55 protein-coding genes and 1 pseudogene (2 of these 56 only partly in view) are annotated in these 55,619 nt (G+C 63.6%); 30 read left to right on the top strand and 26 right to left on the bottom strand.

Going from position 1 to position 55,619, the window contains the following annotated elements:
* Positions 1–3: the start of a 16S rRNA (guanine(527)-N(7))-methyltransferase RsmG gene (gene rsmG, locus LB564_RS09050; protein ID WP_224536860.1), read on the bottom strand. It extends 630 nt beyond the left edge of the window; only the first 3 of its 633 coding nucleotides appear in the window; the start codon lies at positions 1–3; its stop codon lies off the left edge, out of view.
* Positions 1–1,871 carry the 5' portion of a tRNA uridine-5-carboxymethylaminomethyl(34) synthesis enzyme MnmG gene (gene mnmG, locus LB564_RS09045; RefSeq protein ID WP_224536857.1) on the bottom strand. 1 nt of this gene lie to the left of the window's left edge, so the window shows 1,871 of its 1,872 coding nt (coding positions 1–1,871); it begins with the start codon at positions 1,869–1,871; only part of the stop codon is in view: it crosses the left edge, with 2 bases visible at positions 1–2. Before mnmG ends, rsmG begins: the two co-directional genes overlap by 4 nt.
* Before the next feature lie 461 nt (positions 1,872–2,332).
* Entirely contained in the window at positions 2,333–3,664 is a 1,332-nt protein-coding gene (gene mnmE / locus LB564_RS09040) for a tRNA uridine-5-carboxymethylaminomethyl(34) synthesis GTPase MnmE (RefSeq protein WP_224536855.1), read from the bottom strand.
* A gap of 89 nt (positions 3,665–3,753) precedes the next feature.
* Here mnmE and LB564_RS09035 point away from each other — a divergent pair, with 89 nt between their 5' ends.
* Entirely contained in the window at positions 3,754–5,772 is a 2,019-nt protein-coding gene (locus tag LB564_RS09035) for a thioredoxin domain-containing protein (protein ID WP_224536852.1), read from the top strand.
* An 82-nt stretch (positions 5,773–5,854) separates the two neighbouring features.
* Here LB564_RS09035 and rho read toward each other — a convergent pair whose 3' ends face one another.
* The 3 genes from rho to hemE all read right to left on the bottom strand — a co-directional run bounded on the left by rho (position 5,855) and on the right by hemE (position 8,852).
* On the bottom strand, positions 5,855–7,120 hold the full coding sequence (rho, locus tag LB564_RS09030; RefSeq protein WP_140703638.1) for a transcription termination factor Rho: 1,266 nt from the start codon (positions 7,118–7,120) through the stop codon (positions 5,855–5,857).
* A 164-nt stretch (positions 7,121–7,284) separates the two neighbouring features.
* The gene (hemJ, locus tag LB564_RS09025) at positions 7,285–7,821 is read right to left on the bottom strand and encodes a protoporphyrinogen oxidase HemJ (RefSeq protein ID WP_224536849.1); all 537 of its coding nucleotides are present in this window, start codon (positions 7,819–7,821) and stop codon (positions 7,285–7,287) included.
* Positions 7,821–8,852: a uroporphyrinogen decarboxylase gene (gene hemE, locus LB564_RS09020; protein WP_140703634.1), complete on the bottom strand. Its 1,032-nt coding sequence runs from the start codon at positions 8,850–8,852 to the stop codon at positions 7,821–7,823. The genes hemJ and hemE overlap by 1 nt, the downstream gene beginning before the upstream one ends.
* Positions 8,853–9,257: 405 nt before the next feature.
* On the opposite strand from hemE, the gene LB564_RS09015 reads away from it, so the two are divergent.
* The 5 genes from LB564_RS09015 to dnaQ all read left to right on the top strand — a co-directional run bounded on the left by LB564_RS09015 (position 9,258) and on the right by dnaQ (position 13,238).
* Positions 9,258–10,079 carry a pyruvate, water dikinase regulatory protein gene (locus LB564_RS09015; protein WP_140703633.1) on the top strand — a complete coding sequence of 274 codons (822 nt, stop codon included), beginning with the start codon at positions 9,258–9,260 and terminating at the stop codon, positions 10,077–10,079.
* 288 nt (positions 10,080–10,367) lie between these two features.
* On the top strand, positions 10,368–10,967 hold the full coding sequence (locus tag LB564_RS09010) for a Maf-like protein (RefSeq protein ID WP_224536847.1): 600 nt from the start codon (positions 10,368–10,370) through the stop codon (positions 10,965–10,967).
* Positions 10,960–11,844, top strand: coding sequence for a shikimate dehydrogenase (locus LB564_RS09005; protein WP_224536844.1), 885 nt, complete (start codon positions 10,960–10,962; stop codon positions 11,842–11,844). Before LB564_RS09010 ends, LB564_RS09005 begins: the two co-directional genes overlap by 8 nt.
* On the top strand, positions 11,841–12,422 hold the full coding sequence (gene coaE, locus LB564_RS09000) for a dephospho-CoA kinase (RefSeq protein WP_224536841.1): 582 nt from the start codon (positions 11,841–11,843) through the stop codon (positions 12,420–12,422). Before LB564_RS09005 ends, coaE begins: the two co-directional genes overlap by 4 nt.
* 90 nt (positions 12,423–12,512) lie before the next feature.
* Positions 12,513–13,238: a DNA polymerase III subunit epsilon gene (gene dnaQ / locus LB564_RS08995; RefSeq protein WP_224536839.1), complete on the top strand. Its 726-nt coding sequence runs from the start codon at positions 12,513–12,515 to the stop codon at positions 13,236–13,238.
* Between the two features lie 9 nt (positions 13,239–13,247).
* On the opposite strand, the gene LB564_RS08990 is transcribed toward dnaQ, so the two are convergent.
* From LB564_RS08990 to LB564_RS08950, 9 genes are all read right to left on the bottom strand, one after another.
* Entirely contained in the window at positions 13,248–14,198 is a 951-nt protein-coding gene (locus LB564_RS08990) for an alpha/beta hydrolase (protein ID WP_224536837.1), read from the bottom strand.
* An 18-nt stretch (positions 14,199–14,216) separates the two neighbouring features.
* Positions 14,217–14,897, bottom strand: a complete 681-nt coding sequence (locus tag LB564_RS08985) for an isochorismatase family protein (RefSeq protein ID WP_224536833.1) — start codon at positions 14,895–14,897, stop codon at positions 14,217–14,219.
* Positions 14,898–15,163: 266 nt separating this feature from the next.
* Complete coding sequence (locus LB564_RS08980; RefSeq protein ID WP_224536829.1) at positions 15,164–16,468, bottom strand: M24 family metallopeptidase; 1,305 nt, start codon at positions 16,466–16,468, stop codon at positions 15,164–15,166.
* A 321-nt stretch (positions 16,469–16,789) separates the two neighbouring features.
* On the bottom strand, positions 16,790–17,758 hold the full coding sequence (locus LB564_RS08975; RefSeq protein WP_140703617.1) for a GlxA family transcriptional regulator: 969 nt from the start codon (positions 17,756–17,758) through the stop codon (positions 16,790–16,792).
* A 248-nt stretch (positions 17,759–18,006) separates the two neighbouring features.
* On the bottom strand, positions 18,007–19,188 hold the full coding sequence (locus LB564_RS08970) for a trans-sulfuration enzyme family protein (RefSeq protein WP_224536826.1): 1,182 nt from the start codon (positions 19,186–19,188) through the stop codon (positions 18,007–18,009).
* Positions 19,185–20,639: a pyridoxal-phosphate dependent enzyme gene (locus LB564_RS08965; RefSeq protein WP_411910145.1), complete on the bottom strand. Its 1,455-nt coding sequence runs from the start codon at positions 20,637–20,639 to the stop codon at positions 19,185–19,187. Before LB564_RS08965 ends, LB564_RS08970 begins: the two co-directional genes overlap by 4 nt.
* A 748-nt stretch (positions 20,640–21,387) precedes the next feature.
* Entirely contained in the window at positions 21,388–22,740 is a 1,353-nt protein-coding gene (locus LB564_RS08960; RefSeq protein WP_224536824.1) for an FAD/NAD(P)-binding protein, read from the bottom strand.
* Positions 22,741–22,771: 31 nt separating this feature from the next.
* Entirely contained in the window at positions 22,772–23,245 is a 474-nt protein-coding gene (locus tag LB564_RS08955; protein ID WP_140703612.1) for an RrF2 family transcriptional regulator, read from the bottom strand.
* 546 nt (positions 23,246–23,791) lie between these two features.
* Complete coding sequence (locus LB564_RS08950; RefSeq protein ID WP_224536822.1) at positions 23,792–24,982, bottom strand: helix-turn-helix transcriptional regulator; 1,191 nt, start codon at positions 24,980–24,982, stop codon at positions 23,792–23,794.
* A gap of 515 nt (positions 24,983–25,497) precedes the next feature.
* Between LB564_RS08950 and LB564_RS08945 the strand changes: the two genes are divergently transcribed.
* On the top strand, positions 25,498–26,130 hold the full coding sequence (locus LB564_RS08945) for a LysE family translocator (RefSeq protein WP_181173611.1): 633 nt from the start codon (positions 25,498–25,500) through the stop codon (positions 26,128–26,130).
* 74 nt (positions 26,131–26,204) lie between these two features.
* Here LB564_RS08945 and LB564_RS08940 read toward each other — a convergent pair whose 3' ends face one another.
* Both LB564_RS08940 and LB564_RS08935 read right to left on the bottom strand, forming a co-directional pair.
* Positions 26,205–26,828, bottom strand: a complete 624-nt coding sequence (locus tag LB564_RS08940) for a hypothetical protein (RefSeq protein WP_224536820.1) — start codon at positions 26,826–26,828, stop codon at positions 26,205–26,207.
* A gap of 94 nt (positions 26,829–26,922) precedes the next feature.
* On the bottom strand, positions 26,923–28,110 hold the full coding sequence (locus tag LB564_RS08935) for a YadA-like family protein (RefSeq protein ID WP_224536817.1): 1,188 nt from the start codon (positions 28,108–28,110) through the stop codon (positions 26,923–26,925).
* Positions 28,111–28,682: 572 nt separating this feature from the next.
* Between LB564_RS08935 and LB564_RS08930 the strand changes: the two genes are divergently transcribed.
* Entirely contained in the window at positions 28,683–29,843 is a 1,161-nt protein-coding gene (locus LB564_RS08930; RefSeq protein WP_224536814.1) for a helix-turn-helix transcriptional regulator, read from the top strand.
* A gap of 119 nt (positions 29,844–29,962) precedes the next feature.
* The gene (locus LB564_RS08925; protein ID WP_224536812.1) at positions 29,963–31,132 is read left to right on the top strand and encodes a helix-turn-helix transcriptional regulator; all 1,170 of its coding nucleotides are present in this window, start codon (positions 29,963–29,965) and stop codon (positions 31,130–31,132) included.
* A gap of 36 nt (positions 31,133–31,168) precedes the next feature.
* On the opposite strand, the gene LB564_RS08920 is transcribed toward LB564_RS08925, so the two are convergent.
* Positions 31,169–31,507 carry a hypothetical protein gene (locus LB564_RS08920; RefSeq protein ID WP_224536810.1) on the bottom strand — a complete coding sequence of 113 codons (339 nt, stop codon included), beginning with the start codon at positions 31,505–31,507 and terminating at the stop codon, positions 31,169–31,171.
* A 325-nt stretch (positions 31,508–31,832) separates the two neighbouring features.
* Between LB564_RS08920 and tauA the strand changes: the two genes are divergently transcribed.
* From tauA to LB564_RS08900, 4 genes are all read left to right on the top strand, one after another.
* Complete coding sequence (gene tauA, locus LB564_RS08915) at positions 31,833–32,846, top strand: taurine ABC transporter substrate-binding protein (RefSeq protein WP_224536807.1); 1,014 nt, start codon at positions 31,833–31,835, stop codon at positions 32,844–32,846.
* A 113-nt stretch (positions 32,847–32,959) separates the two neighbouring features.
* The gene (locus tag LB564_RS08910; RefSeq protein WP_224536803.1) at positions 32,960–33,733 is read left to right on the top strand and encodes a taurine ABC transporter ATP-binding protein; all 774 of its coding nucleotides are present in this window, start codon (positions 32,960–32,962) and stop codon (positions 33,731–33,733) included.
* Entirely contained in the window at positions 33,730–34,590 is an 861-nt protein-coding gene (locus LB564_RS08905) for an ABC transporter permease subunit (protein WP_140703600.1), read from the top strand. The genes LB564_RS08910 and LB564_RS08905 overlap by 4 nt, the downstream gene beginning before the upstream one ends.
* A 19-nt stretch (positions 34,591–34,609) precedes the next feature.
* The gene (locus tag LB564_RS08900) at positions 34,610–34,798 is read left to right on the top strand and encodes a hypothetical protein (RefSeq protein ID WP_224537787.1); all 189 of its coding nucleotides are present in this window, start codon (positions 34,610–34,612) and stop codon (positions 34,796–34,798) included.
* A gap of 15 nt (positions 34,799–34,813) precedes the next feature.
* Here the strand turns inward: LB564_RS08900 and LB564_RS08895 are convergent, their stop codons facing one another.
* Positions 34,814–35,005 carry a hypothetical protein gene (locus LB564_RS08895; RefSeq protein ID WP_224536800.1) on the bottom strand — a complete coding sequence of 64 codons (192 nt, stop codon included), beginning with the start codon at positions 35,003–35,005 and terminating at the stop codon, positions 34,814–34,816.
* 309 nt (positions 35,006–35,314) lie between these two features.
* Between LB564_RS08895 and LB564_RS08890 the strand changes: the two genes are divergently transcribed.
* The 4 genes from LB564_RS08890 (at position 35,315) to LB564_RS08875 (ending at position 38,583) form a co-directional block, all read left to right on the top strand.
* Entirely contained in the window at positions 35,315–35,683 is a 369-nt protein-coding gene (locus LB564_RS08890) for a septal ring lytic transglycosylase RlpA family protein (RefSeq protein ID WP_224536797.1), read from the top strand.
* A 232-nt stretch (positions 35,684–35,915) separates the two neighbouring features.
* The gene (locus LB564_RS08885) at positions 35,916–37,193 is read left to right on the top strand and encodes a polyhydroxyalkanoate depolymerase (protein WP_224536792.1); all 1,278 of its coding nucleotides are present in this window, start codon (positions 35,916–35,918) and stop codon (positions 37,191–37,193) included.
* Between the two features lie 159 nt (positions 37,194–37,352).
* Positions 37,353–37,967: a transglutaminase-like cysteine peptidase gene (locus LB564_RS08880; RefSeq protein ID WP_140703593.1), complete on the top strand. Its 615-nt coding sequence runs from the start codon at positions 37,353–37,355 to the stop codon at positions 37,965–37,967.
* A gap of 376 nt (positions 37,968–38,343) precedes the next feature.
* Complete coding sequence (locus LB564_RS08875) at positions 38,344–38,583, top strand: hypothetical protein (RefSeq protein WP_140703591.1); 240 nt, start codon at positions 38,344–38,346, stop codon at positions 38,581–38,583.
* A gap of 78 nt (positions 38,584–38,661) precedes the next feature.
* Here the strand turns inward: LB564_RS08875 and LB564_RS08870 are convergent, their stop codons facing one another.
* From LB564_RS08870 to LB564_RS08855, 4 genes are read right to left on the bottom strand one after another with little or no spacing between them, the layout of a single operon-like run.
* A complete protein-coding gene (locus LB564_RS08870; RefSeq protein ID WP_224536788.1) occupies positions 38,662–39,030 on the bottom strand; it encodes a helix-turn-helix domain-containing protein in 369 nt (122 codons plus the stop codon).
* Positions 39,031–39,040: 10 nt separating this feature from the next.
* Positions 39,041–39,580: a Smr/MutS family protein gene (locus LB564_RS08865; RefSeq protein ID WP_224536786.1), complete on the bottom strand. Its 540-nt coding sequence runs from the start codon at positions 39,578–39,580 to the stop codon at positions 39,041–39,043.
* Positions 39,577–40,677, bottom strand: a complete 1,101-nt coding sequence (locus LB564_RS08860; RefSeq protein WP_224536784.1) for a murein transglycosylase A — start codon at positions 40,675–40,677, stop codon at positions 39,577–39,579. Before LB564_RS08860 ends, LB564_RS08865 begins: the two co-directional genes overlap by 4 nt.
* A gap of 23 nt (positions 40,678–40,700) precedes the next feature.
* Positions 40,701–41,408 carry a Tim44/TimA family putative adaptor protein gene (locus LB564_RS08855; RefSeq protein WP_015314736.1) on the bottom strand — a complete coding sequence of 236 codons (708 nt, stop codon included), beginning with the start codon at positions 41,406–41,408 and terminating at the stop codon, positions 40,701–40,703.
* A 199-nt stretch (positions 41,409–41,607) separates the two neighbouring features.
* Between LB564_RS08855 and LB564_RS08850 the strand changes: the two genes are divergently transcribed.
* The 3 genes from LB564_RS08850 to LB564_RS08840 all read left to right on the top strand — a co-directional run bounded on the left by LB564_RS08850 (position 41,608) and on the right by LB564_RS08840 (position 45,097).
* Entirely contained in the window at positions 41,608–42,105 is a 498-nt protein-coding gene (locus LB564_RS08850; RefSeq protein WP_224536782.1) for an FxsA family protein, read from the top strand.
* A 359-nt stretch (positions 42,106–42,464) separates the two neighbouring features.
* The gene (secB, locus tag LB564_RS08845; RefSeq protein WP_224536780.1) at positions 42,465–42,968 is read left to right on the top strand and encodes a protein-export chaperone SecB; all 504 of its coding nucleotides are present in this window, start codon (positions 42,465–42,467) and stop codon (positions 42,966–42,968) included.
* Positions 42,969–43,456: 488 nt separating this feature from the next.
* Positions 43,457–45,097 carry an ABC transporter substrate-binding protein gene (locus tag LB564_RS08840; RefSeq protein ID WP_224536778.1) on the top strand — a complete coding sequence of 547 codons (1,641 nt, stop codon included), beginning with the start codon at positions 43,457–43,459 and terminating at the stop codon, positions 45,095–45,097.
* Between the two features lie 546 nt (positions 45,098–45,643).
* Here LB564_RS08840 and LB564_RS08835 read toward each other — a convergent pair.
* Positions 45,644–45,895, bottom strand: a complete 252-nt coding sequence (locus LB564_RS08835) for a hypothetical protein (protein ID WP_224536777.1) — start codon at positions 45,893–45,895, stop codon at positions 45,644–45,646.
* A gap of 158 nt (positions 45,896–46,053) precedes the next feature.
* On the opposite strand from LB564_RS08835, the gene LB564_RS08830 reads away from it, so the two are divergent.
* Genes LB564_RS08830 through LB564_RS08820 form a run of 3 tightly spaced genes read left to right on the top strand, consistent with a single transcriptional unit; the run spans position 46,054 to position 46,863 of the window.
* On the top strand, positions 46,054–46,371 hold the full coding sequence (locus LB564_RS08830) for a hypothetical protein (RefSeq protein WP_224536774.1): 318 nt from the start codon (positions 46,054–46,056) through the stop codon (positions 46,369–46,371).
* The gene (locus LB564_RS08825) at positions 46,371–46,673 is read left to right on the top strand and encodes a hypothetical protein (RefSeq protein ID WP_224536772.1); all 303 of its coding nucleotides are present in this window, start codon (positions 46,371–46,373) and stop codon (positions 46,671–46,673) included. Before LB564_RS08830 ends, LB564_RS08825 begins: the two co-directional genes overlap by 1 nt.
* 13 nt (positions 46,674–46,686) lie before the next feature.
* A complete protein-coding gene (locus LB564_RS08820; RefSeq protein WP_224536769.1) occupies positions 46,687–46,863 on the top strand; it encodes a hypothetical protein in 177 nt (58 codons plus the stop codon).
* A gap of 229 nt (positions 46,864–47,092) precedes the next feature.
* Here the strand turns inward: LB564_RS08820 and LB564_RS31720 are convergent.
* Positions 47,093–47,321, bottom strand: a pseudogene (locus LB564_RS31720) (hypothetical protein).
* 251 nt (positions 47,322–47,572) lie between these two features.
* Here LB564_RS31720 and LB564_RS08815 point away from each other — a divergent pair.
* Both LB564_RS08815 and LB564_RS08810 read left to right on the top strand, forming a co-directional pair.
* Positions 47,573–48,496, top strand: coding sequence for a hypothetical protein (locus tag LB564_RS08815; protein ID WP_224536765.1), 924 nt, complete (start codon positions 47,573–47,575; stop codon positions 48,494–48,496).
* A gap of 167 nt (positions 48,497–48,663) precedes the next feature.
* The gene (locus tag LB564_RS08810) at positions 48,664–49,482 is read left to right on the top strand and encodes a DUF3800 domain-containing protein (RefSeq protein ID WP_224536763.1); all 819 of its coding nucleotides are present in this window, start codon (positions 48,664–48,666) and stop codon (positions 49,480–49,482) included.
* 385 nt (positions 49,483–49,867) lie between these two features.
* Here LB564_RS08810 and lepA read toward each other — a convergent pair whose 3' ends face one another.
* Positions 49,868–51,673: a translation elongation factor 4 gene (gene lepA, locus LB564_RS08805; protein ID WP_224536762.1), complete on the bottom strand. Its 1,806-nt coding sequence runs from the start codon at positions 51,671–51,673 to the stop codon at positions 49,868–49,870.
* Between the two features lie 208 nt (positions 51,674–51,881).
* Between lepA and LB564_RS08800 the strand changes: the two genes are divergently transcribed.
* The 5 genes from LB564_RS08800 (at position 51,882) to msrA (ending at position 55,447) form a co-directional block, all read left to right on the top strand.
* Complete coding sequence (locus LB564_RS08800; RefSeq protein ID WP_224536759.1) at positions 51,882–52,964, top strand: TadE/TadG family type IV pilus assembly protein; 1,083 nt, start codon at positions 51,882–51,884, stop codon at positions 52,962–52,964.
* A gap of 55 nt (positions 52,965–53,019) precedes the next feature.
* Positions 53,020–53,259: a DUF559 domain-containing protein gene (locus LB564_RS08795; protein ID WP_224536757.1), complete on the top strand. Its 240-nt coding sequence runs from the start codon at positions 53,020–53,022 to the stop codon at positions 53,257–53,259.
* A 198-nt stretch (positions 53,260–53,457) separates the two neighbouring features.
* Positions 53,458–54,162 carry a DUF1223 domain-containing protein gene (locus LB564_RS08790; RefSeq protein WP_224536755.1) on the top strand — a complete coding sequence of 235 codons (705 nt, stop codon included), beginning with the start codon at positions 53,458–53,460 and terminating at the stop codon, positions 54,160–54,162.
* An 85-nt stretch (positions 54,163–54,247) separates the two neighbouring features.
* Positions 54,248–54,505: a hypothetical protein gene (locus LB564_RS08785; protein WP_224536753.1), complete on the top strand. Its 258-nt coding sequence runs from the start codon at positions 54,248–54,250 to the stop codon at positions 54,503–54,505.
* Between the two features lie 213 nt (positions 54,506–54,718).
* Positions 54,719–55,447: a peptide-methionine (S)-S-oxide reductase MsrA gene (gene msrA, locus LB564_RS08780; protein WP_224536750.1), complete on the top strand. Its 729-nt coding sequence runs from the start codon at positions 54,719–54,721 to the stop codon at positions 55,445–55,447.
* Positions 55,448–55,619: the final 172 nt, after the last annotated feature.

The raw sequence follows: 55,619 nt of genomic DNA, 5'->3' as shown, positions 1-55,619 counted from the left end.
CACGCAACGTTCCTCTGCGCGCTCTCATGGTGGCGGACGTGCGCGACGATGATCGCCAGCGCCGCCGGCGTCATGCCTTCCATGCGCTGTGCATCCGCGATGGAGCGCGGCCGCCGCGCTTGCATCTTCTGCGTCAGCTCATTGGACAGTCCGGGCACGCCGGCGAAATCAACCGTCTCGGGGATCAGCCGCGCCTCTTCATGCCGGATCTGCGCGACATCCGTGCTCTGGCGATCAAGATAGACTGAATATTTCGCTTCCGTTTCGAGCCGCTCAGCGGTTTTGGCGTCGATGTCGCGGAATCTCGGCTCGACCCCGGCCAGCCAGGCCACGTCGACACCGGGATAGGCCAGCAGTTCGAAGCCGGACCGGCGCACGCCGTCGCGGTTGATCTCCAGACCGTGCCTTGCCGCCTCATTCGGCGTCATGCTCAGCGAAAGCGCCAGCTGGCGCGCTTCGTCGAGCCGCCGCATGACATCGGCGTAACGCTGCATCCGGGCTGCCGATGCTACGCCAAGCTTGTCGGCCAAGGGCGTGAGCCGCTCGTCGGCGTTGTCGGCGCGCAGCGAAAGCCGGAACTCGGCGCGCGAGGTGAACATCCGGTAAGGCTCGCTGATGCCGCGGCTGGTCAAATCGTCGACCATCACGCCGATATAGGCCTGGGTCCGGCTGAGCACGATTTGCTCGCCGCCTCCGGCGCGTCGCGCCGCATTGAGGCCGGCGAGCAGCCCCTGACCGGCAGCCTCTTCATAGCCGGTCGTGCCGTTGATCTGACCGGCAAGAAAGAGCCCGGTAACGCGCCTGGTTTCCAATGTCTGATGCAGTTCGCGCGGATCGACGTGATCATATTCGATGGCATAGCCGGGCTGCAGCATGACCGCACGCTCCAGCCCGGGAATGGTCTTCAGGATGTCGAGCTGAACGTCTTCCGGCAGCGAGGTCGAAATCCCGTTTGGGTAGACGGTGTGATCGTCCAGCCCTTCCGGCTCAAGAAAGATCTGATGCCCGTCGCGGTCGCCGAACTTGACGATCTTGTCCTCGATCGACGGGCAATAGCGCGGCCCGACTCCCTCGATCGAGCCGGAATACATGGCCGAGCGGCCAAGATTGGCGCGGATCAGCTCGTGCGTCGCCGTGGTCGTGCGCGTGATGCCGCAATCGATCTGCGGCGTCGTGATACGGTCGGTCATCAGCGAGAACGGCACGGGATCCTCGTCCGCCGCCTGGCTGTCGAGCGATGCCCAGTCGATGGTTCGCCCATCGAGCCGCGGCGGCGTGCCGGTCTTGAGCCGCCCGAGCTTGAAGCCGGCGCGGTCCATCGTCGCCGACAACCCCATGCTCGCCTTCTCGTTCATGCGGCCGGCGACAATCTTCTTGTCGCCGATGTGGATGAGACCGCGCAGGAAGGTTCCCGTCGTCAGCACCACGGCGCCGCAGGCCAGCCGCCGACCGTCCGCCAGGAGAACCGCAGCGATCTTTCCATCGGATATTTCGAAATCGAGCACTTCGCCCTTGACGACGTCGAGATCGTTCTGCTGCCGAATCGCTTCCTGCATGGCAAGGCGATAGAGCTTCCTGTCGGCCTGCGTGCGCGGACCGCGCACCGCCGGCCCCTTGCGACGGTTAAGCAGACGGAACTGGATCCCGGCAGCATCCGCCACGCGGCCCATCAGCCCGTCCATGGCGTCGATCTCGCGCACCAGATGCCCCTTGCCGAGACCGCCGATCGCCGGGTTGCACGACATGACGCCGATCGTGTCGAAACGCAGCGTTACCAGCGCGGTGCTGGCGCCGGCGCGCGCGGCGGCACTGGCCGCCTCGCAACCAGCATGGCCACCGCCCACCACAACCACATCATAGTGATCGGTCATTTCCAAATGTCCTGGATTCGAAAGATTGAGGGACACATGTCCCCACGAGGCGAAGCTGTCAAGAAAACTTACGCGACGTTTCACGTGAAACAGGCAAATCGAGGTTCGGCGCGCGTTTCACGTGAATCACACTTCAGAATGTTTCACGTGAGTCCGTCGAAGCCCTCGCCAAAGCGCCAAGTATGTTTCACGTGTGTCAGGTCAACGATTGGCGAAGCGTACGCAACTTCGTCCACGGGCGGAGCAGGAGCGAAGCTCCGTCGCGCAGACCCGAGACCCTTTCCGGGACGTTGGTGACGGGTGCGGCGGCAGAATCTGACTGCGGCAACGCTCGAAAGTCGCGGCATGGATCCTATGGCCTGCGCTGGGTCGCTTCGCTCTTGCTCCGCCATAGGATGACGAAGCCCTAGAGGTTCCGACACCTGCCAGCCCTTCTGCAACAAGCCATTGTTTCACGTGAATCATTTTCCGATACAGAACTGACCGAAAATCACATCGAGCATATCCTCGACGTCAATCGCGCCAACGATTCGGCCCAGCCGGTCAGCGGCCAACCGCAACTCCTCGGCGCGCAGTTCCTGCCCGGCGTCCTGGTCATCAGTTGCTAGAAGAAGATGGCGATTTGCGTCCCTGAGCAGTTCGACATGGCGTAGGCGGGACGGTAAAACATCGCCAACGTTTCCCGCCGCATCCGCCGCCCGCCTGCCAATCTCTGCCAGCAGAGCCTCCACGCCAGTGCCATCCAGAACTGAGATGACGAGATCATACCGATCGGGTGCATTACCCACTGGCTCGTGAGTCACCAAGTCGAGCTTGGTGCCGACCCGCAACAGCGGTACCTTGTCCGGGATCGTGCCTATTTCCCTAGGAGATAAGATGTCTTCCAGCAGCAACAGGAGATCGGCACGATCCGCCTTGCTGCGCGCTTTCTCTATGCCGATCTTCTCTACTTTGCCTGGCGCCTCGCGCAATCCTGCGGTGTCCGTCAGCATGACGCGCAGCCCACCAAGATCCAGCACCACCTCGAGCAGGTCGCGGGTGGTGCCGGGCTCATCCGTTACAATAGCGGCATCGCGCCGCGCCAACGCATTGAAAAGGCTGGATTTGCCTGCATTCGGCGCGCCAAGGATGACGACCTCGAAGCCGTCGCGGATGATTTCGGCGGCATGAAACCCAGCTATGTGGCGGTCAATCTCCGAGATCATCGACCGCACATCCGACCAGACCGTATCCGAAACGGAACCCGGCACGTCGTCCTCGTCGGCGAAGTCGATCTCCGCCTCGATCATGGCCCGCGCATGGATCAGGCGACGCCGCCAACCGAGATAAAGCGCGCTCTGTGCGCCTTCGGCATTCTGCACGGCAAAGCGCCGCTGCGCTTCGGTCTCGGCGTTGACCAAGTCCGCCAGCGCTTCCGTCTCTACCAGATCGACCTTGCCGTTGAGAAAGGCACGGCGCGTGAATTCTCCGGGTTCGGCGTGCCTGACGCCTTCAAATCCGGCGATTATCTCCAGCATCCTGGCCACCACGGCGCGGCCGCCATGGACGTGGAACTCGGCGACATCCTCGCCGGTGAAGCTGGCCGGGGCGGGGAAGAAGAAGACCAGCCCGGTGTCAACAAGCGTTCGATCCGCCGCCATGAACCTGCGCAGAACCGCGCTGCGCTCCTTAACCATGCCGCCGGCGATCGTTTCGACAACGAATCGAGTCCGTGGGCCGGATATGCGCAGCACCGCGACGCCGGCGGGGAGCCGGCCGCTCGACAGCGCCACGATCGAATCGTCTGAAATCATTTGCCCGCTCTACCGAACCGCCCTAGCTTCCGCCACATCACCGACCCTTGGACCGCCCCGAAACGACTTGCCCCCGAAAGTTGGCCATCGTGACATTGCCCGCGCAAAACCTGCTTGCCGACGAGGCCAGCCCCTATCTGCGGCAGCACAGCGGCAATCCCGTGCATTGGCGGGGATGGTCGCCGGCATCGCTGGATGAAGCGAAGGCCCTGGACCGGCCTATCCTGCTCTCCATCGGCTATGCCGCCTGCCACTGGTGCCATGTCATGGCCCATGAAAGCTTCGAGAATGACGACGTCGCCGCCGTCATGAACCGTCTGTTCGTCAATATCAAGGTCGACCGCGAGGAGCGTCCCGACATCGACCAGATCTATATGGCGGCCCTGTCGTCGATGGGCGAGCAGGGCGGCTGGCCGCTGACCATGTTCCTGACGTCCGACGGCAAGCCGTTCTGGGGCGGCACCTATTTCCCGCGCGAGCCGCGTTATGGCCGCCCAGGATTCATCCAGGTCATGGAAGCGGTCGACAAGGCCTGGCGCGAGAAGCGGGCGAGCCTGCACCAGAGCGCCGACGGCCTGACCTCCCATGTCGAGGCGCGGCTCTCCGCCACGCATGCCAAGGCGCTTCTCGATCGCGATACGCTGTCCGATCTCGCCGGCCGCGTCAGTGGCATGATCGATCGCGATCGCGGCGGCCTCGCCGGCGCGCCGAAATTCCCGAACGCGCCGTTCATGCAAACATTGTGGCTGTCCTGGTTGCGCGACGGCAATGCCGCGCATCGTGACGACGTGCTCATCAGCCTCGAACATATGCTCGCTGGCGGCATCTACGATCACATCGGCGGCGGGCTCAGCCGCTACTCGACGGACGCCGAGTGGCTGGTGCCGCATTTCGAGAAGATGCTCTACGACAATGCGCAGCTGATCCGCTTCTGCAACTGGGCCTTCGCGGCGACCGGCAATGATCTGTTCCGGATGCGAATCGAAGACACGGTCGATTGGCTGCTGCGCGAAATGCGCGTCGATGGCGGCGCCTTTGCCACCAGTCTGGACGCCGACAGCGATGGTGAGGAAGGGCTGTTCTACACTTGGAGCAGGCAAGAGACCGATTCCGTCCTTGGCGACGATTCAGCCCTGTTTTTCAAATACTTCACGCTCTCCGTCCCGCCCGGTTGGGAAGGCAAGCCGGTGGTCCATCAGACCTTGTCCCAGCAGGCGCTTGGCGTCGCGGACCGCGAAAGCCTGATCCCGCTGGAGGCAAGGCTCCTCGCTGTTCGCGAAGAGCGCGTCAGGCCAGGCCTCGACGCAAAGACCCTGACCGACTGGAACGGCCTGATGATCGCCGCGCTCGCCGAGTCCGGCCGTTCCCTGGCCCGGCCGGACTGGATCGAGGCCGCGGCAAAGGCTTTCGCCCGTATCGATGCCGCGAGCCGAGACAATCGCTTGCCACATTCCATGCTCGGCGCCCGGAAATTGTTTCCCGCACTGTCGAGCGACTATGCCGCCATGGCCAATGCGGCGATCTCGCTGTTCGAAGCCACGGGCGATTGGAGTTATGTCGACAAGGCCAGCCAGTTCCTGGAACAACTGGACCGTTGGCACACCGACGCGCAGGGCACGGGCTACTACCTGACCGCGTCGGACAGCACCGACGTGCCGATCCGCATCAGGGGCGATGTCGACGAGGCCATTCCGTCGGCCACCAGCCAGATCATCGAGGCGCAGCTGCGGCTCGCATCCGCCACCGGCAATCTCGACCTGCAGGAAAAGGCTTGGAAAACCGCCGAACACGCCGCCGGCCGCGCCGCGCATCAGGCCTATGGGCAAGCCGGTATCGTCAATGCCTGCGCGCTTGCCCTCGAGCCCCTGAAACTGGTCATCGTCGATGACCAGGACGATCAAAAACTCGTTCCGGTCGCGAATCGAAATCCTGACCCGCGCCGCGTCGATATCGTGGTGCCGATCGGTACGGCAGCGAATCGACCTTTGCTGCCCGGCGGAATCCTGCCGCCGACAAACCGGCGCGGCGCTTGGCTCTGCACCGGCCAGGTTTGCCTGCCGGTGGTTACGGATCCGGGTGAGTTGGAAGGATTGCTGCGGCGAACCTAATTTCGCCGCTAGATGTCAGAGCGCGAAGCGGACACCGCGCAAATCCGAGAACGAAGAGAAGGAGGGGCGAGCCCCTCCGAACTCAAGTGTTCATCGAATCGAAGAAATCGCCGTTGGTCTTGGTCTGCTTCAGCTTGTCGATCAGGAACTCGATCGCGTCGGTGGTTCCCATCGGCGCCAGGATGCGGCGCAGCACGAAGATCTTCTGCAGGTCCTGGCGCGACACCAGCAGGTCTTCCTTGCGGGTACCGGACTTCAAGATGTCGATGGCCGGATAAATGCGCTTGTCGGCGACCTTGCGGTCGAGCTGGATTTCGCAGTTGCCGGTGCCCTTGAACTCTTCGAAGATGACCTCGTCCATGCGGCTGCCGGTATCGATCAGCGCCGTGGCGATGATGGTCAACGAGCCGCCTTCCTCGATGTTGCGGGCGGCGCCGAAGAAGCGCTTCGGGCGCTGCAGCGCGTTGGCGTCGACACCGCCGGTCAGCACCTTGCCGGATGACGGCACGACGGTGTTGTAGGCGCGGCCGAGGCGGGTAATCGAATCCAGCAGGATCACCACATCGCGGCCGTGCTCGACCAGGCGCTTGGCCTTCTCGATGACCATTTCGGCGACCTGGACGTGGCGCACCGCCGGTTCGTCGAAGGTTGAGGAGATCACCTCGCCCTTCACCGAACGCTGCATGTCGGTCACTTCCTCGGGACGCTCGTCGATCAGAAGCACGATCAGATAGCATTCCGGATGATTGGCGGTGATCGAGTGGGCGATGTTCTGCAACAGCACCGTCTTGCCGGTGCGCGGCTGTGCGTTGATCAGGGCGCGCTGGCCCTTGCCGATCGGCGCCACCAGGTCGATCACGCGGGGCGAGATGTCCTTGGTCGGCGGATTGTCGACCTCCATCTTCAGCCGCGAGGTCGGATAGAGCGGCGTCAGATTGTCGAAGTGGATCTTGTGGCGGATCTTTTCGGGATCGTCGAAATTGATCGTGTTGACCTTGAGCAGCGCGAAATAGCGCTCGCCCTCTTTCGGACTGCGGATCGGCCCTTCGACCGTATCGCCGGTCTTCAGCGAAAAGCGCCGGATCTGCGACGGCGAGATGTAGATGTCGTCGGGACCTGGCAAATAGTTGGCATTGGCGGAGCGCAGGAAGCCGAAACCGTCCTGCAGCACCTCGACCACACCGTCGCCGATGATTTCGATGTCCTGGGCGGCGAGCTTCTTCAGGATCGCGAACATCAGTTCCTGCTTGCGCATGACGCTGGCGTTCTCGACCTCGAGCGATTCGGCATAAGCGATCAGCTCAGGCGGCTTCTTGTTCTTGAACTCGGTGAGTTTCATTTCTTGCATTAGATAGACTCTGGGTAGGCTTTGGGAAAAAATCGGCGGGATGCGACAAATGCCGGGCGCGGCCGAAAGCAATGACGGGCGGCGCATGACGGGAAGGAAGACCCGTCTTGTATCGTCGGTCGGCTGAAAGAGCAAGCCGCCTTTTGACGGAGCCGGATGAAGCCTCAGAAAGGCTTCACCACGACCAGGATCACGATTGCGATCATCAGCAATGTGGGGATCTCGTTGACGATCCGCCAGTGCCGTGCCGGTTTTTCGTTGCGGTCCTCGGCGAATTTGCGCACCGCGGCGGCGAGATAGCCGTGAACGCCCGATAGGATCAGCACCAGGCCGATCTTGGCATGCAGCCAGCCACCCTGGAAGGCAAAGATCTTCCACGCCAGCCACAGCCCGAACACCCAGGTCAGGATCATCGCCGGATTGATGATGCCGCGCAGCAGGCGCTGCTCCATCACCTTGAACGTCTCGGATTGGACGGAGCCCTTCGCGGCGTCGACGTGATAGACAAACAGCCGCGGCAGATAAAGCATGCCAGCCATCCAGGAGATGACGGCGAGGATATGGATCGCCTTTGCCCAGGGATAGAAGCTTTCCGGTGCGAAGAAGAACAAGAGCGCGGTGAGAACGATCAGCACTGCGATGCCGACGGCCATGCGCTTCATCGCCTGGCCGGTGCTGTTGGTGTCATCTCGGTCAGCCATCAGCGTGCCGCGCTCCGAACCTGTTTTACCATCGCCTCGACATGGGCCACCGGCGTCTCCGGGGTGATGCCATGGCCAAGGTTGAAGATCAGCGGTCCGTGGCCCAGCGCCTGGAGGATCGCCCCTACGCCGTCGGCGAGCGCCTCACCGCCCGCGACCAGCCGCAACGGATCGAGATTGCCCTGGACCGCTCCTTGCCGCTGCAACGCCTTCGCTGCCTCCAGCGGCACCGTCCAGTCGATGCCGAGCCCGGTCACGCCGGTCCTGTCGCGATAGCTCTGGTAGCGGGCCCCGGCACCCTTGGGAAAGCCGATGATCGGCACGTCGGGATGAACGGCGCGAACCTGGCTGACGATCTCCGCCACCGGTTCGATGCAGAAGCGCTCGAACGAGGCATCGTCGAGCACGCCCGACCAGGAATCGAAAATCTGCACGACATCCGCGCCCGCCTCGATCTGGCGGATCAGGTAGGAAGCCGAATGGTCGGCGAGCACTTTCAAGAGATGTTTGAACGCCGCCGGCTCGCGATAGGCGAACAGCCGCGCCGGCGCCTGGTCGGGCGTTCCGTGCCCGGCGATCATATAGGTCGCCACCGTCCACGGCGCGCCGCAGAAGCCGATCAGTGTCGTCTCGTCGGGCAATTTCGCCCGCAGCCGGCGCACCGTCTCGTAGACCGGTTCGAGATTCACGTGAAACATGTCGCTTCCGAGCGCCGCGATCTCGCTCGCCGAAATCGGTGTCAGCAGCGGCCCGCGCCCTTCCTCGAAGCGCACATCGCGGCCTAGCGCATGGGGAACGACAAGAATGTCCGAGAACAGGATGGAAGCGTCGAAGCCGAAGCGTTCGATCGGCTGCATCGTCACCTCGACGGCAAGGTCGGGATTGTAGCAGAGGTCCAGGAACGAACCGGCACGTACACGCGTTTCGCGATATTCCGGCAGATAGCGTCCGGCCTGGCGCATCATCCAGAGCGGAGGAGGAAACACCGCCTCGCCTTTCAGGACATCCAGCATGATCCGTCTTGCAGGCATCGAGCGCTCGCCTCTCCCGGCTTCCTCTTAATCAAATATCTTATTTATAAAGAGTCTTCTGATTCTAAGAGTCTGTTGGTTGTGGTGGTTGTCACCTGTCCCGCTTTGACCGCCAAAACGCCAGCAAGCATATTGTCGCGCATTGCACGTCGCGGTTTGCAGGGTTCTGGGGACAATCAGGAATCGCGCAGGCGAGTCAATGCGCTAAGTCCAGTGCCCTTGGAACCAGCCCTGTGGACGAGCGAAAGGCAAAATGCTTCGTCCACGGACTTGTCCCCAGCCGCCCGGCCAAGCTGACAGCGCATCGAATTGTGGACAAACCGCCATCTGATACAGTCGCCCCTGGCCAGTGCACCCGCCTGTCTAACCTTATCCACATCCGCCCACAGCCCCAGGTGACCCCCTGTGAACAAACCCCAGAGCTTCTTCCACCTGCATCTGATTTCCGACGCGACGGGGGAAACGCTGCTCGCCGCCGGCCGCGCGGCCTCGGCACAGTATAAGGATGCGCGCGCCATCGAACATATCTACCCGCTCATCCGCACCGAAAAGCAGGTCGCCAAGGTGTTCGAGGACATAGAGGAGGAGCCGGGCATCATCCTCTATACGGTGGTCGACCAGAAGCTGGCGCGCGGCATCGACGAACGCTGCGCGGCCATGGGCCTGCCCTGCGTGTCGGTGCTGGAGCCGGTACTGACCGTCTTCCAGTCCTATCTCGGCACCCCGGCCGGCCGCCGCGTCGGCGCCCAGCATGTTCTCGACGCCGAATATTTCCGCCGCATCGACGCGCTCAATTTCACCATGGACCATGATGACGGCCAGCTGCCGGCCAATATGGATGACGCCGATGTCGTGCTGATCGGCATATCGCGGACGTCGAAGACGCCGACCAGCATCTATCTCGCCAACCGCGGCATCAAGACCGCCAACATCCCGATCGTGCTCGGCGTGCCGGTGCCCGAAAGCCTGGTCAGCGCCAGGACACCGCTGGTCGTCGGATTGATCGCCACCGCCGAGCGCATCTCGCATGTGCGCCAGAACCGCATCCTCGGCAATTCGAGCACCTATGTGCCGACCGACTATGTCGACCGCGCCGCCATCAACGAGGAACTCGCCTACGCCCGCCAGATCTGCACCCGCCATGGCTGGCCGATGATCGACGTCAGCCGCCGCTCGATCGAGGAGACGGCCGCGGCCATCGTTGCCCTGCGGGGGAAGACGCGGTAGATGAGCGGACAGTGAGTTTTCCGAGTCACCTTTAGCGGAGGTCGGCGCCGCCCCTCACCTGCCTGCCGGCATCCTCGCCCCGCATAGTGACGGGGAGAGGGGCGCTGTCGTCGATGGTTTCGCCAATCGCCAGCGTTGCCGCAAAGAGCGGCTGCACTGAAGCTGCCCCTTTCTCCCCGTCTCTATACGGGGAGAAATGTCCGGCAGGACAATGAGGGGCGGCGCCAACCTTAGAGAGTAAAGCTCCTCATACGCCAACCGCGTTTGTATCTGCGCCCGAGTGCAAAAATGACAGAAAAAATCATCCTCGCTTCAGGCAGTCCGTTCCGCAAGGCGATGCTGGTCAATGCCGGCGTCGATATCGAGGCGGTTCCGGCGACGCTCGACGAGCGCGCGCTGGAAGCGCCGTTGCAGGACAGCGGCGCCTCGCCCGAGGACGTCGCTTTGGTGCTGGCCGAAGCCAAGGCGACCGAAGTCAGCGAGCGCCGGCCCGGCGCGCTGGTGCTTGGCTGCGACCAGACTTTGTCGCTCGGCGACGAGGTGTTCCACAAGCCGGCCGACATGGAAGGCGCGCGACGGCATCTCCTGGCGCTGTCGGGCAAGACCCATCAGCTCAACAGCGCCGCCGTGCTGGTGCGCGACGGCAATGTGCTGTGGCGCCATGTCGGCATCGCCTCGATGACCATGCGCAAGCTCGACCCGGCCTTCATTGGCCGCCATCTCGCCCGGGTCGGCGCCAAGGCCTTGTCGAGCGTCGGCGCCTATCAGATCGAGGGCGAAGGCATCCAGCTGTTCGAAAAAATCGAAGGCGACCATTTCACCATTGTCGGCCTGCCGCTGCTGCCGCTGCTGGCGGAACTGCGCACACTGGGAGCCATCGATGGCTGAGGCAATGAAGAAAGCCTTCGTTACCGGCCATCCGATAAAACATTCGCGCTCGCCGATGATCCACGGCCACTGGCTGGCCGAACACGGCATCGACGGCAGCTACCGGGCGATCGATGTCGCGCCCGAGAATTTCGCCGATTTCCTGGCGAGCCTGCAGGCCAATGGCTATCGCGGCGGCAACGTCACCATCCCGCACAAGGAGGCCGCCTTTGCCGGGGTCGCGCGCCGCGACCATGCGGCCGACGAGATCGGCGCCGTCAACACGCTGTGGCTCGAGGACGGTACCTTGTGGGGCGGCAACACCGACGGCCACGGCTTTGCCGCCAATCTCGACGATTACGCTCCGGGCTGGGCGTCGGATGGCCCGGCCGTGGTGCTGGGCGCCGGCGGCGCCGCCCGCGCCGTCATCCACGCGCTGAAGACGCGCGGCCTCAAGGACATCCGCATCGTCAACCGCACGCTCGCCCGGGCACTCGAATTGCGCGACCGCTTTGGCGCCGGCGTTTCGGCGCATGAATTGGCCGCGACCGCCGAATTGCTGCGCGATGCCGGCCTGCTGGTCAACACCACGGCGCTGGGCATGCAGGGCAATGAGGGCCTGCCCGCCGACCCCAGCGGTCTGCCCGCCGACCCCAGGGGTCTGCCCGCCGACCCCGCGCTGCTGCCCGACCATGCCGTGGTCAACGACATCGTCTATGTGCCGCTCGAGACTCCCCTGCTCGCCGCCGCGCGGGCCCGAGGGCTGAAGACGGTCGACGGGCTCGGCATGCTGCTCAACCAGGCGGTGCCCGGCTTCGAGCGCTGGTTTGGCGTCAGGCCGAAGGTCACGGCTGAGCTCCGCGCGCTCATCGTTGCCGATCTGGCGCCGAAACCATGATCGTGCTCGGCCTCACCGGCTCGATCGGCATGGGCAAGTCGACCACGGCCAGGATGTTCGCCGAGGCCGGTGTGCCGGTGCATGATTCCGACGAGACGGTGCACCGGCTCTATGCCGGCAAGGCGACCCCCCTTGTCGAGGCCGCCTTTCCCGGCACCACCGCTGACGGAAGCGTCGACCGGACAAAACTCGGCACCCGTGTGCTCGGCGACGCGGCCGCGCTGAAACAGCTCGAAGCCATCATCCACCCGTTGGTCCGCGCCGATGCCGATGCCTTCCTGGCCAAGCATCGTAACGCCGGCGAATCGATCGCCGTCCTCGACATCCCCCTGCTGTTCGAAACCGGCGGCCGTCGCCGGGTCGACAAGGTCGTCGTCGTCACCGCGCCGGCCGAAATCCAGCGCCAGCGCGTGCTGGCCCGGCCTGGCATGAGCGAGGAAAAATTGGCTTCGATCCTGGCCAAGCAGGTGCCGGACGCCGAAAAGCGCCGGCTGGCCGATTTCGTCATCGACACCGGTAAGGGGCTGGACGCGGCGCGTGCCGCGGTAGCGGCCATCATTGCGGAACTTCGGGGATAAGCGGGGCTGCTGACGGCATGCCGTCAGCATTGCCCATTGCCATTTTGTTCCGGTCTGGCGATTCTGCTTCCCTAGGAGCGACCTGATTCGATGCGTGAGATCATCTTCGACACCGAAACCACCGGCCTCGATGCGCGCGACGACCGCGTGATCGAGCTTGGCGGCGTCGAGCTGGTCAATCGTTTTCCGACCGGCAGGACCTTCCATCACTATATCAACCCGCAAGGGCGCGCGATCCATGCCGAGGCGCAGGCCGTGCACGGCATCAGCGCCGCCGACCTCGCGGGGAAGCCGAGTTTCGCCGAAATCGCCGAGGAATGGCTGCGGTTCACGGAAGGCGCCAAGCTGGTGGCCCACAACGCCACGTTCGATATCGGCTTCCTCAATGTCGAATTCGGCCGGCTCGGTCATCCGCCCGTCGACAACGGGCTTGTCGTCGACACGCTGGCCTTGGCGCGCCGCAAGCACCCGATGGGTCCCAATTCGCTCGATGCGCTGTGTCGGCGCTACGGCATCGACAACACCAAGCGCACCAAGCACGGGGCCCTGCTCGATTCCGAATTGCTGGCCGAGGTCTATATCGAGCTGATCGGCGGCAAGCAGGCGGCGCTCATTCTCGACAGCGCCACCGCGCCGGCCCAGGGCGAGAATGTCCGCTATATCGAGATCATCGTCGCCGAACGACCGGCGCCGCTCGTGCCACGGCTGACCGAAGCCGAGCGCGCGGCCCACGCCGCCATGGTCGCCACGCTCGGCGAAAAGGCGCTGTGGCTGAAAGCAGCGTCTTCCGAGACAAGCGCCGCGACGGCTTCGTAACCCGGACCTTCAGTAGGGCCACTCCTCCCGACCCAGCGCGGCGACCGCGGCGATGATGCGCGCAAAGGCTTCGGCCGCTGTCGGCATCGTTGTGCGGGCGCGCAGGAAACTGTGCACCAGGCGGGGCTCCTCATGCCACCATGCCTTGCCGCCGGCGTCCAGGACGTGGTCGCGATAGGCCTCGCCATCCGATGACAGCGGATCGCATTCGGCCGTGATGATCACCGTTGGCGGCAGGCTGGAAAAATCCGTGTCGCGCAGCGGCGAGAAGGTCGGATCGTCGGGCGATTGCTTCCTCGCCGAGCGGACGTCGCGGTAGAAGGCGACATCGCCTGTCGACAGCAGCGGCGCGTCGGCGTGTTCGATATAGGAGCCCATCGCCTCGTTGCCGCCGAGATCGGGATAGATCAACACCTGGCCGATCGCGGCACGCGGATGGCGACGCGCGGCCTGTGCCACACCAGCCGCCAGATTGCCGCCCGCACTTTCACCGCACAGCACGAGCGGCAGCTCGCTGCTTGCGGCCGCCCATTCGAAAGCCGCCAGCGCATCGTTGAAGGCGGCGGGATGAAGGTGTTCGGGGGCCAGCCGGTAGTCGACCGACAGCACGTCGAAGCCGGTGCCGGCGCAAAGTTCCGCGCAGATGTCGTCATGGCTTTCGAGGCTGCCGAGGATGAAGCCGCCGCCGTGGAAATAGAGCACCGTCGCCCGCGGCGCCGCGCCGGCGAGCCGGTAGTGGCGGACCGGGATGTCATGTTTCGAACCGGCAACCAGGCTGTCGCTGGCCTTGACCCCGGGCGGACGGCCCTGGTGGAAGGCGCGGCACATCCTGGCATAGACCGCGCGCTGCTTGTCGACCGGCAGGCCTGATATCCGCGGCGGATAAAAGGCGTTGACGCTGTCGATATAGGCCCACAGCGCCGGGTCGAGCCAGGTTTCATATTTGCCGCGGCCGGTCATTTCAGCCCAAGGCGCCCATCAAAGCTCGGCATAGAGACGGGCGGCGTTGTCGAAGCTGAAGCGCAGCGGTACCGAGCCCTCGACCTGCCAGACGGTGGCGGTCTCGCCGGCCAGCAGCCGGCAGGCGCCGTCGGTGTCGGTCACCGCGCCGCCATAGAGCCGGTTGGCAAGGTTGAGGATACCGGTCTGGTGCATCGCCGCGCTGCCGCTGCCACAGGCGTCCTTGACCAGAAGCACGCGAAATCCCTTCGCCACCGCATCCTTTACGCTGGCGTCGATGCAGGCCTCGGTCCACACGCCCGCGACAACAAGCCATTCGATGCCGGAAGCCTTGAGCCGGTCGGCGGCCGGACCGGAGCGGAAGGCGCTGGCCTCGGCCTTGATCAGCAGCGCCTCACCCGGCGCCGGCGCCACCTCATGGCAGATTTCGGTCAGCGGGTCGCTCTTGTCGGAAAAGGCCGACTTGCCGTCCTCGCCGACCGGATGAAACGGCCGGTCCTGGCTGTCGAGATCGACAATATAGGCCCAGTGATGCAGCGGCACATGGTTTTGCCGCGCCGCCGCCTGCAGGCGCTGGACGTTGGCGAGGATGTTTTCGTAATCCTCGACGAGGTAGCGCGGGTCCCGCCGGTGCTCTTCCTGCAGGTCGATGAACACGGCGGCCACCGTGCCGCGCTTGATGGAGATGGGGGCTTTCATGTGGATGGGCCTTCGCCCCAAGATACCTCCAAACGCTGGAGGGGCAGCGCCCCCCTCTGCCCTGCCGGGCATCTCCCCCTCAAGGGGGGAGATTGGCGGTTGCGAATGCTTTCGCCAATCGCCAGCGTTGCAGGAAAAAGCGCTGCAAGCGAAGCTGCCGATCTCCCCCCTAGAGGGGGAGATGGCCGGCAGGCCAGAGGGGGGGCGCCACGGAACGAGGCGCTCGTTCTTCAGCTGCGATACTTCTCCGAGATGAGCAACCAGCGTCAAACCTCTTTCTCCAGAAACGCATCCTCATAGGGAAAGCGCGACAGAAGCTCCGTGCCGGTCTCGGTGATCAGGATCTCGTCCTCCAGCTTGACGCCCTCGCGGCCGCCCTTTTCGCCGATATAGCTTTCCACGCTCACCACCATGCCTGGCACGATATGACCGTCGCGGCCATAGGTCTCGTAGTCCATGGCATGCGCGATGAACGGCGTCTCGCCATGCATGCCGACGCCGTGCATGACCGAAGTGTAGCGCTGATCGACGAAGCGGTCCGGGATTTTCCACGCCTTTTCGGCCATCTCGCGAAAAGCCATGCCGGGTTTGACGACCGAGATGTTGTGCTGAACCTGGTCGTGCGCCATGCGGTAGAGCGATTTCTGGTAAGGCGTCGGCTTGCCCGGACCGCAGCGGAAGGTGCGGGAAAAATCGGAGTAATAGCCATAGCAGCCGATCGTGTCGGTATCGAGCGCCAGCAACTCGCCGGGCCTGATCTTGCGGCCGCTGGCCTCGTTGAACCACGGATTGGTGCGCTGGCCGGACGTGAGCAACCGCGTCTCGATGAACTCGCCGCCCTGGCGGATGACCTCGCCATACATCATGGCGAACAGGTCGTTTTCGGAGACGCCGGGCTTGATCGCCTCGCGCACGGCATAGACGGCGGCCTCGGCGCCGGCCATCGACACCTGCAGGCATTTGACCTCCTCCGGCGTCTTCACCGCGCGCACCGCCAGAATCTCGCCCTGGCAGTCGCGGACCTCGCAGCCGCGCTTTTCCAGCGCCAGCGCCTGCAGATGGCTGCAGCGGTCGAGCCCGAGCTTCATCGAGCCGCCGCCATGGTTTTTCAGCAGTTCGGCGATCTCGTCGGCGAACGGCCCGGCGGTTTCATCGTCGCGGCCCGACACCGAAGACCAGACGAGCTTGGAAGGACGCGCCTCGTCGATCGTGTCGAGCACCATGGAGACATGGTAGCTCTGCGGGTACTCGAACAGCACGATCGGCCCTTCGGTCGGAATGAAGAAATAGCGGGTCGAGTTGCGCAGGAAATAGCCGAACATGTTGCGCGACCCAGTGGCGTAGCGCTGGTTGTAGGGGTCGAACAAAACGACGCCGCCATAGCCGGCCTCGCGCATCCAGCCGCGCAGCTTGGCCAGCCGGCCCTTTCGCAGCGCATCGGCATCGATAAAGGAGGGCTCGGTGTCCGACAGCCACATGCCGCCGGCCGGATCGGCGGCGGCCGGGTGGCGCATACGATCCTTGAAGTCGACGTCCTCGGTGCTGTCGGGGTCGAATACGACGATGCTCATGGGGGGGGTCGGCCTTGGGTGGTTTGCAGGGCTTGACCATGGGGCAGGAGGCGACGAGGGATTGTGCGGAAAACCGCGTGTATTGTGCGGGATGCCGCTGAAGGAACAAGAGAGGCAGGCGCCAGGCGCCCCCCTCTGTCCTGCCGGACATCTCCCCCTCAAGTGGGGAGATCGGCAGTCTGTTCGGGCGGCGCCCTTCTAACAACGTTTGTGATTGGCGAAAGCGGAGGTGACAGCCAATCTCCCCCCAAAGAGGGGGAGATGTCCGGCAGGACAGAGGGGGGCGCTGCCCCGCCAACATCTCACAGCTTCAGCGCGCGCCTAATGCCGCCGCGCCATCTTCGGCGCGTGGCCATGCTCCTCGCGAAAGGCCCGGGCAAAGCTCGACATCGAGGCGAAGCCGCAGGCCAGCGCCACGTCGCGGACGGCGAGCGTCGAGTGCGCCAGCAGATCGGCGGCACGCTTCAGCCTGAGCCGCCGGTAGTAGCCGTTGGGCGAGATGTCCAGTTCGGAGCGGAAGGAGCGTTCGAGCTTGTCGGACGAGACGCCGAGCTTGGCGGTCAGCTCGGCCATCCCCAACCTTTCCTCCACCGCGTCCTCCATGATGGCGATGGCCGACAGCACCAGTTCGTTCTGGACGCCGGTGCGCAGGCGCAGCGGCATCAGCTTGCGGTCGACGCTGGAGCGCAGCTGGCTGTGCACGAACCATTCGGCGACGCCGGCGGCAAGCTCGGCCCCATAATCCCGGGTGATGATCTCCAGCATCATGTCGAGGCTGCCGACGCCGCCCGCCGAAGTGAAGCGCTTGCGGTCGATGACATAGAGGTCGCGCCGCAACTCGATGTTGGGAAAGGCCTCGGTGAAGGCGGCCTGGCTGGTCCAGTGCAAGGTGCAGGCATGGCCGTCGAGCAGGCCCGCACGCGCCAGGAAGAACGCCGCGTCCGCCACCGCTCCAATATGAGCGCCATTGCGCAGACTGCGGCGGATCCAGCTCGCCGCGTCCTCGGCGACGAGATGATCGGCGTCGCCGCCCGAACAGACGACGATGCGGTCGACCTTGGGCGCGGCCTCCGCGTAAAAACCTGGCTGGATGACGACCCCGTTCGAAGCCTCGACGGGTCCCTCAGTCGCGCCGACGATGATCCAGCGGTAGCACGCTTTCTTGGCCAGAATGTTGGCCGCGCGCAGCGGCTCGATGACGGAACTGAACGCCATCATCGGAAAGCCGGGGAAGACAAGCACCGCGAAGGTGAGGGGCTCGGTGGGTTTGGGTGGGTCGCGCATGGCCATGGCGCTACATCTCGGGCGAATGGCGGTCGGGGTCAATTGGACTGGTGGCCAACTACTAATTGTGAGGCGTCAGCGCTGCCCCTCACCTGCCTGCTGTTATCACGTGCTTCGCCAATCGCCGACATTGCAAAGAGGGCGCCGAGGTCGCAGCCGCCCCTTCTCCCCGTCACTATACGGGGAGAAGTGCCCGGCAGGGCGATGAGGGGCGGCGCCAGCTTTGGCGATTGGCTCGCCTCAGCCAAGCGGCTTCACCCCCGCAGCGCCTGCTCCAGATCCGCGATCAGATCATCGCCGTCCTCTATCCCCGCCGACAATCTTACCAGCGAATCCGATATCCCGATCTCCTCGCGCTTCTCCGCCGGGATCGAGCCATGCGTCATCAGCGCGGGGTGTTCGATCAGGCTCTCCACGCCGCCGAGGCTTTCGGCCAGCGTGAACAATTGCGTGCGTTCGAGGAAACGCTTTGTCCCGGCGAGGTCGCGGTCCAGCACAACCGTGATCATGCCGCCGAAGGCATTCATCTGCTGGACCGCGATGGCGTGCTGGGGATGGCTGGCGAGGCCGGGATAGATGACGCGGCGCACATCTTTTCGCGCTTCCAGCCATTGCGCGATTTTCAGCCCATTGTTGGAATGGCGCTCCATCCTGAGTGCCAGGGTCTTCAACCCGCGCAGCGCCAGGAAACTGTCGAACGGGCCAGAAATGGCGCCGATGGCGTTCTGCAGGAACTTCAGCCGGTCGGCGAGATCCTTGTTGTCGCCGACCACGGCGACGCCGCCGACCATGTCGGAATGGCCGTTGAGATATTTGGTCGTCGAGTGCACCACGATGTCGATGCCGAGTTCCAGCGGCCGCTGGATATAGGGGCTGCAGAACGTGTTGTCGGCGACCGACAGGATACCCCGGCGCCTGGCGAGCGCCGCGACGCCTTCGAGGTCGACGATGCGCAGCAGCGGGTTGGTCGGCGTTTCGACCCAGAGCATTTTCGTTTCCGGCCGGATCGCGGCCTCCACGGCCGCAAGGTCGGTGAAGTCGACGAAGCTCACCTGCAGGTTGGCCGAGCGCTTGCGCACCCGTTCCATCAGCCGGAAGGAGCCGCCATAGATGTCGTCGGTGGCGACGATATGGGCGCCCGAATCGAGCAGCTCCAGGACAGTGGCGATCGACGCCAGGCCGGAAGCGAAAGCGAATGCGGCCGAGCCGCTTTCCAGGTCCGCCACCGCGCGCTCGAAGGCGAAGCGCGTCGGGTTCTGGCTGCGGGCATATTCGAAGCCCTTGTGCACGCCGGGCGATTGCTGGGCAAAGGTCGAGGTGGCGTAGATCGGCACCATCACCGCGCCGGTCAGCGGGTCGTGGCTCTGGCCGCCATGAATGGTGCGCGTCGAAAAGGCCAGGCGGTTCTTGCCGGCCGGCGGGGTGTGTTTGGTCATCGGGCGCGCCTCAGATGGTTGATCAGGTCGATGCGTGTGATCAGGCCGACGAACTCGTCGCCGTCGAAGATGATGGCGACCTCGTTGCGGTCGAACACCGGCAGCAGCGCATCCAGCGTCTGGCTGGCCTGCAGCGTGTGCAGATTGGAGGTCATCGCCGTACGCACCGGGCCGTTGAAACGCTCCCAGCGCCCGTCATAGGGACCGTCGACATGGGCGAGAATATCGCTCTCGTCGACGATGCCGACCAGCTTGCCATTGTCCAGCACCGGCAGTTGCGACACATCCGAGCGGCGCATGCGGCCATAGGCGTTGAGCAGGCTCTCGTCCGGCCCGACCCAGACAGTGTCGCCGGTCCGGTGCGAGCGCATGACGAGGTCGCGCAGGTCGCCATGCTGTTCGTGTTCGGCCAGCCCCTGCTCGGCCAGCCAGAAATCGTCGAACACCTTTGACAGATATTTGTTGCCGCTGTCGCAGACGAAGGTCACGACGCGCTTGGGCACCGTTTGCTCGCGGCAATAGCGCAAAGCCGCCGAGAGCAGCGTGCCGGAGGAAGAGCCTGCCAAAATGCCTTCCCGCGACAAGAGATCGCGCACCGCCAGCATGCTTTGCTTGTCGGTGATGGAGTAGGCTTTCCTGACCAGCGATAAATCGGCATTGGGCGGCACGAAATCCTCGCCGATGCCTTCCACCGTCCAGCTGCCCGCCTCTTCCATCTTGCCGGTCTTGATCAAGGGCGCCAGCACCGAGCCGACCGGATCGGCCAGCACCATCTCCGTCTTCGGCGACACTTCGGCGAAGTAGCGGCCAAGCCCGGTCAGCGTGCCGCCGGAGCCGACGCCGACCACCACCGCGTCGACATCGCCGTCGAGTTGCGCAAAGATTTCCGGGCCGGTCGTCGTCTCATGCGCCAGCGGGTTGGCCGGATTGGCGAACTGGTTGGCGTAGAAGGCGCCGGGCAGTTCGGCGGCGATTTTTTCCGCCATGTCCTGATAGTATTCGGCATGGCCCTTGCCGACATCCGAGCGCGTCATGCGCACCTCGGCGCCGAGCGCGCGCAGATGCTGGATTTTTTCGCGCGACATCTTGTCGGGCACGACGAGGATGATGCGGTAGCCCTTGGGAATGCCGACCTGGGCGAGGCCAAGCCCGGTATTGCCGGCGGTCGCCTCGACGATGGTGCCGCCCGGCTTCAGCCTTCCATCCCTCTCGGCCGCCGCGATCATGGACAGCGCGATGCGGTCCTTGATCGAGCCGCCGGGATTCTGGCTCTCGAGCTTGATGAACAGCCGGCATTTTCCGGTGTCGAATTTGGTCAACTCGACAATAGGCGTCTGCCCGATCAGGTCGAGCACCGAGGCAAAGGGCGGGCGCAGCCGCGACATTGCGCTGTCCGGCGCGGCGCCGTCCGAGGCGGCATTGCCGGCCGTGGCTTTTCTGTGCTCGCTCATGTCGGAGCCTCCTTGGATCAACCTAGCGTCTTTTCCAGCCGATCGCAGTTGGAAAGAAGATAGATCGTGCCAATCCGGGGGCCAGACGAGGAATGAAATTCCAGCGGCGCTTCAGAGCGCCGACCTCGACGACCCCGGCAATCGCCATCCGGGCGCCTCGGCGTAGGAGGGACTTCAGTCTTAGTTGAGCTGTAGCTAATGTAAGTATAGCTTGGTCGTGCGGGGGACGATCCCTAATCGAAGCCAAAACCCGCAATGGCCGGTGCGACCCGCTTCCAACCCAAGCATCCCCGCACCGGCCATTCTTTTCTCCCGGGTCGGGTCGCCTCATGGCCGATCCGCCGTCGCAACCCCGTCAAGGAAATCGGTCCGACCTCTGTGGAAAAGGCCGCGGCTCGAAACCGGGCTTGGAAGGGGACGGCAGACGGATCGGTTCCTTTTTGCAAGCCGATTTGCATCGCCATCACGCGAAACTGTATCAAGCTACATATATCTCGATTGACTAAAGTAACGGAACGTCCAATGGACAAGCACGGAACGTTCGAAGGCCCCTCGGACCAAGGCCTATTGGCGTGCAAGACTTTAGTCCCGCCGTCTTATAGTTAAGAACGGAAGTTGTTCAGCCCGACATAGGGCAGCGCGGAATGAATACCAGACCGCGCTCAACTGAACATGGTGTGATCGCGGAAGGCTCACGAGTCGAGGCGGGTACGGTTCCGCCAAACAGGTGATCGCCGCCCGGAATTGCCTACCCCAGCAACTGCTTGCTCAGCCTGGCGCACTGGACGCGGATATCGGGAATGGCGTCGATCTCGAAGAAGGTGCCGCGCGACAGCGGCCCGACGGCGAGGATTTTCCGCGAAACCGAGCCGTCGGCGGCGATGATCTCGCAATTGGCCGAGACGTCGAGGCCGATACGCAGCGGATCCGGCCGCGCCAGCCCGCGGTCGACCAGGGAGCGCACCACGCTGTTCGAAGAGGTCGAGATGTCGCGCACGATGCCGGAGCAATCATAGATGCGGGCGACGTCGAATGTTTCGAGGCGCTGGGTGTGGCGCGACTGGACCTCCACCGCGAAACCGTCGCCCGGCGTGACGGCGACGACGCGCCCCGCGACCGGCCGGATGCGGCCGGACCGCACGGCGTCCGTCACCCTGGCGTAGACCTCGGGCGCCATGCGGTGGCGATGGATGTCCCACCAGGCCTTGGTGTGTTCGACGAAGCGGCGCTTGGCCGAGGCGGGCCAGTTCTGCCAGATCTTCTGGTTGAACGGCCGCAGGCCGTCGACGACGTCGCGCCAGTCGACCCCCGCCTTCTGGTTTTCGCGGATCAGGTCGCGGAACCAGCCGACGAAATAGGAAAGCTGGGTGCCGAGCGGGATGTCGGCGACGTCTAGCTTGATCGGGTTGCCCTTGCGGTGCGGCGAGGGCAGCAGGCCGCGCCGCGACACCGCGACGATATCGCCGCGATGGCCGCGCTGCTCCAGCGCCAGAAATGCGTCGACCATGCTGAGGCCGGTGCCCAGCACCATCACCCGGCTGTCCGGGGCAATCTCCGTGTCGGCTTCCGAGCCCATTCTGATCGCATGGCCTTGCGCCGGCTGTTCGTCATGGCCGGTCGCCAATATGGCCAGATGAGCGACGACGCTGGTGCCATTGGCAAGCGCCACATCGACGCCGGACGGGGTCGGTGTGATCGAGCGGCTCTCCTCATGGATCAGCCGCAGGCGCCCGGTTGGCTGTTCGCGGGCTTCGAGTTCGTCGAGCAACTCCCCGAGGTAGCGGGCATAGATGCTGCGCGGCGCATAGAAGGGCGTCTGCGGCGTCTGCTCCGGGCCTATCAGCCCACGCCCCTGCAGCCAGCGCCAGAAATTTCCGGGATCGTCCGCATAGGCGCTCATGCCGGCCGCGCTGACATTGAGAACATGCGCCGACAGCAGCGTCGAATAGGCGATACCCTGGCCGAAATGCGGGCGCTTTTCGATCAGCGTGACACGCAGGTCCGGATTCGGCGATTTCAACAGATGCGCGGCCAGCACGACGCCGCTGGCGCCGCCGCCGACGATGATGATGGAATTGATCGAGTTGGTCCGGCCGGTCATGCGCGATCGAGCCTCTTGCGAGGCGACGGCTTCAGGCCTGGACCTTCGCCACGACAGCCAGGTCGGTCATGCCCGGCACGACCGGCAGGTCGTCGGCGATATCGCGCATCTCGGCGAGGCTGCGCTGGTCGAGCACCTCGGCGATCGCCTGCCGAACCTCGAGCATCAGATGTCGGACTTGGCATGTCGCCTCGTTACAGTCTTCACAGCGCTGATATTGGGTACGGCTGGCGCAGGGGATAGGGGCCAGCGGACCATCCAGCACGCGCACGACGTGGCCGATCTTGATCTCGTCGGCCGGCCGCGCCAGGCGGTAGCCGCCATCCTTGCCCTTGCGGCTCTGGACGAAGCCGGCATTGCGCAGTTCGCCCAATATGGCGTCGAGGAATTTTTTCGGGATGTTGTTGCCGGTCGCGATATCGCCAACGAAAGCAAGCTGTCCGGCCGGCATCCGCGCCAGATGGACGAGCGCCTTGAGGCCGTACTTGCCTTTTTTGGTGAGCATGAACCGAACGTTTCTTTTGTCGTGCGACGGCCCCAGGCCATCCCTGCGAAACGCCTGGCGTGCCTCCCCGCCGCACCGAAGCGTCCATGACACATAAATTCTAGTGACATGATATACAAGCCAATTTCGGTTGATCTTGCTTGGATTTCAAACCGTTGCGGCGATTTTAGGCTCGCCTTGCGACCCCGGTGACACAGAAACGAGGCTTCCATACGGGCAGGCCCGCGCCCGGGAACCGGTGACGCGGGTGATCGCCACGATACGCTGATCCGCCATCGACGCCTCCAACTGCCAATGTCGATGAGATTACTATACTTACCGTCGAAGACGCGAAATCGTTTGTCAATTCCATCTCTATTTGAGGCATGGATTTGCGCGACACCCTCGAAATCGGGAATTCCGGCCGCAATTGCAGCGCGACTGGATCGGCAACTCCCAGTCCTGTTGCCTTCGATAGGCGGGATTCGGGATCTCGATATCCACCGATTGTGGTGGAGATGTTTCGAGCGGCGAGGCGTACGGGCTGTCTCCCCGGCGCGACAGCCGTCACAAGGGCGATGCCAGGGCGGCGACAAGCCTGACGAGATCGACCTGGCGGCGGACATTGGTCTTCTCGAAGACGTGCAGGAGATGGCTCTTGACCGTCGCGCCGGCCAGGCCAAGGCCACGTGCGATCTCGCGCTGGGTGCGGCCGGCGACGATCAGTTCGGCGACCCGCACCTCCGCCGGGGTCAGGCCATAGAGGGCGGCGAAGGCATCGAAGGGAAGGCTTATTGGCCTGTCGGCCGGGGCGATGAACAGGGCGGCGGTGGCGCGCCGAAACAGGCCAGGCCGGCTTTCACGTCTTTTCAGCGGCAGCACGTGAATGATGCGGGGCTCGCCGGAGAGACCACGCGTCGGAAAACCGCTGCCGCCACGACGCCCCAGTGCGACCTCGTCGCCGGCCGCCTGGGCGACCGCATCCTCGATCGCCAATGACATTTCGCGCGAGCCATCCGAGACGACGACGCGGCCGTTGCTGACCTTGATCGGGTCCTTGCGGGTCAGCATCTCCTCGGCTGCCGGATTGGCACGGATCAAGGCCATCAGTTCGTCGACCAGCACGACGCCTACGGAGAGACCGTCCAGCACGGAGGCCACGTTGGCCGCGGCGATCGACTGCAAATCGAGCAACTGGCTGATGGCGATGGCGCGCCGGAAGTGCGGGGCCAGAAGACGCAAGGCATCGAGTTCCCCGTTGCCGACAATGCCGACCGTTTCATGCCGGCCGAATGAAAGCGTGGAAACCATGCGCGAATTGCGCTCCAGCCCGATCGCGACCGCGTCGACCACCCCTTGCGGCTGAGCCCATTCGCGAAAATAGCGGCTGGCGACCAGCGCGGCATCCGGCACCGCCTGGGACTGCGCGATGGGCTCCTCGAGCGGATATTGTTTCACCTTGGTGTCGCCACCCCAGAGATCGACCAGGTCCTGGCCATAGGAAGGAAGCTCGCCGAGCTTCAATGAATCGATGCCCGTCGCGACACCGAGCGTCACTTCCCCTCCCGGGAGCGGATACACACCGAGAACCGCGTAGCAGAACTCCAGTTCCCGTCGAATGCTGTCGACGACCGCTGGCCAGCGGCTGGGGTCGAGCACGCAATCATAGATGGTGCCGATGAGTTCCGAAATGCGCTCCGCCGGATAGGACCGGCCGGTCATGCCGGCCAACGCGGGTTGGCGGCCACGGTCGAGCATGGCGTCGTGCTGCCCTGATATCGCTTCAACGGCATCAATCCTCGGTCGATTTCGCGATTTCACATGTCTGGAGTCGACAGGGAGGTGGGGGGGCGCACCGAAAGCCAACTGAAAGCGATTAGAAAAAAATGAAAGCTGGGAGTCAAGCCTAATCCAAATGGTGGACGCCGCGCCGCGTCTTTTGTGATTGGCTGCGCCGGCCCAAGGATAGACTGAATTCGGAGCCGTGCGACGCGCATCAGGAGAATTCTGGATTTTCTCCACCGCCAGTTGGCGCGTCGGCTCAGGGGATAGGACAACGTCTATACACGAAGGCACTTGAGTTAGACCTTTCTAATATTTGGAGAGAACGTCAAGACGACCGCTTGTCAGCCCCGCCGACGGTCGACCTTCCGAAACAATGTTCGAAGCAACTCACGAAAGCGGGGCGGCCCTTGCCAGCCACGGTTGGTATACGGCCGAGGTCTTGCTGGCCGAAACCCCGACGACGTGCGGTCCAAGGAAGATCTGTCAACATGTCGGGTACATCGGAACTTTTCCTCAGTGCGATGCGAGGCGCCTTGCTGGGTTTTGCGGTCGCGGCCCCCATCGGCCCCACCGGCCTTTTGTGCGTGCAGCGCACGATCACCGGCGGCATCGGGCCGGGTCTGGCGACCGGCTACGGGGCGGCGACCACGCACTCGGTCTATGCCTCCATTGCCGCCGCCGGGCTCGGGGCGGTGGCGCAGGTTCTGGTGGGCTGGCACATGTTGCTGCAGCTCTGCGCCGGCATGTTTCTGCTCTATATGTCGCTGACGGCGGCACGGCTGACGCCGTCGCTCGACACGGCGTTGCAGCGGCGCATGCCGTCGGGCCGAGCCTATCTGACGGGGCTGGTCTGGACCCTGGGCAATCCGATGACGCTGGTCGGCTTTCTCACGCTTACGCCAGGAATCCTGGGGGCCGGCGTACCATCCTGGAAAACCCTGGCGCTTGTTTCGGCCGGAGTGCTGCTCGGCTCGGCGGCCTGGTGGACAACGCTGACACTGGCCACCAACCATCTGCGCAAGCGTCTGAACGGGCGTGGGCTGCGCTATGTCAATCTCGTGTTCAGCTCGGGCCTGCTGATCTTTGCGCTGTCGCTGTTCGCACGCGCCCTGCGCGTTTGAGGTTTTGCAGGTCGAAACGGGCAGGATCGAGCTGTCGGTGTTTCCTTGAAACGATGAACAGCGCGAACGCGCGGCTACGGCTTTGTTTTCGTCTTCGGCGACACCGCCATAGAGGGGGCGTCCGGCGGCCCGGGATCGTCGGGTTTCTGTTGCTCGTCGACTGGCGTGTCAGGCGCCTGCGGCGACCCGGAGGTGAGGTTCACCGACACGCCGTAGATTTTCCACTGACGGTTCGCCGGTTCGAACAAAAGCTCGAAATTGACCTGCATCGGCACGGACGGAAAGAAGCCCGCCATGTGCAGCATGCCGTTCGGTTCGATCTGCGGCAGCAGGGTCAGTTGCGGCTCCAGCACCGCCACCGCGCCGAAATCCAGCGCCTGCTTGCGCTGGTTGGAAAAGATGTCGCCGAGCCCTGCCGCGCTGTTGGCCTGGAAGTTCGGCGAGCCGAGATCGCGCAGTACCGTGTAGTTGCCGGTCTTGTTGGCCTGGTCGAGCGCCAGAAGCGTGCCGCGGATCAGGATCAGCACGCCATTGCGATCGATCCCGGCGGCATGGGCCACGCGGACCTTGTCGCCCTTCTCGGTCTTTTTCGTCTGCGCCCACGCAACGCCCGGGGATGCCGCCATCAAGCCGGCCGCCAGCAAGGCTGCCAGGGTGGCCCGGGTCCGCCCTGTCGCCGAACGGTGTAGGCGCTTCATTTGACCTCCGCGGTCGCAATCGAGCCGGCGGCGGGCGATACTGGCGACCGCGTCTGTGGGAACGCGGCCGCCAGCGGCCCCCTCGCACTCGTGATCAGTTCAGCGTCCACGAAGCCCCGAGGCTGACGCCGACATCGCCGTGATTGGTGGTCGCCGACATGGCGGCGTTGAGCCGGAAATCCAGACTGGGATTGTAACCGAGACCGAGCGCCAGGCCCGACTGGCCCTTGAAGTTGCCGAAGCCGCCGGCCAGCGACAATTTTCCCGGCCTGTCGTCATAGCGCAGCCCGGCCGTGGCCAGAGCCAGCGCGGTGCCGGCACGGGCCTCGGTGCGGTTTTCGCTGATCTGATCGCCAAGGTCGCGGAAGCCCGCCTCGAGATCGCCGACCCGGCCGTCGAGCTGGGTAATGTTGGCGGTGTTGGTCGTCACCCTGGTATCGAGATCCGCGATCTCGTTGGTGTTGTTGGTGATACGCGTCTCATGATTGGCGAGTTCTTGGGTGTTGGAGCTGATCTGTGAGGTATTGTTGGTGATGCGCGTTTCGTGGTCGGCGAGCTCGGTGGTGTTGGCGTTGATCTGCGTCGTGTGGCTGCTCACCGTGCTTTTCAGATCGGCGATGGCGATGCCGTTCTGGGCGACCTGTGCAGGCAGATTTGTAAGCGTGGCCACATCGAATGTCGACGCCGCCAGATTGCCGCCGGCGTCCGTCGTCACCAGATAGGTCGGGCCGGACTGCGCGTCCGTGCTGGCCTGCGAAGTGATCCCGGCCAGCGTGTAGGTGTTGCTGGCCGTGCCAAGGATGACCTGATTTTTGCGCGTCGCCGTAACGCCCGCTCCGATCGCGATGGAGTTGTCTTGGAGGGCGGTCGCACCCGCGCCCAGCGCGGTGGAGTTCAAAGCGTTCGCTTTGGCCGAAGCGCCAATAGCGGTGGCATTTGACCCGCCCGCCCCTCGGGCCCCGGCCTGAGCCCCGGCGCCGATGGCTGTCGTGTTGGAATTCTCATAGTTGATAGTGGGGCTGCCATTGGGATCATAGTAACCGCCCGCGTTAGCGAGGTTGCCGAGCGCCACGCTGTTGTCGGCAATGGCACCCGCACCCTGGCCGATGGCCGTCGAGAAATCGCCATTGCTGTTGGCGAAGTATCCGCATGCGGTGGAGCGGGTCGAGCCTCCCGCATAGGCCGCTCCACCGTCCACGCCATTGAAATCCGAGCAGATGACTCCGGCGCGTGCTGCGCCCGGCGTGAAGGCGACAAAGCCGGTGGCCGCGATCGCCACCATCACTGCTGTCCCGAGGGCGGGCACTTGGGAGGATGCCACGCGCCCGAAAACCGCCGTCGCGGACGACACTAGTCCATTGCCTTTTCGACTTCGGCGCCTTGTCGTGGCTGTTTCGCTTTTTGTCTCGGCAGCGACGTCTTCCGATACGCTCACGCGTCCAATCTTTTCTGCGATCACGCTCAAAGCCCTCGCTTCATTGCCAATTAATCGACCGAGTCCCCTGCCGGGGCTGTCGGTCCCGCACGCTGGCCGAGCCGGGCGGGAGGTGCTCCGGCCATGGCTGGGCTGACAATCAAGCAGTTGCGCACTTGGCGGCTGTGCTGCCGTCCCCGAACAGCACTCGCCTTGCAAACACCGACGCCCTCGAACTCCGCGCAGGACCGCAGCACCCGACGGGGGCAACCGAACACAAAGAGAATGCCGCGTCTTCCACCATTCGGTGGATAGCGACGGCCGGAGTTCGATGGTAGCGCCCGAGGCCGGATGACCATCTCCGTCGGGAGATGACCAAAGGGCTTGCCCGATCCGGATCATGCTTTAATTTTACTGCGGTGCAGCAAGGATAGGGTGAGATGCCTTCTTCTCTCTCGTTGGGTCGGCTGTCCGAGCTGATCGGGATGATCTACGACGCCGCGATCGATCCCTCGCTTTGGCCTGTCGCGATCGACGAAATCCGCAAGGCGCTCGAATTCGACAACGCCACCTTCACCCTGCAGGCCTTGCCGTCGGGCGAGGTGCTGATCAATGTGACCAGCAACATTCCTCAGCACTATCTCGACCGGATGGCCGGCTATGGCGGGGAGGTTCTCGACCAATGGGGTGGGCTGGCGGCGTTGCGCGCTCTGCCGATGGATCAGCCGGCGGTATTGAGCCGCGTCAATCCGGACGCGGTGCGCTTCGACGTCACGACAAACCGCTACTCCCTGGAGTGGGCCAAACCGCAGGGTCTCGTCGACGTCATGGCGCTCGGGCTCGCATTCGACGAGCGCGGTCTGGGCTCGCTGGCGTTTGGCCGCCACGAAAGCGCGGGGCCGATCGGCGAGCGTGAGATCGAGGCCGCCCGATTCTTGATCCCCCATCTTCAGCGCGCGGCGACCGTCAACCGGCTGCTGGACATGGCGGCGATCGCCCGGTCGACCTTCGAGGCGGTGCTCGATACGCTGACGGCGCCGATCTTTCTCACCAGCGCCGACCTCCATGTCGTGCATGCCAACCCGGCGGCGCTCGAGCTTGTCGCCACGGGCGGCCTGCTGAGCGTCCGCAACGGCGTTCTCGTCGCCAATGTTTCAGCCGTATCCAGCGCGTTGGCCGTCGCCGTCGCCCAGGCGGCACGGGACGAGGGCGCGCTCGCCCGCAAGGGATTGGGTGTTCCGGTACGCTGGCAGGACGACTCGGCCGGGGCCCTGCATGTGTTGCCGCTGCGCCCTGGGCGCGGCTCGTTCGATGCCAGCGTGGTCGCGGCGGTGTTCGTGGCGCGCGCCGATACGCCTTTCGTCGCGCCGACCGCGCTGGTGGCGGCGCTGTTCGGTTTGACGCCCGCCGAGGCACGTGTCTTCGAGCAGATCGCGGTCGGCCGCACGGTGGAGGAGACGTCCGAAGTCCTCAACATCGGCCGCAGCACGGTCAGGACGCATCTCCTGCGGCTGTTCGAGAAGACCGGCGCGCGGCGACAGGCCGAGTTGGTTCAGCTCGCGGCGTCGCTTGCGGCACCCTTGGCCGCCAGCACTGGATAGAAGCCACCGGCGGACCCGTCACGGGCGCTTCCGCTTTCGCGCCGCGCGGGAGTGCTCCAGTTTGGGCTTGCCCGCTTCGGATCATGCGTTCATTTTGCCATGCAGCAAGAATTGTTGCTTTGCAGCAGAAGCAGGTGGTGATGCGGTCTCCTCTCTCCATGGAGCGGCTGTCCGAACTGATCGGGCTGATCTACGACGCCGCGATCGATCCCTCACGCTGGTCCGTCGCAATCGAGGAGATGCGCATCGCGCTTGGCTTCGCGACCGCCGCCATCCGCCTGCAAGCGTTGCCGTCGGGCGAGGTGCTGGTCAACGTGACCAGCAACATTCCGCAGCCGTATGTCGATCAGATGAACAGCTACGGCGCTGAAGTCCTCGAGCTGTGGGGTGGCATGGCGGCGGTGGGCTCGCTGCCGATGGATCGGCCAGCGGTGTTGAGCCAGCTCAATCCCGACCTCGACACCACGACGAACCGCTATTTTGTGGAGTGCGGCAAACCGCAAGGCATGATCGATTCCCTGGCACTGCCGCTCGCGCGGGATGGGCGTGGTCTCGGCTCGCTGGCCTTCAGCCGCCATGTCGGTGCCGCTCCCATCAACGATCTGCAGATCGAGGCCGCCCAGCTGCTGATCCCGCATCTCCAGCGCGCCGCGACGATCAACCGGCTGCTGGACATGGCGGCGATCGCCAGGGCAACCTTCCAGACCGTGCTCGACACGCTGACGGCACCGATCTTTCTCACCACTGCCGATCTGCAGGTCGTGCATGCGAATCCGGCGGCACATGCGATTGTCGCCGGGGGCGAGCTGCTGAACATTCGCAACGGCGTTCTCGTCGCCAATGTCTCGGCTGTATCCAGCGCGTTGGCCGTCGCGGTGGCCCAGGCGGCACGGGACGAGGGCGCGCTTGCCCGCAAGGGATTGGGTGTTCCGGTACGCTGGCAGGACGACTCGGCCGGGGCCCTGCATGTGTTGCCGCTGCGCCCTGGGCGCGGCTCGTTCGATGCCAGCGTGGTCGCTGCGGTGTTCGTGGCGCGCGCCGATACGCCCTTCGTCGCGCCGACCGCGCTGGTGGCGGCGCTGTTCGGTTTGACGCCCGCCGAGGCACGTGTCTTCGAGCAGATCGCGGTCGGCCGCACGGTGGAGGAGACGTCCGAAGTCCTCAACATCGGCCGCAGCACGGTCAGGACGCATCTCCTGCGGCTGTTCGAGAAGACCGGCGCGCGGCGGCAGGCCGAGTTGGTTCAGCTCGCGGCGTCGCTTGCGGCGCCCTTGGCTGGTCTGGCGTAGAAACGAACTCAAGCGGCCCTGCCGCGAGAATTCATTTCAACCAGGCCGTCCGATCCGCAAACCAACTTGCTCGATCACGCTGGCAAGTGTTGTCTTTTTGATCTCAAGCGAAATTTTCGTCTTCGCGCGCGCAGCCGGGATGAACAATTCTTCCTCGCTGTATCTGCTCAGGAACTCCGCCACGGCCGACAATTCGGCACCCTTCACGCAGATATTAATAATGCTGTGCGACGCCCGCTTTGCGACTCTCTCAGATAAGATCTGCAGGGGTCCGCAAGTGCAGTCACAATATCCTTCGTCGTGGCGATAGATACAAATGCAATGATCGTATTGCGGACAAACTGTATTACATTCGCAATCGTCCTCAATTGTCATCGTATTCTCCAAAAACTAGTGATTTATGGGTGCCCATCGGATCTGGGACGGAGGTGGACGCAGACCACCACGAAAAGAATTTCGGGTCATCCACCGTTCGGTGGACAGTGACGGTCCCAGCCCGACGATTTCGCCCGCACCCGACGCCCGTGCCGGGATGTGAGGGTGGGCGCGCCATAGCCGCCACATCCGCCTCGGCGGCAAGCCGCCAGTGGCTTTTTTCCAACAAACGCCGCGCTGTTGGAAAGATTTAACTCTACGAGATCTATAGAATTAGCTGACTATGTACAGGCAATCCGGGTTTTCTCTTTTCAAGGAGCCTTTCATGTCCAGCATTTCACGCCGCATCATTCTGCTGTCTTCGGCGGCCCTTGCCGGCGCCGCGTTCCTCGGCCCGGCCATGGCCGATGACCTCAAGATCACCATCGGCTACCAGACGGTGGTCGAGCCCTCGAAGGTGCCGCAGGCCGACGGCGCCTATGAAAAGGCCACCAAGGCCAGCATCGACTGGCGCAAGTTCGATTCAGGCGCCGACGTCATCGCTGCCGTCGCCTCCGGCTCGGTCGATATCGGCTATGTCGGCTCGAGCCCGCTGGCGGCCGCCGCCAGCCGCGAACTGCCGATCCAGACCATCTTCGTCGTTGGCCTGATCGGGCCGTCGGAAGCGCTCGTCGCACGCAACGGCGCCGGCATCGAGAAGGTCGCCGACCTCGCCGGCAAGAAGGTCGCCGTGCCGTTCGTGTCGACGACGCATTACAGCCTGCTTGCCGCGCTCAAGCATGAGAATGTCGACCCGAAGTCCGTCGAAATCCTCAACCTCAGGCCGCCGGAAATCGCCGCCGCCTTCGCGCGCGGCGATATCGACGCCGCCTATGTCTGGGATCCGGCGCTCGGCCAGATCAAGACATCGGGCAAGGTGGTGCTGGATTCCTCGCAGGTCGCCGCCTGGGGCGCGCCGACCTTCGACGCCTGGATCGTGCGCACCGACTTCGCCGAAAAGAACCCGGAAGCCGTGCGCGACTTCGTCAAGGTGACGGGATCTGCCTATACCGAATATCTCGCCAAGCCCGACGCCTGGTCAGTGTCGTCGCCGCAGGCCGCGGCGATCGCCAGGCTCACCGGCGCCAAGCTGGAAGAAGTGCCGGAGCTCCTGAAGGGTTATGTGTTCCCGACGCTTGAAGAGCAGGCCTCGGACAAATTCCTCGGCGGCGGCACGGTCAAGGCGGTCGCGGCCGCATCCGCCTTCCTCAAGGAGCAAGGCAAGGTCGACGCCGTGCTGCCGGACTACTCGAAATACGTGACTTCGAAATACGTCACCGAGGCGTTGGCCTCGAACTGACGGCATACACGCGCGACCCACCTTCCCTGATGCCGTGTGTCGCCTGTCCCGGAACCGCTGACGAGGCGCGGTCCCCGGGGGCGGGCAAATCTTCCTCCAGATACGAGGGCCCTATGCCGCATCTCGTGCTCGACAAGATTTCGATCCACTATGACGGCCAGCCGGCACCCGCCGTCGAGCGTGTGTCGATCACTGTCGCCAGGGACGATTTCGTCGTGCTTGTCGGCCGCTCCGGCTGCGGCAAGACCTCGCTGCTCAATGTCGCCGCCGGCCTGGTCGCCCCCGCGCGCGGCACGGCCTCGATTGGCGGCCGGCCGATCACCGGGCCCGGCTCGGACCGGGCCGTGGTGTTCCAGAACGATGCGCTGTTTCCGTGGCTCACGGCGCGCGAAAATGTCGCCTTCGCGCTCAGGCTGCGCGGGGTGAGGCCATCCGAACGGACGCGGCGCGCCGACCGGTTGCTGGACCTGGTGAAGCTCGGCGACGCCGGCGACAAACGCATCTGGGAGCTGTCCGGCGGCATGCGCCAGCGTGTCGGCCTTGCCCGGGCGCTCGCCGCCGAACCGCAATTCCTGCTGCTCGACGAGCCGCTCGGCGCGCTCGACGCGCTGACGCGCGAGCGCATGCAGACGACGCTGCTCGATCTGTGGACGGCAAGCCATGCCGGCGTGCTGATGGTCACGCACGGCATCGAGGAGGCGCTGGTGCTCGCCACCCGCGTCGTCGTGCTGGCGCCCGGCCCCGGACGCGTGGTGCGAACCTTCGAGCCGGGCTTCTCCCGGCGCTATGCCTCCGGCGAGCCGATTCGCGCCATCAAGGCCGATCCGGCCTTCGCGGCGGCGCGCGGCGAACTGACCGACGCGATCTTCGAGGGAGAGGCGGCATGACCGTGACGTCTTATACGGAGCGATCGAGCCGGAAGATCGACGAGGTCGATGGCCTGTCGGTGCCATGGTCGCCGCCCGCCCCGAAGCGCAAAGGCGTCTCGGCGCGCATGATCAGCGCGATCACCATTCTGGTGGTGCTGGCGGTATGGGCGTTGTCGGCCCGCCTGCAACTCGTTTCGCCGGTCTTCCTGCCCTCGCCAGCCGCCGTGTGGAATAAATTCTTCGTTGTGGTTCGCGATGGCTTCGTCGACGCGACGCTGTTGCAGCACGCCGTCGCCAGCCTGGGCCGCGTGTTCGCCGCACTCGTCGCCGCCATCCTCGTCGGCGTGCCGGTAGGCCTCGCCATCGGCATCAGCACGGTGGGGCGCGGCATCTTCGATCCGCTGCTCGAATTCCTGCGGCCAATCCCGCCGCTGGCCTATCTGCCGCTGGTCATCATCTGGTTCGGCATCGGCGAGCCATCGAAAATCCTGGTGATCGCCATCGCCATGCTGGCGCCGGTGGCGCTGTCGACCGCATCGGGTGTCCGCGGTGTCTCGCAGGAGCGCATCAACGCCGCGCGCTCGCTCGGCGCGACGCGCGCGCAAGTGGTCCGCCATGTCATCCTGCCCAGCGCGCTGCCCTCGATCCTGACCGGACTGCGCATCGCGCTCGGCGCCGGCTGGTCGACACTGGTCGCGGCCGAACTGGTGGCGGCGACGCGCGGACTTGGCTTCATGATCCAGTCGGCGGCCCAATTCCTCGTCACCGACGTGGTTGTGATGGGCATATTGGTGATCGCCGCCATCGCCTTCGTGCTCGAATTCACCATCCGCCGGATCGAGCGCGTGCTCGTCCCGTGGGCGGGACGGGAATGATCGGAAAAAGAGAATGACGATGCCCCATTCCACCGCCGTGTTGTTCGCCCATGTCGGCTCCTGGCTGCTCGGCCTTGCCTCCGATGACAAGGCGGCAAAGGAGGACGGCCCGCGCTCGCCGGCGCCGGTCCGGTTCCGGGCCGGCCACGACCGCCTGCCGCCGCGCGACGAGAGTTTTTACTGGGCCTGGCAATACTGGTCGCAGTGAACGCGGCTCACCGCCTCAACGGTTCGCCCACCACAGTCCGGCCAGGCCGGCCAGCATGGCGGCGAGGCCGATATAGAGCCATTGCGACTGGCCGGTCATGAAGCTGCCACCGACCACGCCGATGCCTTGCAGCGACCACAGCGCACCAACGGCCAGCACGATCAACGCCAGCAGGTTCTTGGCCAGCACATTTTTGGTCAGTCTCATTGTCGCACCCTACTTTTGAAAGTCGATCGATTGCGGCGCCGTGGCCACGATGAAAGAGCCGAAGGAAATGGCCAGATCGTGCAGGATTCTATTTGAAGATCAACGCCGGATCTTGTCATAAAAGTCCTTCGTGCCGATCAAAACTTGATGGAAAACTGGTCAATTCGCGCCAGAAAATCCCTGACAGACTGTTACCCTGTGACTCCAAACGTGTGATCTCGCCACGGAACCGCCAGATCACTGCCGCATTTCCTGCCTTATTCTCGACCTAACGGCTGGGTCTGTCAAAAACGGAGCCATCCCCCAAATATGAAGACCACGAAACAGACCGCGCTTGTCGCGGTAACGATCGCTGCTGGCCTGATGGTCGGTGCTTCCGCCACTTCGGCAACCGCCGCCGCCGGCCAGTGTGGCCGCGCCTCCTGGTACGCGCTGCACTCCAAGACCGCGTCCGGCGAGCGCATGAACCCCTCGGCGATGACCGCCGCCCACCGCACGCTGCCTTTCGGCACCAAACTGCGGGTGACCAACAAGAACAACGGCCGCAGCGTCATCGTGCGCATCAACGATCGCGGCCCGTTCATCAAGGGCCGCGTGCTCGACCTCTCCAGGGGTGCCGCCAGCCAGCTCGGCTTTGTCAGCTCCGGTCAGACCGCGATCTGCATGGCGCGCGTCTGACGGTTCGGTGTCCGGCATGAGGGGCCGGACACATATCCTTCACATTTCGGCGGTGCACATTGAGCCGGCTGCGCCCCCGAAGGCGGCTGCACCAAGGCTTCGGACGAAAGAAGCATTGGTCACGCCACGTGACGTATTGCATCGCAGCAATTAGTTGTTAACTTCCCCGCGAGACATTCAAGGCTCGGCGCTGCTCGTCGTCCCTTCGGTCGAGGCAGCAGCGGGGTTCTTGATGTTCTACCAGCTCTACGAAATGAACCACGCCGCCCTGCAGCCGGCGCGGCTCTATGCCGACGCGGTCCGGCTCTTCTATTCCAACCCGCTCAACCCGGTTTCGCACACGCCCTGGGGCCGTTCGATCGCGGCGGGCGCCGAACTCTTCGAGCGCACCACGCGCCGCTACGGCAAGCCGCAATTCGGCCTCGCCAAGACCGTGGTCGACTGGAAGAGCGTCGCGGTCACCGAGAAGACGGTCTGGTCGAAGCCGTTCTGCAATCTCGTCCGCTTCGAGCGCGACGTTCCCGCTGGCCGCAAGGCCGACCCGAAGCTTTTGATCGTGGCGCCGATGTCGGGCCATTACGCGACGCTGCTGCGCGGCACGGTCGAGGCGATGCTGCCCTATGCCGATGTCCACATCACCGACTGGGTCGACGCGCGCATGGTGCCGCTGGCCGACGGCCAATTCGATCTCGACGACTATATCGACTACATCATCGACATGCTGCACACGCTGGGTCCCGACACCCATGTGATGGCGGTGTGCCAGCCTTCCGTGCCGGTGCTGGCGGCGGTGGCGCTGATGGAGACGAAGGGCGACCCCTTCGTCCCGTCGACGATGACCTTGATGGGCGGGCCGATCGACACCCGCCGCAACCCGACCGCGGTCAATCTTCTGGCCAAGGAAAAGGGCATCGACTGGTTCCGCGACAATGTCGTCATGCGCGCGCCCTGGCCAGTGCCGGGCTTCGGCCGCGAGGTCTATCCCGGCTTCCTGCAGCTTTCCGGCTTCATGAGCATGAACCTCGACCGCCACATCATCGCCCACAAGGACTTCTTCATGAACCTCGTGAAGCATGATGGCGACAATGCCGAAAAGCACCGCGACTTCTATGACGAATATCTGGCAGTGATGGATCTGACGGCCGAGTTCTACCTGCAGACGGTCGACACCGTCTTCGTGCGCCATGCGCTGCCCAAGGGCGAGATGACGCATCGCGGCACTAGGATCGACACGTCAGCCATCCGCAACGTCGCCCTGTTCACGGTCGAGGGCGAGAACGACGATATTTCGGGCCTTGGCCAGACCAAGGCGGCGCAGGATCTCTGCGTCAACATCCCCGCCGATCGGAAGGCGCATTACATGCAGCCGGCGGTCGGCCATTACGGCGTCTTCAACGGCTCGCGCTTCCGCTCCGAGATCGTACCGCGCATCGTCGACTTCATCACCAGCTATGGCCGCCAGAACCGCGTCGCGGTGAAGCCGAAGCTGGTCCGCACCGCAAAGCGGTAGCAATTGTGAAACGGAACCGGGCCGGTGGCCCGATTCTGTTGCACAATAGACGCTGTTCTCCCCTGCGGGTAACCATGCTGCAAATCAGGCCGTCGTCGTAATTGACACGGAGTGTAAATCGCCCTTAACGTTTCGTTAACAACAGGGCGAGCGGGGACAATGAATTCCTCAACCATGCAAAGGCTGCGCGTATGCGTGGCAGCCGGGCTTGCGTTAACGGGGGGCTGGATGGCACCGGCCTGGGCGTCGGGCGCCATGGCGACCGGAGGCCTCACTTCGCAGCCGATCGGCCACTATGATTTCTGCAAGCAGCATCCGGGCGAATGCTCGATCCGTCCGGCCAACCTCGCGCCGGCGGCCCTCACCGACGGCTTGATGCGCAAGCTCGCCAACGTCACCGCCAGGGTCAATGCATCGGTCAAGCCGATGAGCGACATGGACATCTACGGCAAGGACGAGGTCTGGGCCTATCCCGACAGGGGCGTCGGCGACTGCGAGGATTATGTGCTGGAGAAGCGTCGCCAGCTGTCGCGCATGGGCGTGTCGCTCGCCGATCTCCTGATCACCGTGGTGCGCAAGCCCGACGGCGAAGGCCACGCGGTGCTGACGGTGCGCACCGATGGCGGCGACTACGTGCTCGACAATTTGACCGACAAGGTCAAGGCCTGGGACCAGACCGGCTACCGCTTCCTCAAGCGCCAGGCGATCGACAACACCGGCCGCTGGGTCTCGATCCGCGGTGGCCAGCAGGTTCTGGTGGGATCGGTGCAGTAGCAGAGAGCGCTGCCGTTCGGATCGCGGCAGCTCTCGTGCGCATCACCCTGTCTTCACCTTATCCACAAAGGGCAGCGCCGCCCCTCATTGCCCTGCCGGGCATTTCTCCCCGTATAGTGACGGGGAGAAAGAGCCGTCATCGCCGATCTCGCCAATTGTTAGCGGTACAGGAAGGGTGGCGAGGTTGCCACAGCGACCTTTCTCCCCGTTCTACGGGGAGAAGATGCCGGCAGGCAGATGAGGGGCGGCGCTGACATCGCCGATCGCGCGTCTCGCATACCCATTCCGAAAATCTTTCATCCCTCCATGAACCATTTCCGTTCGCCCGGCGACACACAGCCGTGAACCGAACAAACCCAAACCATGGAGACTTCAAATGACTGCTTTTCTGCGCAATACCCTTCTCGCCGCCGCTGCCGTCTCGGCCCTGACCGGATCGGCTCTGGCCGGCCAGACCATTCCAAGCTGTTCCAACACCAACCTCAACGACCTGTGGGCCGGCCGCTGTTGCGGCGAGGCCGGCGCGTCGGACTGTCTGGGCGGTGGCAATGGCGGGCACGACCATGGCGACCATGGCCGTGGCGGCAATGGCGGCAGCACGGCCGGCAAGAACTGATCTCACCACGGCTGCCCGCTGGCTGTTCGCCGGCGGGCACCGTTTTGCGCTCGGGACGCGGTTGTCATGAAACTCCGGCTACTTCAGCCGGCCCAATGCCGTTCGGATCGAGGCGGTGATGCGGCGCAGCTCCGCCTCGTCGAGTTTCTCGATGGTCTCGGCCAGGAGATTGGCAAGCTCGGTGGCGGCGGGCGACAGACCCGACGTGTCGAGTTTCACGCGCGGATGCGAGGTTTCGGCCAGCCGCGCCAGCTCCTCGGCATCGTCCCAGATGATGTTGAAATAGCCGATGATCTTCTGGATCAGCGTCCAGGTCGGCGCGCCGCGCCGGCCATGCTCGAGCGCCGAGAGATAGGCGGCGCTGACGCCGATCGCCGCCGCCATGTCCTTCTGGCTGACGCCGCGCTCGGCCCGCAGCGCCCGCAACCTCTCGCCGAACGGCGTCATGCGCCCGGCCTCATGCCCTGATCCGCCGCAGCCTGATATAGAGCGCGCCCGAACCGCCATGGTTGCGGGCGGCATGGTCGTGGCTGGAGACCAGCGGCCGGAACGCCGGCGTCGACAGCCAGGCCGGCACGGCGCGCCGCAGCACACCGTCGCCGCCCGAGGACGACCCCTTGCCGGTGATGACCAGCACATAGCGGACGCCGCCGGCATGCGCCCGATGCAGGAACGAGAACAGCAGCGAATAGGCCTCGTCCTGCGTCATGCCATGCAGGTCGACGCGGCCCTCGATCGGCAGCCGGCCTTTTTGCAGCTTGTCCAGCGTCGGCTCGTCGAGCCGCTGCGTGACATGCTGCACCCTGGGCTTTGCCGCGCCGGGCGCGTTGGCGGCGGGCTGTGCCGGCTGTGCCGGCTGTGCCGGCGTCGGCCTGGCATCGGCAGCCATGTCTGGAATGTCGACGGCGGCGCGGCCCTTCAGCGGCCTGGCGGTGCGCGCCACCAGGTTCCACAGCACCCGGTCGTCCTCGCTGAGCTTGTCCGGACGCTTGCTCATCTTGCGCCCTCGGCCAGGGCGCGCGGCACCAGCGCGTAGAAATCGGCGGCGTTGCGCACCACGCCGGCGATCTCGCCGGCGGCGTCGCACGAGCCGGCGAACAGGTCGCCGCGCGCCGGTCCGGTGATGGCCGAGCCGGTGTCCTGCGCGATCATCAGTCGCCGGAACGGTGTTTCGTCGAAGGCGGTGAGCGTCGGCGCGTCGATGTGAAAGGGCGTGCCGAATGTGTGCAGCAGCCGGTCGACCGCCATCGAGCGGCCCGGCGTCAGCGGCACCTTGGCGGCCGCGATCGGCCCCAGCGCGGCGTCTTCCACGGCGGCCTCGCGGAAGAAGATGTAGGAGCGGTTCTGCCACAGGATCTCGTCGATCCGGTCGGGATGCGCCTTGAACCAGGCGCGGATCGACTGCATCGTCACCTGCGCCAGCGGGATTTCGCCCAGCTCGCTCAGAATTTTGCCGGGGCCGGTAAAGCGCTGGCCCGACTTGGCGGCGTAGGTGACGCGGCAGAGCCGGCCGTCGGTCATGGCGAGCCGCGCCGCGCCCTGCACATGGATGAAGAAGGCATCGACCTTATCGGCCAGCCAGGCGATCCCCAATCCCTGGCCGGCGAGCGCCCCGCGCTCGATGGCGCCACGGTCGAAATATTCGGCAAGTCCATCCGGCGTCCGGCGCGCGAATGCCAGATAGGAATCCATCCCGGCGGGCCGGTTGGCGTCATCCACGTCAATGAGATCGGCCGGCCGCGACAGCAACGGCACGGCAAAATGCTGCGTCCGCACCGGCGAGGCCTCGACTACAGGCTCGTAGAAACCGGTGACGAGCCCGACGCCGGTCTCCGGCCGCACCAGCATCGGGACAAAAAAGCGCTCGAAGAAGGCGCGGGCCTCGGACGAACTGGTGGCGGGCGCTTCGCGCGCCTGCGCATAGGCCCCGGCGAAGGCGCCGAAATCGACGCCCAGCGCACCGCTGCGATAGGGTTTTACCAGGACGTGGAAGGCGGAGCGGGCAAAGGCGGCGAAGGCCGGCAGATGGTCGTCGTCGCCCCAGCCGGGCAGGTCGCCAAAGGACCTTTCAACAAGGAGAGGCGACAGCGACACCGGAGCCCCCGCCTATTCCGGACTCAGTCTTCTTCTTCGGTGGCGACGAGCTTCCAGTTCGGGTCGCGCGAGCGCGTGTCGCGGGCGAAGGTCCAGACATCCTTGACCTCGGCCACCGTCTCGGGGTCGCCGTCGATGACCGTGCCGGCCTGGTCGCGCGTCGCCGAAATCAGCTCGCTGATGATGCGCAGCGTCACATGCGCCTCGCCGCCCTTCATCTCGGCCGAGACGATATCGGCCTTGTCGATGCCGACGAAGGAGGACTGGATCTTTTCCGACTTGGCCTCGCGCTCGCCGATCGCGGCGACGAAGCCGTCATAGACCTCGCGCGACAACAGGTTCTTCAGCGTTTTGCGGTCGCCGTCGGCATAGGCCATGACGATCATCTCATAGGCCATCTTGGCGCCGTCGACGAACCCCTTGGGGTCGAAGGACGGGTCGTTGTCCTTGATCGCGCGCAGGCCCTTGTTGAGATCTGTGTCGGGCTTGGCGAAGGCGTCGATCGCCGTATAGGCGTCGGCCGGCGCCGGCTCGCCGGGCGCCCGCTTGCGCGGCAGCGAAACAACGTTCTCGGGCTTCTGCGTGGCGTCCTTGTCGGTGCGCGCCGCCGTATAGGGGTCGAAGGGCGGCCGTTCGCTACCGGTCCGACGGCCCAGCACATTGCGCAGCTGGAAGAAGATCACCACCGCCGCGATCAGGAAGAAAATCGTGCCGAAGTCGAAGAAGCCCATATTTTCCGCCAATCAATCACTGCCTCTAGGCCGGACCATCCAGCCGACAGGCTGCGGTCGCATAGCGTTCACCATTCAAAGCATATAGAACGCAAGGCGCAATCATTCAAATCAAAGGCAGGCATACCTATCTAACAGCCTCCGTGCCAGCGGCGATTGGTCGCCAACCGGCAAAAACATCCGATCGAGAAGGCAAGACTTGCGCATTTCCTTCCTTCCCCTCCTCATCCTCGCACTTCCCCTGCTGGAAATCGCCGGTTTCGTCGTCGTCGGCCGTCAGGTCGGCGCCCTGGCGACGGTTGGCCTGGTGCTGGCCTCGAGCATCGCCGGTGTGCTTTTGCTGCGCCACCAAGGTTTCGGCGTCATGACCCGCATCCGCGCCGAAATGGGTGCCGGCCATGATCCCAGCCGCCAGCTCGCCCATGGCGCCATGATCGTGGTCGCGGCGATCCTTCTGATTATCCCCGGCTTCATCACCGACATCATCGGCCTGCTGCTGTTCCTGCCGCCGGTGCGCGATTTCGCCTGGCAGAGGCTGAAGGGCCGCATCGTGGTCGCCACCAATTTCTCCACCGGCGGCTTCCGCCGCCAGCGCGACAAGGTCATCGACCTCGAGGACGGCGACTATTCGCGCGAGGACGATCTCAAGCGCGGCCCCGACCACAATTCGCCGTGGCGGCGGCTCAAGGACGATTAGAGTTCTGATCTGTTCCGAGAGGCCGGCGCTGCCCCTCATTGTCCTGCCGGACATTTCTCCCCGTATAGTGACGGGGAGAAAGGGCTGAATGCGCCGCTGGAGCGGTGCAGCGTTGGCGATTGGCGAAACCATTGATGACAGCACCCCTCTCCCCGTCCCTATACGGGGAGAGGATGCCGGCAGGCAGGTGAGGGGCAGCACTGCCCTCGACAATTGACTTCTCGAACGCACAAGCAGCCTCAAGCAAATGCCCTCGCCACCACAAGGCGGCAAACCTTGTCTTGTCATGTCGGCCATGCTAGCCAACGCCCGATTTCAATTCGGTCAGCAAAGCTGCCCAGGGGAAAAGGAAACGGCTCATGGCCAGCAATGATGACGCGCCGGTCGGCGCCAACGGCAACGGAAACGGCAACGCGACGCAGCCCTCGCTCAACGTGCTCGCCCAGTATGTGAAGGACCTGTCCTTCGAAAGCCCCGGCGCGCCGAACTCGCTGCGCGGCCGCGACAAGGCCCCCGGCATCGCCATCAACGTCAACGTCAACGCCAATCCGCTCTCCGACAAGCAGTTCGACGTCAATCTGACGCTGAACGCCAAGGCCTCCTTCGACCAGGAAGTGCTGTTCAACGTCGAGCTGGTCTATGGCGGCGTCTTCGCCATTTCGGGCTTCCCGCAGGAGCACATGCTGCCGATCCTGTTCATCGAATGCCCGCGCCTTCTGTTCCCCTTCGCCCGCCAGATTATCGCCGAGGCGACGCGCAACGGCGGCTTCCCGCCGCTGATGCTCGACCCGATCGACTTCGCGCAGATGTTCCAGCAGAAGATCGCCGAGGACCAGGCTGCGTCGAAGGTCCAGGTGAGCTGAGCTCGGCCTGAACGGTTTTCGTCGAAGAACCCGGCCTCGCGCCGGGTTTTTTGTTGGCGCGCCCCGCACAGGCCACCCCATGCCTTCGTCATCCTATGGCGGAGCAAGGAGCGAAGCGACGCGGCGCAGACCATAGGATCCATGCCGGGACTCCGATGCGTCGCCACGGGTCCAGAATTCTGCACCGCTGCACCCGTCAGCAAGGTCGCGGCATGGATCCTCGGGTCTGCGCCGCGTCGCTACGCTCCTTGCTCCGCCCGTGGATGACGAAGCCGCGAGAGCGGGTGCCCGCCCCCTGCGGAACACCGCATAACTCCTGCGGATTCCCGAACACTCCGCTCCGTCCCCTCGCCCTATCATTCCCTCTCAGGCAATGACGCCCCGGCGGTCGCGACCGCCTCGCGTTGGCGATTTCGCCGGGGCGAGCCTGTTTTCGTGCATTCCCTGCGCAGTCCGGCCGGCATGCACCAACAAAAGAGGGAACGACGATGAGATTCATGCTGACCGACAGGAAACTCCACCCGCGCGCCAGACCCGTCGCCGACGATTTCAAGAAGGGCGGCATCAGCCGCCGCGAATATCTGGCGCTGATGGCCGGCCTCGGCGTCAGCGCCGCCGGCGCGCTTGCGCTGGGTGGCCTGACCGCGACCCCGGCCCGCGCCGCCGAGCCCAAGAAGGGCGGAACCTTGCGCGTCGCCATGAACGTCAAGGGCTTCAAGGACCCGCGCACCTTCGACGGCGTCGAAATGTCCAACGTCGCGCGCCATTGCAACGAATATCTGGTGCGCTGGAACACCGATTTCTCGTTCGAGCCGTGGCTCCTGGAAAAATGGGAGATGAGCGACGACGCCAGGACGCTGACGCTGCATGTGCGCAAGGGCATTTCGTGGTCGAATGGCGACGCCTTCAACGCCGATGATGTCGTCCACAACCTCACCCGCTGGTGCGAGGCCGGCGTCGCCGGCAATTCGGTCGCCGCGCGCATGGGCGCGCTGGTCGATGCCGACACCAAGAAAGCGGTCGATGGCGGCATCGAGAAGGTCGACGACTTCACCATCAAGCTCAACCTGCCGAAACCCGACATTTCGCTGATCGCCGGCATGGCCGACTATCCCGCGCTGATCATGCACCGCTCCTATGATGGCGACGGCGACCCCATGAAGGCGCTCGCCATCACCACCGGCCCTTGCGAACTGGTCAAATGGGACGCCGAGACGGGTGCGGAGGTCAAGCGCAAGGACAAGCCCTGGTGGAAGGGCGAGTTCTACCTGGATGGTATCAGGTGGATCGACTACGGCTCCGACCCCAACGCCATGCTGTCGGCTTTCGAATCCGGCGAGATCGACACCGACCACGAAACCGCCTCCGATGCCGTCTCGCAGACCGACAAGATGGGGCTGAAGAATTCCGAGATCGCCACCGGCTCCACCATCGTCGCCCGCTTCAATGTCGCCAACGCGCCCTATGACGACGTCAAGCTGCGCCGCGCCGCGCAACTCGCCGTCGACAATTCGGCCGTGCTGAAGCTCGGCCTCGATGGCCGCGGCAAACCCGCCGACAACCACCATGTCGGCCCCATGCATCCTGAGTTTGCCGATATCGGCCCGGCCAAGCGCGATGTCGAGCAGGCGAAGAAGCTGCTCGCCGAATCCGGCAAGGCGGACCACGAATATGAGCTGATCTCGGTCGACGTCGAATGGCAGAAGAACACGGCCGATGCCATCGCCGCGCAGATCCGCGAGGCCGGCCTGAAAATCAAGCGCACCGTCCTGCCCGCCGCCACCTTCTGGAACGACTGGAGCAAGTTCCCCTATTCCTGCACCGAATGGCTCGGCCGCCCGCTCGGCGTCCAGGTGCTGGCGCTGGCGTATAAATCGGGCGCTGCCTGGAACGAAAGCGCCTACGCCTCGAAGGAATTCGACGCGCTGCTCGACAAGGCGCTGGCCATGCCCGACCCCAAGGCCCGCAAGGAGATCATGGCCGAGATCGAGCGGAATTTGCGTGACTCAGGCATCATCATCCAACCCTACTGGCGCTCGGTCTACCGGACATATCGCAAGGGCATCGAAGGCTGCGAGCAGCACCAGGCGCTGGAACAGCACTTTGAGAAGGTTTGGATTGAAAGTTGAGGTTTGGCGCGGCACGTTCTTCCTTCTCCCCCTGTGGGAAAGGTGGATTGCCGCGAAGCGGCAAGACGGATGAGGGGTGCGTGACGGATCGCTGCCTTGCAGAACTAAGCGCTGTGCGCCCAATCCTTTCCACCGCCTCACTCCGCTGGAACACCCCTCATCCGTCTCGGCGCTGGCGCGCCGATCCACCTTCTCCCACAAGGGGAGCGGGGAAGCAGCGCCGCGCCCCGCGCTTCACCTTCACCGTCGGCGCCGCCCCTCACTGTCTTGCAGGACATCTCTCCCCGTAAACGGGGCGAGAGGGCTGGCCGCAAACCCGGCGCCCTTCCTGCAACGTCTGCGATTGGCGAAAGCGGCGATGCCAGCCCCTTCGCCCCGTTTACGGGGATGAGGAATGATCCGCGTAGCGGACGAAAAGCCGATCGCTTGGCTTTTCGAATGACGAACGCCCGAAGCGATAGCGAAGGGCCGGATGCCGGCAGGCAGATGAGGGGTAGCGCCAACGCCGATCTTCCCGTCACGGATTCCGACAGCAGCGTTCATTCCTCACCGCCCATCCTTCACCAACGTCCAGATCCACCCAGCAAAAGTCAGCACCAGGAACGGATAGCCTGCCGCCGGCAGCGGCGCCGATGTCGGCAGCAGGGGCGTGCCCCACAGCACCATGCCCACCGACACCAGGAACAGCACGGCGGCAATCACCCCGGTGATCCGTATCCACGGCGCGAAAGTGTTAGGCACGCTGATCAGGATCAGCGCCGCCGCCCACATCGAAATGCCGCCGACATAGGAAGGCACGCTGGCCTGTAACCCCGCCGCATTGCCTGATAAAAGCAGGCTCTCGCCGGCCAGGAAGGTCGGGAAACCTGCCGCGACGCAAGGTGATTATATACAAACCCAGCTTGGAGCTTTTCGCAAATCGTGATTCAATGCCATTGCCAAGGGAGGGAACGGCAATGAATGTTTCGCTCGCCAGTGATCTTTCTGGAGCCGCGGCCGCCTTGGCTGGTCTGATTTTGGTTTTCCTCGGCGCGACCGTCGCCGCCTACGATGGCTACAATGCAACTCAGCAGGGGACTGTTGTTGCGCGGTACAGGAGAAGGGCCGCCTTCGCCTTCTTCGGCTTCGTTCTATCACTACTATCGGCGGGGCTTGCGCTGGCAGGGCAATGGCTAGCGGTCGGTGGATGGTTGATTGCATCAGCAATTGCTTTAGCCATCAGTGTGATTCTTGTGGCTACCGCAGCGTGGCAAGCCTACTCGGACGTGAGCTGATGGCACTCACATTGGACGCCGAACAGAAACTGGCCGCAGTCGGTCTCGTAGGTATTTATAATCAACATAGTCTCGTTTGGAACGATGCCGCGCGACAGGCGTATGTTTACATCAAAGCCGGATTCCCAAATGGAGCTGCAGTCCGACCAGATGATGTCGCCAAGGCGATTAAGCCAGTCTTGGAAGTCAACGAAATTTTGAATGCTCATCTCAACGTGAAGAGATTGACGCAGAAGTATTGGATTTCCTATTTCGCGGATCTGATAATTGACAGGGCTTGGGCTGCGATAACCACCCCATAAAAGGAGAACAAAAATGACCGAGAAAGAAGCACGGCAATTAAAGGCAGAGCAGTTTGTCGAGAAGGTTTTGAAAGAGACCTTCAAACAGAACGTGAGCGCCAAGACCGTGAAGGCGGTGGCCGAGAAGGTGTCGAAGACGATACCGCTTTCACGGGAACGATCCGCCCGGCACACACAGGCTGCTGAATAGGCTATGCCTATCCCAAAGTACGCTCAGCACGTCCCGACACATAGGCTAGTGCAGATTCTATGCAAAGGCTCATGTGGGGCGATGAGGTACGCTGAAACGTCAGATGCGACTTGGCGTGGTGTTGACGACAACATCATCACGCATCAGGTGTCCGCCAAATGCTTAAAGTGCAGCAATCTGGCATACGACAACTACAGTTGGATGGCCGCCTAGCCTGAAGTGCCGGCGCCTAATTCGCCGGACCTGTCCCGTTCCACCGGATGAACTCGACGCCCTTCCCGGTCACTTCCCGCACCACGTTCAACAGCACCTCATGCAAGACGCGCGTCTGGCGATAGTGGTCGCAATGCAGCGATATGAACAGCTTGACGATGCTTAAGTGCAGCGCTTCCGCTGCCACCAGAAAGCGCTTGATTTCAGCCTGCGATAATTTGCTGTGACGGTTTCGACTTAGCCATCTGCGATCTCATGCGAGAATCGCCCCACCTAGGATTATCGTCCTACACTTGAGAAACGAGATCAACACGCGAGAGTGTTTCCTACGCCGGTTTGTGCCCTGTTTGCCTGTGAAAACCGGGTATCACGGAGGAATCACTCGCCAGACGTATTAGAAATCGCTTAGGTTGCGTTGCTTTGCGGCACCCGAATCATGGGTTGCAGCCGACACAGTAAACCGGCCACTCTATTTGCTATAAGGATCAATGGGTTAATGGCAAATTCACCCCGACTTCCGGCCACATCGAAACAGCTGCCGCTTGACCTTGGAATTGAGGTTGAAAAGGACGTAAACGGCATTGAAATGGGCGTGCTTGAAAATGGCATGGCCTATCTCACGCAGCGCGGCCTTTCCGCAATCTGCGGCGCGGCCCGATCTACTATCCAAGAAATCACTAAGGAATGGGAAGACAACTTCGGCCTCGATCTCCAGCGCGGGCGCTCGCTCTATTTTTCCGACTACCTCAGGCAAGCCGGTTACGACGAGCCGACACTCTATATGGAGATACAGCACAATGGATCTACCCATTATGCCTATCCCGAACTCGTTTGCATGGCCTTCATTGAGTTCTTCGCCTTCGAGGCCCAAAGGACGAATGACACCGCCCTTCTGAACTTCCGCAAGCTGGCCAGGTACGGCCTCAATCAGTTCATCTATGATGCCCTTGGGTATTCACCGACCGATAAGTGGGTCCATTTCAATGACCGCGTGTCGATCCTTCAAGACAGCTCCCCCGATGGCTATTTCATCGTCTTCAAGGAAACCACCGGTATGGTGGTTGACCTCATTCGGGCCGGCCTGCCAGTCAACGACAAGACGATTCCTGACATTAGCGTGGGCAAGTGCTGGAGCAAACATTGGGAAGACAGCGGCCTTAGCGACAACCACGCCGACCGGATCAAGTTCGAGCATAATTATCCAAGGTACTACCCTCAGTCGGCGAGCAACCCGCAATTGCCTTGGGCTTATCCCGATAGCGCGCTGGGTGAATTCAGGCGGTGGTTTAGGCATGTATATTTGCCGACCAAATACCCGGCCTATATCTTGAGAAAGGCTAACGTTTTGTCGGGCGGTATGGACCACGCAGAGGAGATAGCGGCTCTGTACGAACCGAAGAAGATTGGCGGCAGAAAGTAGGCCCTACTTATTTGCCGCCTTCGGCTTGTCCTTAGGCGGCGGCGCTTTCGCCACCTTCTTTAATGGGAGGTCAAAAGCTTCTTCCGACTGGTCGCTTTTCCAGTTCGCGGGCGGCTTCTTTGAACTTTACTTGACTCTTTCGGTCTTCCGAGATTCCCATCAGTCAAATGCCTCTCAAATTCTATGCCTATGTGGACGAAGCGGGCGACGAAGGCTTCGGCAAGTTGCGCAGTCCAACAAAGTCCGGCCAATCACGATGGCTTGGCCTTGGAGCGGCGCTTGTCACTGAGGAAAACGACCGCTTCATGCCGGTGTGGCGTGATGAGATTGTAGCACTGTTCGACAAGAAGAAGAACCGGCGCGACCTGCACTTCCGATACCTCAACCACAATCAACGTGTTGCCGCCTGCAACACCCTTCGCGAGAAGCCGGTCGGCATTTGCGTCATTGCCTCGAACAAAGAGACGATCCTGGATAGTGAGGAAGTCGACGTCTTCAAACGAAAGCAGCATCTTTACAACTATCTCGTTCGCTTCCTCATGGAGCGTCTCACGGCGGCTTGCGCTTCGAAAGCGAAGATCCAAAACGACACAGCCAGCCTGTTCGTTACATTCTCCCGCCGCGCTGGCACCGACTACCAACAGATGCGCGCCTATTTCGAATTGATGCGGGACGGGCGAGAGGTGTTGAAGCCGGTCCGTACGATCAATTGGACGGTGTTCGATCCCGCAAACTTGAGGGTGGAAAACCATGCTGTCCGGGCCGGGCTTCAGATTGCCGATGTCGTGACCAGCGCCACGTGTTGCGGGCTTGAGCCGAATGAATATGGAAACGTCGAATCCCGCTACGCCCTGTCGCTCAAAAAGCGTTATCTCATGGAGCGCAGCCGCATCCTAAATTGCGGTCTGACGCTGATACCGCCAATAGGACGCTGCCCCCTCAGTGATGAGCAGGCAGCGTTCGTTAGTCAGCTAAACAGTAGGTGACAGGCCCCCGGACCCCTGATGCACATCGCGAAGGATGCTGCTGCCGTAAAGACAACTCGGGGTGATTTCCGGCGCTTGCCTGCCATCCACAATATGACATTGTTCCCATTTTGTTTCAAGATGTTTTCACGAGAAAATAGAGCCAAATCAAACTGTTACAGTAGCTATTTGCCGTGAAACACCAGTAAGTCATTGAAAACGAGTCATTTTTTCCTGCCATGCTCGTATCACCAAAGAGGTAGCTTTAGCGCCGCCCATGGTATGAGGTCATCCGAACGCACTGCCACAACCCCGGGGTGGGACCCGCTGCCTTCGGCAGCTCCCACCCGGACTTGCGCTCGCATCGATCCACCGGATCGATGCGTCCGGCCGGAGACCGGACCCCTCAATCCCCCATCTTCAGCGCCTGGATAAACGCCTCCTGCGGGATATCGACCTTCCCGAACTGGCGCATCCGCTTCTTGCCCTCTTTCTGCTTGTCGAGCAGCTTGCGTTTGCGGGACACGTCGCCGCCGTAGCACTTGGCCGTCACGTCCTTGCGGAGCGCCGAGATGGTTTCACGGGCGATGACCTTGCCGCCGATCGCGGCCTGGACCGGGATTTTGAACAGATGGTTGGGGATCAGCTCCTTCAGCTTCTCCACCATCTGGCGGCCGCGCTTTTCCGCCGCCGTGCGGTGCACCAGCATGGAGAGCGCGTCGACAGGCTCCTCATTGACCAGGATCGACATCTTCACCAAGTCGCCCTCGCGGTAGTCGGTCAAATGATAGTCGAAGGAGGCGTAGCCCTTTGAGATCGACTTCAGCCGGTCGTAGAAATCGAAGACGACTTCGTTGAGCGGCAAATCGTAGGTCAGCATGGCGCGTTTGCCGACATAGGAGAGGTCGGCCTGGATGCCGCGCCGGTCCTGGCAGAGTTTCAATATGCCGCCAAGATAGTCGTCGGGGGTCAGGATCGTGGCGCGGATCCACGGCTCCTCGATCGACGCGATCTTCACCACGTCGGGCATGTCGGCCGGATTGTGCAATTCCTTCATCGTGCCGTCATTGAGCTGCAGCCGGTAGACCACCGAAGGCGCGGTGGCGATCAGGTCGAGGTTGAACTCGCGCTCAAGCCGCTCCTGGATGATTTCGAGATGCAGCAGGCCGAGGAAGCCGCAGCGATAGCCGAAGCCGAGCGCGGCTGAGGTTTCCATTTCATAGGAGAAAGAAGCGTCGTTGAGGCGCAGCTTGCCGACGGCGGCGCGCAGATCCTCGAAATCGGCGGCGTCGACCGGGAACAGGCCGCAGAACACCACCGGCTGCGCCGGCTTGAAGCCGGGCAGGGCCTTTGCCGTCTGGCGTTTATCCTCGGTGATGGTGTCGCCGACGCGGGTGTCGGCCACTTCCTTGATCGAGCCGGTGAAGAAGCCGAACTCGCCAGGGCCGAGCTCCTCGACATTGATGCGGGCGGGCGTGAACACGCCGGTGCGCTCGACCAGGTATTTGGCGCCGGTGCCCATCATGCGGATGGTCTGGCCCTTCTTCAGCACGCCGTCGATGATGCGCACCAGGACGATGACGCCGAGATAGGCGTCGTACCAGCTGTCGACCAGCATCGCCTTCAGCGGCGCCGTGGCATCGCCCTCGCGCGGCGGCGGCAATTGGTGGACGATTGCCTCGAGCACGTCTGGAATGCCAAGGCCTGTCTTGGCCGAGATCAGCACGGCGTTGGAAGCGTCGATGCCGATCACCTCCTCGACCTGCTCGCGGATGCGCTCGGGCTCGGCGGCCGGAAGGTCGACCTTGTTCAGCACCACGACGATCTCGTGGTTGTTGTCGATCGCCTGGTAGACATTGGCCAGCGTCTGCGCCTCGACCCCTTGCGAGGCGTCGACCACCAGCAGCGAACCCTCGCAGGCGGCGAGCGACCGCGACACTTCATAGGCGAAGTCGACATGGCCGGGCGTGTCTATGAGGTTGAGGATATAGTCCTCGCCATTCAAGGCGCGGTATTTCAGCCGTACCGTCTGCGCCTTGATGGTGATGCCGCGCTCGCGCTCGATATCCATCGAGTCCAGCACCTGCTCCTTCATGTCGCGCAGCTCCAGCCCGCCGGTCGATTGGATCAGGCGGTCGGCAAGCGTGGATTTGCCATGGTCGATATGGGCGACGATGGAGAAATTGCGGATGTGGTCGAGGGGCGTGCTCATGCCGCGCGCTTTAGCAGGGGCGGCAAGCGGCGGCAAGGCTTGGGGCCCAAGGGCCGCCTTGCCGCTCGCAAAGCGGTGAAATCGGCAAAAGAATCGAAAAAACCGGCACGCAGGCCAAGAATGCGTAAACTTTGATCGATCACATTAGAGCTTGGTTTGCCGGCTGCGTGGTAAGTGCACGCTCGCTAATGTCCGTCGGGGGTTTGGAATGTTCAGGGTTTTGCGCGGCTTTGCCCGCTCCCGCAGCGGGTCGATGATGCCGCTCTTCCTGGTGAGCCTGATGCCGCTGATCGCGGTCATCGGCTTCTCGGTCGACTATACCGGCGCGGTCCAGACCAAGTCCAACCAGCAGCAGGCGCTCGATGCCGCGATCTTGACGATCACCACCATGGACACCACGTCGACGCTGGCGCAACGCCAGGGGCTGTTGCAGGATTCCTTCGCCGCCAATGGCGGACAAGGCGCCGCGACGCTGACCAACTTCGTGGCTGGCACCGCCACCACCGCCACCACCGCGCAGGCCACGGCAAGCTTCGCCATGCCGACTGTTTTCATGAGCATTGCCAGGATCAGCACGGTACCGATCGCCGTCGCCTCGGCGGTCAGCAAGCCGCCGGCGCTGGTCAATGCGACCTTCAAGGTCACCGGCGTGTCGGGTTACTGGAACAAGACGATGACGCTCTACGGCACGCAATTCGGCGCAACGCAGGCCAAGTCGCTGATGACGATCGACTATGTCTATGGCGGCACCGGGGACCGGAAGGGCTACGGCACCACCACCGTCAGCGTCATCACCACCGATTCACGCAACAGGCCCGTCTCAACAGTGGTCCAGAAGCAGGTCTGCCAACTCGTCGACGCCAACACGCCCGCCGGTGCGGTGATCCAAACCGACACATTCCAGACGAAGTATTACTGTGTCGACACGATGTACCCCGCCGATGGCACCGGCGCGTCCATTGACGTCAGCCAGATGGGTGGCCTCTATCTGCAGATGAATGTGCCATCAGGCAACCCGAAGAACCTCGCGACGAATGATGCGGCCACCTCCGACCGGCTCTATACCGGCGTCATGAATCCGCTGACCAACAAGGTGGACTACACGGAGACCGCGACCGGCCAGATCGTCGACATCTTCAGCATCGTGCCTTGCGGCACGACAGGTTATCAGGCCTGGGAAGATGGCGGCAGCGCGGTTCCAGCGCCCGTCGGCAACGCCGACTTCTTCTACAACGTCACCGGCAAATGCGACTACAACAAGCGGCCCTCGGAGACCGCACTGACGCAGTGACGCTGCCTCTTCTTCCTTCTCCCCTTGTGGGAGAAGGTGTCGCCGAAGGCGACGGATGAGGGGTGTTCCAGGGAACGCCAACGCCGCACTCCGCTGGAACACCCCTCATCCGTCTCGGCGCCACGCGCCGATCCATCGCCCCAGGCCCCGTCCTTCGGACCGTGACGCCGAACTGAAGGCGAGGGGCTTTCGTGTTTTGCGCCTTTGGAATGACGACGTTCTGAGAGATATGAACGCCGCCTGCGACACGATCATAGCCTATGTACGGGACACGAACCTGCGGCCTTGGCGTTAGCGCCGGCGGTTCTTCAGTGCCAAGCTGGAGCACCCCTCATCCGACCTCGCTTCGCGAGGCCACCTTCTCCCACAAGGAGAGAAGGAAGAGGCGCCACATCTTCAATCACAAACCGGTGAGCGTTGTAACGAAGCCGGTGGCGGCGGCGAAGTGGGGATATGAGCGGCGCATCGTGGCGCCCTCCCACGGAGCAAGCCGATGTCGCCAGTCATGTCATGCAAGATCCTCGCATTGTCCGGCCTCGCCACGCTGGCGCTCGCCGCCGCGCTTGGTGCGGCCAGCGCCCAGCCGCTCACCGTGGTCGAACTGTTCACCAGCCAGGGCTGTTCGTCCTGCCCGCCGGCCAATGCCAACCTCATCAAGGTCAAGGACCGGCCCGGCGTGCTGGCGCTATCCTTCAACGTCACCTACTGGGACTATCTCGGCTGGAAGGACACGTTCGGCAAACAGGAATTCACCCGGCGCCAGGTTTCCTACGAGCCGCCGCTCGGCCATGACGGGCCGTTCACGCCGCAAGTGGTGGTCAACGGCCATGCCGATGTCGTCGGAGCGGCCCCCGGCGAGATCGAACATCTGATCGCGGCCACGGCCGGGACCGGCGGCCCGTCGCTGTCGCTCGGCGGCGGCAAGATCGCGATCGGCGCCGGCGCGGCACCGGGCGGCCACGCCGACGTCTGGCTGGTGCGCTATACCAAGGGTGTCGTCGAAGTGCCGGTGGCGCGCGGCGAAAACACCGGCCGCACCTTGCCGCATGCCAATGTCGTGCACGCGCTGACGAAACTCGGCGGCTGGACCGGCGCGGCCAAGACGCTCGATCTGCCGGCGGCCTCGGGCGGCCTCAGCACCGCCGTGCTGGTCCAGTCGCCCGGCGGCGGGCCGATCATGGCCGCCGCGACCGACTGATCATCCCTTTTACCGCACGGGGCCGCGCAACGCGGCAACGCATCACCCGGCCCGCTTGCGCGCGCCAAAACCCAAGGAGACTTCCATGACCAGATATCTGACCCTGCCGGCGCTCGCCTTCGCCCTTTCGGCCGCCATATTCGTCGCCGGCGCCCGCGCCGACGACACGGCCAATGCCATGAAGCCGGCCAATGCGATGGCGACCGACGCCATGAAGCCCGCGACGGATGCGATGAAGCCGGCGGATGCCATGAAGCCCGCGACCGACGCGATGAAGCCCGCCGACCCGATGGCCACCAATGCGATGAAGCCCGCGGCGGATGCGATGAAGCCGGCGCAGTAAACCGGGCCGGCCGCCCCAGCCTCGCTCGACTGACCTCTCCCTGCTGGGGAGAGGAGACTGTTAGCGCCGGCGCCGCCTCTTCTCCCCTCGGGGAGAAGGTGGCCCGAAGGGCCGGATGAGGGAGCGCCGCCGACAGGAGCCGCCGCACGGCAAATTGAGAACCTCTTGGCGGCCTGCCTCGTATATACTGGAACAACAACAGGAGATCAGGACATGACCGGTACCGAAAAGACACGACCGTTCTTTACCCGCGGCGCGCTGGCCGTGCTCGGTTTTGCAGCGGTGGCGGCGGCGGCCTTCTGGCAGACCCCGGCGCGCTCAGCCGAGGACGCGGTGGTGATCCCGCCGCCCGCGATGGACGAAAAGGCCGCAACGGGCAGTGAAAAGGCCATCTTCGCCGGCGGCTGCTTCTGGGGCGTGCAGGGCGTGTTCCAGCACGTCAAGGGCGTCAGCAAGGCCGTTTCAGGCTATACCGGCGGCGCCAAGGACGACGCCGTCTACGAGACGGTCGGCACCGGCCGCACCGGCCACGCCGAATCCGTCGAGATCACCTATGATCCGTCCAAGGTGACCTATGGCCAGCTGCTGCAGGTCTATTTCTCGGTCGCCCACAACCCGACCCAGCTCAACTACCAGGGTCCGGACTCGGGCACCCAGTACCGCTCGACGATCTTCGCCGAGAACGATGCCCAGAAGAACATCGCGCAGGGCTACATCGCCCAGCTCGACAAGGCCAAGCTGTTCGGCGCGCCGATCGTCACCACGATCGAGACCGGCAAGACCTTCTACCCGGCCGAGAACTACCACCAGGATTTCCTGACGCTGAACCCGACCTACCCCTACATCGTCTACAACGACCTGCCCAAGGTCGCGAATTTGAAGCAGTTGTTCCCGGCGCTTTACAGCGAGAAGCCGGTGCTGGTGCTGTCGGCGAGCAACTGAGGTCAGTTTTGCCTTCTCCCCGTTTACGGCAGGGCTGTCCGGGGAAAGTATCTGGTGAATCGAAATGCCGCATGCGCATGCCCCGTGAGACGGTTGTTTTCCGTCTACCTTCTGGTTGTCGAGACTCAGAAAGGGAACGGAGCATGCGCTTCACGTCTAGCATTCTTGGCAA

Source organism: Mesorhizobium sp. ES1-6 (assembly GCF_020164775.1).
Lineage (GTDB): Bacteria > Pseudomonadota > Alphaproteobacteria > Rhizobiales > Rhizobiaceae > Mesorhizobium.
The sequence above is the reverse complement of the archived record's forward strand: the minus strand, read 5'-3'. Positions and strand labels throughout refer to the sequence as shown.

Excerpts from the sequence above, each read along its gene's own strand:
- mnmE (WP_224536855.1), bottom strand. The coding sequence starts at position 3,664 with ATGATTTCAGACGATTCGATCGTGGCGCTGTCGAGCGGCCGGCTCCCC.
- rho (WP_140703638.1), bottom strand. The coding sequence starts at position 7,120 with ATGCAAGAAATGAAACTCACCGAGTTCAAGAACAAGAAGCCGCCTGAG.
- hemJ (WP_224536849.1), bottom strand. The coding sequence starts at position 7,821 with ATGGCTGACCGAGATGACACCAACAGCACCGGCCAGGCGATGAAGCGC.
- hemE (WP_140703634.1), bottom strand. The coding sequence starts at position 8,852 with ATGCCTGCAAGACGGATCATGCTGGATGTCCTGAAAGGCGAGGCGGTG.
- LB564_RS09010 (WP_224536847.1), top strand. The coding sequence starts at position 10,368 with ATGACAGAAAAAATCATCCTCGCTTCAGGCAGTCCGTTCCGCAAGGCG.
- LB564_RS09005 (WP_224536844.1), top strand. The coding sequence starts at position 10,960 with ATGGCTGAGGCAATGAAGAAAGCCTTCGTTACCGGCCATCCGATAAAA.
- coaE (WP_224536841.1), top strand. The coding sequence starts at position 11,841 with ATGATCGTGCTCGGCCTCACCGGCTCGATCGGCATGGGCAAGTCGACC.
- dnaQ (WP_224536839.1), top strand. The coding sequence starts at position 12,513 with ATGCGTGAGATCATCTTCGACACCGAAACCACCGGCCTCGATGCGCGC.
- LB564_RS08990 (WP_224536837.1), bottom strand. The coding sequence starts at position 14,198 with ATGACCGGCCGCGGCAAATATGAAACCTGGCTCGACCCGGCGCTGTGG.
- LB564_RS08985 (WP_224536833.1), bottom strand. The coding sequence starts at position 14,897 with ATGAAAGCCCCCATCTCCATCAAGCGCGGCACGGTGGCCGCCGTGTTC.
- LB564_RS08980 (WP_224536829.1), bottom strand. The coding sequence starts at position 16,468 with ATGAGCATCGTCGTATTCGACCCCGACAGCACCGAGGACGTCGACTTC.
- LB564_RS08975 (WP_140703617.1), bottom strand. The coding sequence starts at position 17,758 with ATGGCCATGCGCGACCCACCCAAACCCACCGAGCCCCTCACCTTCGCG.
- LB564_RS08970 (WP_224536826.1), bottom strand. The coding sequence starts at position 19,188 with ATGACCAAACACACCCCGCCGGCCGGCAAGAACCGCCTGGCCTTTTCG.
- LB564_RS08965 (WP_411910145.1), bottom strand. The coding sequence starts at position 20,639 with ATGAGCGAGCACAGAAAAGCCACGGCCGGCAATGCCGCCTCGGACGGC.
- LB564_RS08960 (WP_224536824.1), bottom strand. The coding sequence starts at position 22,740 with ATGACCGGCCGGACCAACTCGATCAATTCCATCATCATCGTCGGCGGC.
- LB564_RS08955 (WP_140703612.1), bottom strand. The coding sequence starts at position 23,245 with ATGCTCACCAAAAAAGGCAAGTACGGCCTCAAGGCGCTCGTCCATCTG.
- LB564_RS08950 (WP_224536822.1), bottom strand. The coding sequence starts at position 24,982 with ATGCTCGACCGTGGCCGCCAACCCGCGTTGGCCGGCATGACCGGCCGG.
- LB564_RS08945 (WP_181173611.1), top strand. The coding sequence starts at position 25,498 with ATGTCGGGTACATCGGAACTTTTCCTCAGTGCGATGCGAGGCGCCTTG.
- LB564_RS08940 (WP_224536820.1), bottom strand. The coding sequence starts at position 26,828 with ATGAAGCGCCTACACCGTTCGGCGACAGGGCGGACCCGGGCCACCCTG.
- LB564_RS08935 (WP_224536817.1), bottom strand. The coding sequence starts at position 28,110 with ATGGTGGCGATCGCGGCCACCGGCTTTGTCGCCTTCACGCCGGGCGCA.
- LB564_RS08930 (WP_224536814.1), top strand. The coding sequence starts at position 28,683 with ATGCCTTCTTCTCTCTCGTTGGGTCGGCTGTCCGAGCTGATCGGGATG.
- LB564_RS08920 (WP_224536810.1), bottom strand. The coding sequence starts at position 31,507 with ATGACAATTGAGGACGATTGCGAATGTAATACAGTTTGTCCGCAATAC.
- tauA (WP_224536807.1), top strand. The coding sequence starts at position 31,833 with ATGTCCAGCATTTCACGCCGCATCATTCTGCTGTCTTCGGCGGCCCTT.
- LB564_RS08910 (WP_224536803.1), top strand. The coding sequence starts at position 32,960 with ATGCCGCATCTCGTGCTCGACAAGATTTCGATCCACTATGACGGCCAG.
- LB564_RS08905 (WP_140703600.1), top strand. The coding sequence starts at position 33,730 with ATGACCGTGACGTCTTATACGGAGCGATCGAGCCGGAAGATCGACGAG.
- LB564_RS08900 (WP_224537787.1), top strand. The coding sequence starts at position 34,610 with ATGCCCCATTCCACCGCCGTGTTGTTCGCCCATGTCGGCTCCTGGCTG.
- LB564_RS08895 (WP_224536800.1), bottom strand. The coding sequence starts at position 35,005 with ATGAGACTGACCAAAAATGTGCTGGCCAAGAACCTGCTGGCGTTGATC.
- LB564_RS08890 (WP_224536797.1), top strand. The coding sequence starts at position 35,315 with ATGAAGACCACGAAACAGACCGCGCTTGTCGCGGTAACGATCGCTGCT.
- LB564_RS08885 (WP_224536792.1), top strand. The coding sequence starts at position 35,916 with ATGTTCTACCAGCTCTACGAAATGAACCACGCCGCCCTGCAGCCGGCG.
- LB564_RS08880 (WP_140703593.1), top strand. The coding sequence starts at position 37,353 with ATGAATTCCTCAACCATGCAAAGGCTGCGCGTATGCGTGGCAGCCGGG.
- LB564_RS08875 (WP_140703591.1), top strand. The coding sequence starts at position 38,344 with ATGACTGCTTTTCTGCGCAATACCCTTCTCGCCGCCGCTGCCGTCTCG.
- LB564_RS08870 (WP_224536788.1), bottom strand. The coding sequence starts at position 39,030 with ATGACGCCGTTCGGCGAGAGGTTGCGGGCGCTGCGGGCCGAGCGCGGC.
- LB564_RS08865 (WP_224536786.1), bottom strand. The coding sequence starts at position 39,580 with ATGAGCAAGCGTCCGGACAAGCTCAGCGAGGACGACCGGGTGCTGTGG.
- LB564_RS08855 (WP_015314736.1), bottom strand. The coding sequence starts at position 41,408 with ATGGGCTTCTTCGACTTCGGCACGATTTTCTTCCTGATCGCGGCGGTG.
- secB (WP_224536780.1), top strand. The coding sequence starts at position 42,465 with ATGGCCAGCAATGATGACGCGCCGGTCGGCGCCAACGGCAACGGAAAC.
- LB564_RS08840 (WP_224536778.1), top strand. The coding sequence starts at position 43,457 with ATGAGATTCATGCTGACCGACAGGAAACTCCACCCGCGCGCCAGACCC.
- LB564_RS08830 (WP_224536774.1), top strand. The coding sequence starts at position 46,054 with ATGAATGTTTCGCTCGCCAGTGATCTTTCTGGAGCCGCGGCCGCCTTG.
- LB564_RS08825 (WP_224536772.1), top strand. The coding sequence starts at position 46,371 with ATGGCACTCACATTGGACGCCGAACAGAAACTGGCCGCAGTCGGTCTC.
- LB564_RS08820 (WP_224536769.1), top strand. The coding sequence starts at position 46,687 with ATGACCGAGAAAGAAGCACGGCAATTAAAGGCAGAGCAGTTTGTCGAG.
- LB564_RS08815 (WP_224536765.1), top strand. The coding sequence starts at position 47,573 with ATGGCAAATTCACCCCGACTTCCGGCCACATCGAAACAGCTGCCGCTT.
- LB564_RS08810 (WP_224536763.1), top strand. The coding sequence starts at position 48,664 with ATGCCTCTCAAATTCTATGCCTATGTGGACGAAGCGGGCGACGAAGGC.
- lepA (WP_224536762.1), bottom strand. The coding sequence starts at position 51,673 with ATGAGCACGCCCCTCGACCACATCCGCAATTTCTCCATCGTCGCCCAT.
- LB564_RS08800 (WP_224536759.1), top strand. The coding sequence starts at position 51,882 with ATGTTCAGGGTTTTGCGCGGCTTTGCCCGCTCCCGCAGCGGGTCGATG.
- LB564_RS08795 (WP_224536757.1), top strand. The coding sequence starts at position 53,020 with ATGAGGGGTGTTCCAGGGAACGCCAACGCCGCACTCCGCTGGAACACC.
- LB564_RS08790 (WP_224536755.1), top strand. The coding sequence starts at position 53,458 with ATGTCGCCAGTCATGTCATGCAAGATCCTCGCATTGTCCGGCCTCGCC.
- LB564_RS08785 (WP_224536753.1), top strand. The coding sequence starts at position 54,248 with ATGACCAGATATCTGACCCTGCCGGCGCTCGCCTTCGCCCTTTCGGCC.
- msrA (WP_224536750.1), top strand. The coding sequence starts at position 54,719 with ATGACCGGTACCGAAAAGACACGACCGTTCTTTACCCGCGGCGCGCTG.